The sequence below is a fragment of the Erwinia rhapontici genome (assembly GCF_020683125.1).
GTDB classification, from domain to species: domain Bacteria; phylum Pseudomonadota; class Gammaproteobacteria; order Enterobacterales; family Enterobacteriaceae; genus Erwinia; species Erwinia rhapontici.
Map to the genome: position 1 here is coordinate 1,434,794 of NZ_CP085627.1, position 56,859 is coordinate 1,491,652.

A 56,859-nucleotide genomic window follows, 5' to 3' on the forward strand; every position below is an offset into this window, starting at 1 on the left:
GGCGCTTAATGCCGCGCATCAGGCCGGAGGGGATGAGCGTGGCATTCGTTCTGCGGCGCTAAAGGTCTGGGATCGTCGTGCTTATGCCGACATTGATGTGCGTGTTGACTGGTCGGATGCTCCGCTGGTGCAGTTAGCCGGGGTGCTGGAGCAGGTGCGCGCGCCGACCTATGCGGATTTTTTCCGGCAGTTGCCGGGGGGCGAATAGGGACCGCAACGGGTCAGGTATTCACCTTTCGTCGGGGATGACCTTTTTTTCCGGTCATCCCGTGCCGGGGGTCTGCACCATGGGTGAGCCCGGTGCTGCTGGTCGACCGAAACAGAGGGTCGACCACTACTGATGCTTTTTATGGCGGTGCTTCACCACGAGGCGTATGCCCCACACCAGCGCCACCGCCAGCAGCAGCCAGAACAGGTGCTTGAGATGATGATCAAGCTGATGCAGCCAAGGCGCAATCACCTGGCCGCCGAGGTAACCGAGCGAAACAAAAATCACTGCCCACAGTGCGGCGCCAATCGCGTTAAAGAGCAGGAACTTGCGCGGAGAGAGCTGACTGGCCCCGATAATAATCGGCCCGACAATGCGCAGTCCATACATAAAGCGCACGCCAATCACAAACAGCACCGGGCGTTTACGGATCAGGCGGTTAGCCCGCTCAATCTGCTGCTGATGTTTTTTGACACGCTGGAGGATCGGCTCACCGTAGCGGCGGCCAATGAAAAACAGCGCAGTATCACCCAGAACACCCCCACACATCGCCACCAGCACCACCCAACCGAAATGCAGCAGGCCCTCATGTGCGGCGACACCGCCCAGTAGCGTAAATGTCTCACCCTCAGCCAGACAACCAATAAACAGTGCCCAGTAGCCATACTGGGAAATTAGCGTATTTACATCCATCTGTTAAACCCGTTCCTCATGTTGCTTTTAGGGTTAAGTCTAACCCTTTTGATAAAAGTTGCAGCGAAAAGGGCCGTCTCAGTGTTTATTTTTAACGGAAAATGAAGCGCTTAACGTGTTCATCTGTTGGATGAAAAACAAACAGGGCAGGGCCGCTTATACTTGAAGAGATGCCGCCCGAGACTGTGCCTGCTGGCGGTCCGTTGTACAGAGGAGTGAAGATATGAATCATGTCTGGGGACTTCTTGCGCACCCGGGTCGGGAGATGCGCGACATTAAGCAAGAGAATGAAACGCTCTCGCATCATTACACTCATCATGTGCTGCTGATGGCGCTGATCCCGGTGATCTGCGCCTTCATTGGTACCACTCAAATCGGTTGGGATATCGGCATTGAACGGACTATTCCGCTGTCGTTATTCAGTGCGTTCTCACTGGCCATCCTGTTCTATGCGCTGATCCTGCTGGGTGTGGCTGTCATGGGAAAGGTGATCTGGTGGATGGCGCGTGACTACCCACAGCGGCCCTCACTTTCAAGCTGTCGGGTGTTTGCCGGTTACGTGGCAACACCGCTGTTTCTCAGCGGGCTGGTGGCTCTCTATCCGCTGGTGTGGCTTTGTGTCCTTGTCGGCGCGCTGGCGCTGGTTTATACCGGCTATCTGCTGTACGTCGGCATCCCGCTGCTCCTCAACATAGACCGCGAAGAGAGCTTACGTTTCTCCGGCTCCACACTGGCCATCGGTATCCTGGTATTTGAAGTGTTACTGGCAATAACCGTGCTGATGTGGGGTTACGGCTATCAGCTATTTTGAGCGTTGATACCGCCGGGAAACCGGCGGTATTTTGGTAACGCTCAGAAACGAATATCCTGTAGGATAATCCTTAACTTCCGGCGTATTATGCCTGCGCCAGCCCCCGCAACAGTGCGGGACGCGGTGTGTGGTTTCCACACCCTCATTATCAGCCGCTAAGTTTACGATGCCTGCAAAAATCCGTTTGTCTCTATTAAGTGTGGTTATGCTGTTTTCTGGTCAGGCCATCCTGAATCAGGCCGTTGCCCGTACTCACCAGCCTGCCGTAGAAACTCCATCGGCCCAGCCTGAAATTGCATCAGGCAGTGCGATGATTGTCGACCTGACCACCCAGAATGTGATCTACGCCAGTCACCCGGATTTGGTCCGTCCGATTGCCTCAATCACCAAGCTGATGACGGTGATGGTGACGCTGGATGCCCATCTGCCGATGGACGAAATGCTCAAGGTTGATATCAGCCGTACGCCAGAAATGCGCGGTATCTATTCGCGGGTGCGTCTTAACAGCGAAATCAGCCGTAAGAACATGATGTTGCTGGCATTGATGTCCTCAGAAAACCGCGCGGCGGCCAGCCTGGCGCACCACTATCCGGGCGGATATGATGCCTTTATTCGCGCCATGAACGCCAAAGCACGCGCACTGGGCATGAGTAACACGCATTACGTAGAGCCGACCGGACTGTCGATTAAGAACGTCTCAACGGCGCGTGATTTGAGCAAACTGCTGATCGCGACCAAACGTTATCCGCTATTGGGCGAACTCAGCACCACCCATGAAGATATGGCCACGTTCCGTAACCCGAATTACACCCTGCCGTTCCGTAACACCAACCATCTGGTGTATCGCCCGGACTGGAATATACAGCTGACGAAAACAGGGTATACCGATGAGGCAGGACACTGCCTGGTGATGCGCACGGTGATCAATAAGCGCCCGGTTTCACTGGTGGTGCTGGATGCCTTCGGAAAATACACCCATTTTGCTGACGCTAACCGTCTGCGTAAGTGGATGGAAACCGGCAAAATCTCTCCGGTTCCTCCGGCAGCGCTGAGTTACAAGAAGCAGAAAGCCTCGCAGGTGGTCACTAACCGGGCGGTCGATGACAGCGCGGTAGAATAACCTGCGCTCACGGGGCGACCTTTTTTTGCGATCGCCCTGGTTATAACGCTCGCTGCATCAGTAACGTATCGCGCCATTCGCCATGTTTAAAACCCACGGCGCGGAAATTACCGACAATCTCAAATCCCATCTTTTTATGCAGATTGAGCGAGCCGGCATTGCGCTCGCCGTTGCCGATAATCGCCAGCATCTGGCGGAAAGGGCCTTGCTGACAGCGGACGATCAGCGCGGCCAGCAGAGCGCTGCCGATGCCACGGCCCCCCATTTCCGCATCAATATAGACCGAATCTTCAACGGTAAAACGGTAAGCGGGACGTGGACGATATTGTGTGGCATAGCAGTAACCCACGACCTGCCCGTCGATCTCGGCGACCAGCCACGGCAGTTCGAACGAACAGACTTTTTGATGTCGGGCAGCCATTTCTGCTGCATCGGGTGGCGTTTCCTCAAAGGAACCGCAACCGTGCAGCACATGCCAGCTATAAATACGGGTCATCGCGTCGATATCGCCTGGTGTCGCATCACGGACGATCGGCTCAGAAGAGGAAAGGGACATTTTTTGCTCCATGCGTTTTTTGGATAATTTGCCATAACACCAGGAAGGCGAGGTCATAGAATATTCTTATGACGGCGACCTCATTTTTCCATCACGAATCCTATAGTCCCGGCCAGATCAAAAGCTTAAACTAGCCGGAAAATTGACAGGCGCCGCCCGGCGCTACCCTTTCGTCTCAGGAACCTGCACATGTCTGGCTTGTTAACTTTTCTTCGTGTTTGTCTGCTGGCGCTGGTGGCGCTGTCGCCCCAGTTTGTGCTGGCGGCGGATAACGACAACACTCAGCAAAATGATGCTCCCCCTAAAATCAACGCCTCCGTTGAGCTGCCGAAAATGCAGAAGGTGCTGGACAAGATCAAACAGCAGGTTTCCGGTGAAACAAACGACAGTAAACTGAATGCGCTCAACGATCTGGCACTGGAGTTGTCCGGCGATGCCGATACGCTGATGCAAAGTATCATCCCACAGCGTGCGCAGTTACAGGCGCAGCTGGCGGTACTGGGTCCGGCTCCGGCAGCCAGCAGCGGTGTGAAAGAAACGGCGGAGGTCACCAGCAAACGCAACAAGCTGGAAAACCAGAAAGGCAAAATGGATGACCAGATAAAACAGGCTGAGGCGATCAAAAGCGGGGCGATCAACCTGTCCGCGCAGATCGTTAATCTGCGCCGCGACGCGCTGAAAACCCAGCTGGCGCTCAACGCAGGCAGTATTTTTGGTCCGCGTTTCTGGGCCCCGTTGTTTAATACCCAAAGCGATGACAGCGCTAAAATCAGCGATTTTGTCGATGAGCTGACTGGCACGGCTGCGCTTTCCTGGGAACCCGGCTGGCGCTTTGGCACGCTGGCCTGGGTGCTGGCCGCCGGGCTGGTGGCCACGCTGGGGCGCCGCTACCTGGAAGAGTTTCTGGCCTGGGTGGGGATTCACCATTTGCCGGAAGGTCGTCTGCGCCGCAGTTTCCTTGCGGCGGCGACGGCCATCACCACCCTTGCCGCGGTGGTGCTGGCCTTTAACTTCCTCGACCTTGCGTTCACCCGCCACGATGACGTTGTCGATGAAGTCCGGGATTTTGCTGACAAGCTGGTCGGGCTCAGTGTGCTCTGCGGGCTGATTGCCGGTCTTGGGCGCGCTTTCCTCTCCACCCGCCGCCCGTCGTGGCGTTTGCCGAATATCTCCAATGAAGTGGCGACGGCGTTAAAACCCTTCCCACCGCTCACCGCAGCGCTGGTGTTTATCTTCCAGACAGTAGAAAGCTTCAACAGCAGCGCCAGTACCAGCGTTGGTACCACTATCTTTGCTAACGGTCTGACCGCACTGCTGATTGGTGCCACGGCGCTATCGATCAGTATGCGCACCAACCGTGTACGTCGCCGTATGATGCAGGAAGGTAATCAGCCGGAGGCGAAATCCACGCTGGTCGGGCTGATCCAGATGGCCCTGACGCTGATTGGCGTGGCGATTATGATTGCGCTGGTGATTGGCTATATCACACTGGCGCGCTTCCTGAGCTATGAGCTGATCTGGATGGGGATTGTCTTTGGCTCTTTCTATATCCTCAGCCAGCTGGTGGCCGATGGGTGTGAAAGTCTGTTTTCTACCAACAATGCCTCCGGTAAACGCATTCAGGCTTCGCTGAATATTGATGAGCGTCATCTGGGGCAGGTGGCGGCGGTGCTGGGCGCGATAGGCAAAACGTTCCTGGTGCTGGCGGCCGCGATGGCGTTGCTGAATGGCACCTTCGGCAGTTCGACACCGATTGAACTGGTGCAGAAAGCCATTGAGTTCTGGGGCGGTAAAGGCCTCGAATCCCTGAATATCGTCCCCGCGCATCTGGTGAATGCGCTGATCTGCATGGTGGTGGGCATCTGGGTACTGCGTTCGGTCAAGCGCTGGCTGGAACATGATTTTCTGCCGAAAACGACGATGGACAAGGGGATGCGCCTGTCGCTGATTACCCTGTTCAGTAATATCGGTTTTGTGCTGGTGATCCTGATGACCCTGTCGATTATGGGTCTGCAGTGGAATAAGCTGGCCTGGATCGTCAGTGCCCTGTCAGTCGGTATTGGTTTTGGCTTACAGGAAATTGTGAAGAACTTTATTTCCGGCCTGATCCTGCTGACGGAACGTCCTGTTAAGGTTGGTGATCTGGTGAGTATCAGCGGCATTGAAGGCGATATTCGCCGTATCAATGTGCGCGCCACGGAAATCCAGCTCAGTGATAAATCCACCGTGATTGTGCCGAACTCGCAGCTGATTTCGCAGAACGTACGTAATGCCACAATGGGCAATGCCCAGGGGGTGGCGACCATTACGCTGACCTTCCCGCTGGATATTGACCCGCAGCAGGTTCGTCAACTGCTGCTTGAAGTGTATAACGAGAATGAACGCATTCTGGAGACTCCGGAGCCGTCAGTCACCTTTAAGGATCTGACCTCCACGGGGATTGTGCTGTCCGTGACCGGTAACGTTGCCAGCCCGCGTCAGGTGGGTGGGGCGAAAAGCGATTTGCTGTTTGATATTCTGACCCGCTTACGCAAAGAAGGGGTCATGTTATCCACACCGCAGACCATGATCATTGAACGTAAAAACGGTCAGATGGTATTGCAGGAGCCGAAAGAGTAAGGTCGAGGCACGCCCCGACCAGAGCACATTGAACGTAACAATAATGTAGGGTCGAGGCATGCCCCGACCAGGGCACATTGAACGTAACAATGTAGGGTCGAGGCATGCCTCGACCGTCTCAAAGGTCAGGCGTGCCGGTCCCCCTGTGATTTATCGCACCCGCATTCGCCCCAGTGCTTCGCCCGCGTGGTTAACGCCAACGGTAGAGGCCGATCGTTTTTTCCGATCGGCCCGTGCCAATTTAGTCGCTTTATTTCCCCTCTGTATTACATCAACCATTAATTTTCTCTGATATAAATTCCGGTAGATCGGGGAAGCTCCGTTATCACTCAAGTCGCATTCTTGTCGTCTGCAGGTTGCTCATTATCAATGCGCTGCGATATAGTCGCGCCTGTACACACAAGGAAAGTGTGCCTAATGCCTGCTTTCTGCGCTCGTTTTAACAGGAGTAAATATGAGTGTCTCTTATCAGAGTGATATCCCGAAAACGCGAAGTCATCGACATTTTATCACCGTGTACCCGCGCCCGTTCCCGGCGCAGGGACACCCTTTCGTCCAACACTGACGTTAACTTACTTTTCCAACAAGGAACGTCAGATGAAACTCTCATTATTAAGCCCGCTGCTGGCGGGGCTGCTGCTGTTATCCGGCTGCACGCAGCCTGCCGCGGAAGCCCAGGGCCGCAGCGGCGGTGGTGGCACCATTAAGGCCATCAACCACACCAAATGGGCGATTAACCACTTCAGCGTGAACGGTCAGTCGGGCATCGACATTATCGACCCGTTCCAGGGCGGCGGCGGGGGCTGCTGCTACGGCGTACCGGCGCAGTGGAGGCCGGGGATGACGGCGCGCATTGACTGGGAAACGGGGGTGGGATATTCAATGGATTTTCCTGGATATCAGGACAGAAAAAAATATCTTGCCTGGAAGAAAGGTATTGATGCGCAAAAAAGGCAGCACAGCAAAACCGTACCCGTCCCTGACTACAGCGACCAGGACACCTGCGGTATCACGGTGCATTTTCTGCCCTGCGATGACGTTAAAGTTACGACCAGCTGCTGGTCACCAAAGAACGCTAACTACCCGATTAAAGAGCCCATCAGGATGAAGGAGCCAACTGTATGTCCGAGATAAACAAAGCCGATTTGGCATGGAATCCGCCGCCGTTCCCGGCGCAGGGGCGCTTGCCTGTGCCTGTAACGCGGGGCAGACAACACCGTTAGTTTACTTTCCAACAAGGAACGTCAGATGAAACTCTCGTTATTAAGCCCGCTGCTGGCGGGGCTGCTGCTGTTATCCGGCTGCACGCAGCCTGCCGCGGAAGCCCAGGGCCGCAGCGGCGGTGGTGGCACCATTAAGGCCATCAACCACACCAAATGGGCGATTAACCACTTCAGCGTGAACGGTCAGTCGGGCATCGACATTATCGGCCCGTTCCAGGGCGGCGGCGGGGGCTGCTGCTACGGCATACCGGCGCAGTGGAGGCCGGGGATGACGGCGCGCATTGACTGGGAAACAGGAGTGGGTGATATGGCCGGATTCCCTGGTTTTGCGGACAGGGTGAAATATAAATCCTGGGAGAGAAAGATGAGTGCCCAGAATCGGCAGCACAGCAAAACCGTACCCGTCCCTGACTACAACGACCAGGACACCTGCGGTATCACGGTGCATTTTCTGCCCTGCGATGACGTTAAAGTTACGACCAGCTGCTGGTCACCAAAGAACGCTAACTACCCGGTTAAAGAGCCCATCAGGATGAAGGAGCCCACTGTATGTCCGAGATAAACAAAGCCGATTTGGCATGGAATCCGCCGCCGTTCCCGGCGCAGGGGCGCTTGCCCACTGAGTCACTGCTGGTCGGGAAACACTATCACCAGCAGAAAAGCAGCGAGCGAAATTACCACCAGGCGCTGTGCCTGGCCGCAGGGCGGCGCGTGGAACCGCCCTGCTGTAAAACGCTGCATATCAGCCTGTTTTTCGACGGCACCGGCAATAACCTCAACAATGATTTTGTCCTGTCCGACCCAAAACACCCGACCAATATTGCCCGTCTGTATCGCGCCGCTATCGGCGACGGCACGGCCGGCGGTGTGCCTGATACCCGTCAGGTACCGCTGGATGCGGCCAGTGACAGCGGAGGTCAGTATTTTAAGTTTTACATCCCCGGCGTCGGCACCCCGTTCCCGGAAGTGAACGACCTTGAGTACTCCCTCGATGGGCTGGTGGGGGCGGCGATGGGCGAGGAGCGTATTAACTGGGCGCTGCTGCGCATTATTGATGTGCTGAAGTTCACCGCCACTGAAAAGTGGCTGACCACCGGAGAAAGCCGCCTGTCGATTGGCAAAATGGGCACCCGCTGGAGCCGGCTGTGGGTGGGCGGCAGCCATAACCGCTATGAAGAATTTAACCGACTATTGCAGATATTATCCCGGCCGCTGAAGCCGTGGATCACCCAGCCGGAGCCGGGCAAGCCCAAACTGCTGGACATCAAACTGTATATCTATGGGTTCTCTCGCGGTGCGGCGGAGGCGCGCACCTTTGTGCGCTGGCTGAGTGAGCTGCTGCCACCGCCGGTGAAGGAAGGCGAAAAACCGCCGCAGTGCCTGCAAATCGGTGATCTACAGCTGCCGGTCAGCATCGAGTTTCTCGGGCTGCTGGATACCGTGGCGTCGGTTGGAGTGGCACACGTGGCACCGCTTGCCTCAGGCCATATGGCCTGGGCCGGCGGCACCATGGAGTTGCCGGATGATAAAATCTACGGCGGGTTGATTAAAAAATGCATCCATCTGGTTTCCGGCCATGAGCAGCGCCTGTGCTTCCCGCTGGAATCAGTGCGCCGGGCTGACGGCACGTACCCCCCTTATGCCACTGAGGTGGTTTATCCGGGGATGCACTCCGATATTGGTGGTGGTTATCCGCCGGGGGATCAGGGAAAGGCGAATGCTGAGGACGACAGCTTATTGCTGTCGCAAATAGCTTTGCATGATATGTATGCTGCTGCATTTGAAGCTGGGGCACCACTTAAAGTTCCGGCAACAGCATTACCTAAAAAATTTGCCCATAAGGCATGGAGCAGTATGCCTTTCGACTTAGGTAAACAATTCAATATTGATACTCCACTTGTCACCCGCTTCAACGCCTGGCGCGAACTCACCCTCAACCTGCCCACCCCGGCAAATATTACCGCTGAAGACGCTGCAAAATACGACCCGCCCCGCGCCAGCAGCAGTCTGGAGAGCGTTATTGATCATCAGATTGCATGGATTACCGCCTGGCGTATTAACCGCTATGCCAGAGGAACGATGCTGAAAACACCGTTCTACCAGCGCGCCACGGATAGCGAAGCGCTGCCTGCCGCACGTAAAGCGGCTGAAATGAAACGCGATGAAAAGCAGGAAAAGGTACTGAAGGATCGCCAGGATCAGCGTGTGAACCAGCCCGCCGACATGATGGATGAGCTGATGCTGGCGCCGGGCATAAAAGATTTTGACCCGGATATGGCACGCACCCAGCTGTTCGAAGCCGCTAAGGAGTTTGGTAAGGATTACCACGACGGTTACCGCATCCCGGATAACCTCGTCGAGGTGGTGCTGGATACCGTGCTGCAACCGATGATTTTTATCCTGAATACCGACGACGAACCACAGGAGTTTCGCCGGATAAAAACCGGGGGTGAAGCGCTGGAAAAAACCCTCTTCCCCGATGCGGGTGAAGCCAGTAACGCGGACCAGCCATCCGGGCGGGTGAGAGCGTTGTTTGACGACCAGGTTCACGACTCGCGCGCCTGGTTTATGCACTCGACGCTGGGTACGCGTGAAATGTGGGCGGGCTATTTTCGCTATCGCATGATCTATTTTGCCGACGTCTGTAATAAATCCCTCTCGCCGCTGGTGATCGCCGGAAACCTGGTGGGATTTGCCACGCTGGCCACGGGCGTGGTACTGAGCTTCAGACAAAAAAGCCTGGCGGGAAAACTGGGCGGACTGGCGGCCACGGGTGCGGTGCGTTCTTTGCAGGTCGAGGTGCTGGATCAGATAACCCGGCTCCCGCTGCCTGAACTGCCTGGGGGCGAGCAGCTGCGGGCTTTTACCACTGAGCCGGGCGTTGTGGTGGCTCAGCAAAAAATCCTGATAGCAGAACAGCAGCTGGCGCGGGCGAAAGCGGCCATTCCGGCCAGCTGGCTTAAGATCGTTCAGACGGCAACGTTAAAATAGTGCAAATGTAAGGTCGAGGCATGCCCCGACCAGGGCACATTGAACGTAACAATGTAGGGTCGAGGCATGCCTCGACCGCCTCAAGGGTCAGGCGTGCCGGTCCCCCTACGATTTATCGCATCCGCACTCGCCCCAGTGCTTGGCCCGCGTGGTTTTACCAATCCCCGGATTAAAGCTGTTGGTCGGGTCGAGCTGCTGATAGAACGCCTTCAGCTGCGGTTTGGCTTTGTACAGATGCCCGACGTTATGCTCTGCCGGGTACTCCGCGCCACGCGCGTGCAGGATGTCCAGCATCTTCTCCTTAAGCGCGTGCACATCCACCCCTTTTTTCACGATGTAATCCTGATGGAACACATGACAGAGGAAGTGGCCGTAATAAAGACGGTGGGTCAGCGCATCGTCAAACTCAGGTGGGAGTTGCTCAAACCAGTCACGATCGTTACGGCGCAGGGCAATATCCAGTGCCAGGATATCCTCCACGTCCTCATGATGCACTGCGTGATAACGCACGGCCGCGCCCGCCGCGGCAAAGCGATGCAGGAAAGCGTGCGCCCCTTCTTTTCCTTCGCACGCGAAGAACTCCCCTTCGGCGCTGCTGAAAAAGTCGTTTAAATAAGCGCGCGCTTCCGCCACCCCGTCGCCGGACATCTTCAGCATCAGATGGTGTTCAAAACGATCGCGATACTGCTTCATGCGCGGTGGCAGATGTGACGGCAGCAACGCGGCTATTTTCTGCAACAGACGGTCGCTGAAGTGGGGCTTCAGCCATTTGATCCGGGCGAGCAGGGCATCTGCGCGTCCCTTGAGCGTGAAGAACAGCGGCATTTTGTCGGTGCCGAGCTTATCGATCATCACAAAGGTGTCTTTGCCGTAGGTTTCCGCCATATCAAAAATATCGCGGTGCATATATTCCCCGGCCACGGGCAGATTATCGAAGCTGGCCAGCATATGGCGGCGCAGCTGGTCGAGCACCGCCGTGTCATTGGTGCCGATGTAAAACACCTGCTGAGCGCTTTCGCTGGCAAAGGTGTCCAGGCGGACGGCAAACAGGGCCAGCTTGCCGGCACAGCCGGAGGCCTCAAACAGGCGGCGTTCATCGGCATTAAAACGCGATGGTGTGTCAGCATCGACGTCGCGTACCCGTTCGGCGTAATCCGGGTCAGAGGCGTGACGCTGGTCGTGCAGCACATCGCTCTGCTGCCAGCTGTCGTCATCCAGCTTGCCTAAAATCTGCTCCGGTGTGACGCCGAGGTTGATCCCAAGATGATTCACCAGCTGCAATTTTCCGCTGGCATCAATCTGCGCATACAGCGCCATTTCGGTATAGGCCGGGCCGCGTTTCACCAGCGATCCACCCGAGTTATTGCAGATACCGCCCAGTACGGAGGCGCCGATACAGGAAGAACCAATCACCGAGTGTGGTTCACGTCCCAACGGTTTGAGGGCTTTTTCTAACTGGTACAGCGTGCTGCCGGGAAACGCCAGCACCTGTTTTCCCTCATCCAGCAGTTGAATTTTATCCATCCGCAGGGTGCTGATTATCACGATATCGCGCGGATAATCTTTGCCGTTTGGCGTGGAGCCTTCGGTCAGCCCGGTATTGGCCGCCTGCATCAGAATAATCACGTCGGCGGCAACACAGGCCTGCAAAATACGCCACTGCTCCAGTAAATTGCCGGGGAAGACCACCGCCAGCGCATCGCCTTCGCCCGATCGGAAGCCTTTACGATAACGTTCTGTTTTTTCCGGTTCCGTTAACAGATGGTTGCGGCCCACAATGCGGCCCAGTTCAGCAATCAGTTTTTGTTCTGCGTGTTGGGAAGTGTGCATGTCATATCCTTGTCAGTATCACCGTCCTACTGTAGCACTCGCAGCGTGGCAATAAAGTCCGTCCTGTGGCGTCTGTGATTCATCACCTGAAAACTAGCTGCTATTCTCAAGGTATGCCACACTGCACCCGTTTGTTACGTGTACTAAAATAAATAGATACGCCACAGTCACTTGAGAGAAAATCATCTGATGAAATGGATTTGTTCTGTCAGCCTTGCCGTTACTCTGGCGATCCAGCCAGCTTTTGCCGACGATTTGATCGGCCCACATCAACTGACTCCACAGGCGCGTGACGCATTTGTTACCGACCTGCTGACAAAAATGACCCTGGATGAAAAGATCGGCCAGCTTCGGTTGATCAGTGTGGGGCCGGAAAATCCGAAATCCGCCATACGCGATATGATCCAGCAGGGGCAGGTGGGGGCGATCTTTAATACCGTCACCCGCCATGACATTCGTCAGATGCAGGATCAGGTGATGCAACTCAGCCGCCTGAAGATCCCGCTGTTCTTTGCTTATGATGTGATCCATGGGCAACGCACCCAGTTCCCGATCCCGCTGGCGCTGGCCGCGAGCTGGGACACCGAGGCCGTAGCGAATGTTGGCCGCATTGCGGCGTATGAAGCCGCTGATGACGGGCTGAATATGACCTGGGCGCCCATGGTGGATGTGACCCGTGAACCCCGCTGGGGACGTGGCTCAGAGGGCTTTGGTGAAGATACTTATCTGACGTCGGTGATGGGCCGCACGATGGTGCAGGCGATGCAGGGCAAAAGCCCGGCGGATCGCTATTCTGTCATGACCAGCGTCAAACACTTTGCCGCCTATGGTGCGGTGGAAGGCGGGCGTGATTACAACACCGTAGACATGAGTTCGCAGCGTCTGTTCCAGGACTATCTGCCGCCGTACAAAGCGGCGTTAGATGCGGGCAGCGGCGGCGTTATGGTGGCGCTTAACTCGCTGAACGGCGTACCGGCCAGCGCCGACAGCTGGCTGTTGAAAGAGGTGCTGCGTGATGACTGGAAGTTTAAAGGCATCACCATCAGCGATCACGGTGCCATTAAAGAGCTGATCAAACACGGCGTGGCACGTGATCCGGAAGACGCGGTGCGTATTGCGCTGAAGTCCGGCATTGATATGAGTATGAGCGATGAGTATTACAGCAAGTACCTGCCGGGCCTGGTAAAACGCGGTGAAGTGAGCGAGAAAGAGATCGACGATGCGGCACGCCATGTGCTGAATGTGAAATACGATATGGGGCTGTTTAACGACCCGTACAGCCATCTTGGTCCGGTGGGGAGCGACCCGGAAGACACCAATGCGGAAAGCCGTCTGCATCGCACCGAAGCCCGCGATGTGGCGCGCAAAAGCATGGTGCTGTTGAAAAACCGTCTGGAGACGCTGCCGCTGAAAAAATCCGGCACAGTGGCTTTAATTGGCCCGCTGGCGGACAGCCAGATCGACATCATGGGTAGCTGGTCTGCCGCCGGTGTGGCAGCGCAGTCCGTCACGCTGTTGCAGGGGATGAAAAACGCCACGGCCGGTAAAGCCACGCTGCTGTACGCCAAAGGCGCGAACGTCACCGACGATAAAGGCATTCAGGACTTTATCAACCTGTATGAAAAAGCGATGACCGTCGATACGCGTTCACCGCAGCAGATGCTGGATGAAGCCGTTGCCACCGCTAAAAAAGCGGATGTGGTGGTGCTGGCGATAGGTGAGGCGCGTGGTATGGCGCATGAAGCCTCCAGCCGGAGTGACCTGACGCTGCCACAAAGTCAGCTGAAACTGATTGATGCGCTAAAAGCGACCGGAAAACCGCTGGTGCTGGTGCTGATGAATGCCCGTGCGCTCACGCTGGTGCATGAAACGCAGCAGGCCGATGCGATGCTGGAAAGCTGGTACAGTGGCACCGAAGGCGGTAACGCCATCGCTGATGTGCTGTTTGGCGACTACAACCCGTCTGGCAAATTGCCGATGTCCTTCCCGCGCTCCGTGGGCCAGATCCCGATCTATTACAACCATCTCAACAGTGGCCGTCCGTATAACTTCGAAAAACCGAACAAATACACCTCACACTATTTTGATGAAGCGAATGGCCCACTGTTCCCGTTTGGCTTCGGTTTGAGCTATACCTCGTTCACGCTGTCGCCTGTGAAGATGTCTGCGACGACCATGCCACGTAACGGCACGGTCAACGCCAGCGTCACGGTGACCAACAGCGGTAAGCGCGATGGTGCAACCGTGGTCCAGCTTTATCTGCGCGATCAGGTGGCCAGCATTAGCCGCCCTGTGAAAGAGCTGAAAGGCTTTAAGCGCATCATGCTCAAGGCCGGTGAATCACAAACCGTCACCTTCCCGATTGACGTCAGCGCGTTGCAATTCTGGAATGCCAGAATGCAGCAGGTGGCCGAGCCGGGTAAATTCAGCGTGATGATCGGGCTGGATTCCGCGCGCACCGTCGATGCGGAGTTTGATTACCTGTAAAGCGGGTCGGGCAGGGCATGCCCACCTCATTTTCCATTGGGGTGAGGCATGCCTCGCCCGGTTTCACTGGACGCTGTAATGGTCAATTTTCGCGATAAAATTCAGCAGCAGGTGTTCCGCTTAAATGGCCTGTCATTAAATGAGTTTGACCTGTCAAAACCACCTGGTGACCCCGGTCTGTACGGCCCGGACAGTGTGATATGGCGGGTGCACGGTGATTTTTCTTCCATGCTGTGTGGCGGGATCGCCGCGCTGTTGTTACAGATGCAACATCCGCTGGCGCTGGCTGGCGTGTGGGATCACTCCACTTTCCGCGACGACATGATGGGGCGGTTACGCCGCACCAGTCAGTTCATCGCCGTCACCACTTTTGGTAACACCATCGATGCACACACCCTGATTGACCGGGTGAAGCGCATTCATCTGCGCGTCAGCGGTGTGGATGCGCACGGGCAACCTTATGCCGCCAGCGATCCGGCGCTGCTCACCTGGGTTCATGTCGCGGAAACCCGCAGTTTCCTGGCGGCGCATTTGCGCTATAAAAACCCGCAGCTCAGTCTGGCTGAACAGGATCGTTATTATGCAGAGGCAGCGTTAGTGGCCGAAGCGCTGGGCGCGCAGGATGTACCGAAAAGTGTTGCCTGCATTGCTGCGTATCTTGAGGCGATGCGGCCGCAGTTGCGCTGTGATGAACGCACACAGGAAGTGTTATCCCTGCTGCTGAATGCGCCCGCGCCATCATGGCAGGCGCGTCCGGCGATGAATGCCATGCTGCTGGCGGGCATTGAACTGCTGCCGGAGTGGGCACAACAGGCGTTCGGACTGCATTTTTCTCCGCTACGGCGGCGCATTATTCGCCTGCGTATTGAGGTGATTGCCAGGCTGCTGCGCTGGGCGATCTCGCGCGGGGCGTATCAACGGGCCATGACGCGGGTCGGACGTTAATTCTCTTTCACGGTTCAAGGATCTCATCATGAAAAATATTCTCATCAGCGTGCTGCTGCTCAGCGGCACGGCCAGTGCAGCAGAAACATTACGTCAGGATCTGGATACCCGCCTGGCAAACTGCCAGCAGCAGGCGGTCAGCACGCTGGAGAATCTTCAGTGTTATGAGGTGGCGAATAAAGCCTGGGATAGTGAGCTGAATAAACAGTACCGGCTATTGCTGGCAGGGCAGTCACCTGAGGCGCAGGCCGCGCTGAAAAATGCCCAGCGGGCGTGGATCAGCTACCGTGACAGTTATTTGCAGGCAATGAACCGCTTTTATCAGCAGCAGCAGGGAACAATCTGGGGGCTGGTGGCGTCAGAAGCGAAGCTGAATGTGATTAAAGAGAAGGCCCGCGATCTCTATCGATTGCGTGAAAGCACCCATATGGGGGAGTAACAAAAGGCATTTTGAGACTTTTACCCTTGCCCCAACGTGATGTAACGCGCCATTCTCTTCTTATTGCCCAGGCCTATTCTCAAGGGAATGGAACCCGCCACACACCGTCGAGGCGTTATGACACAGCCCTATCAGATTGCTGAAGTCACCAATCAGCAACAGACGCTCATCGCAATTGTCGAACAGGATGAGCGCACCGCGTATTTTTATATCTGGCCGACAGACGCATTTCGTCAACAGTTTGCCGTGCGCGGCTGCTGGTTGCGTAACCTGTTGCCTGCCCCCTTGCAGGATGATGTTGCCGCGATGGAGCAGGGCACACCGCCGCTGCTCAGTGCCGAGTATTGCCGTACGCTGGCCGCCGAGCCGATGCTTGACCCGGCCGGGCTACAGATCATTTGGGAGCCGTCAGATGACGGTGCTGCTCTGTGGTACCAGGGGCAGCTTCTGGCCGTGATCCCGGGCTGGAGCCTGTACCAGGATCAGCAGGTGAGCTTTTCGGCGGGCTGCATTAAAGCGAACCGTCTGACCGCGCCGCTGGGTTCTGCGTCGACCAACAAAAACTACGCCGCCGCACAACAGCACCGGCAGTTTTTTCGCGAGTGGCAGGATGGCCAGCAGTGGGAGCCCTTCCAGCAGGATATGCTGCAATGTTATGAAGCGCAGTACGGTGAATCACTGAAATATTACTCTATTGATCAGGGCAACTGGCCGCCGATGGCGATCTCCCAGCATTACCATGAGGGCTGCTGGTACTTTCTGACGCTTGGCATGTGCATCCGCCCGATGCCGTGGGTGGATTTCCTGTTTGATGACCTCGCCCCGGAATATCGTCGGACGGAGCTGGCGCTGGCCATCGATGCCGAGGTGATGACGGAAGAAAATGCCGTGCAAATGGCCAGTGCGTTAGCCGGATTTGCGCATATGCCATGGTCTCGCCTCAGCTGGCTGGGGGAAGGGCATACGCTCGAATCCTCAGTGGCCCCGATGGGGTTTGAAGGGTTTATTCTCTCATCTGCCCTGGGGCGTGAAAGCGGCCAGTTCCCGCTACCAAAACGTGACGGCGAAAAGGTCAATCTGCTCTGGGCGGCCCCGATCACGCAGCTTGAGCGCGAATTCGCGCAGGCCGAAGAGAACGGTGGCCTGGATCTGGTGGCGCGTCTGTTGCAGTACGGCGGCGGGCATATTTTTCGCGCCCGTCAGCAGGTGGTGAATGTAGAAGAATAATTTTTTGCGTTCCCGGCCTGCCAACGCCGGGAAACTTTCGGTTTACGCCCGCCTCGCATAAAGCACGATTTTATGCAGACCATGAGATGCCTCTTATGCCAGAATAGTCAGTATCATTTCTGAGGAGTCGGCATGTCTGCAATTGAAGTTATTCTGGTCGACAGCCAGGATCGTCCTACCGGTAAGATGGAAAAAATGGAAGTTCATGAAAAAGGTCTGCTGCATCGTGCGGTCACCGTTTACGTGTTCAACACCGACCATCAGCTGCTGTTACAGCGTCGTGCCAGTGGTAAATACCACTGTGGCGGGCTGTGGAGCAATACCACCTGTGGGCATCCTTATCCGCAGGAGTCGACTCAGGATGCCGCTGAACGCCGCTTGCGGGAAGAGATGGGGCTGCGCCTGACGCTGCAGCCGGTGTTTGAACTCAGTTATTATCTGCCGCTCAGTAATGGCCTGACCGAACATGAATATGGCCACGTCTATTTTGCCATCAGCGATGTGCAGCCTGATATTAATCCGGAAGAGGCAGACGACTGGCGTTATTGTTCCCTGGCCGATATCCAGCGAGAAATGCACGCTCACCCGGAACGCTTCACTCCTTGGTTTTTGCTGACGTTTTCCCGCATCCCTTCTGAATTTGCGCGTTTTACCGCGCAGCAGAAAGATCACTCTTCCAGATAGATCCCCATCCGGTCAGCCAGCGCCAGTAACTCGCCAACCACCGGCGGGGTAGTGAGAAGCTGAGTTCCCTGGTGGTGCATCTGCAATTCTCCGTTAATACGGTCGCCAAAAAACAACCATGCCTGGCCTTCGTGTTGACGTGAAGGCCAGGTCAGACCCTGAATGTGCGGATATTGATGATGGACTGCTTCAGCCCACTGGCGTGTAATGTTGTATTCACTGGCATCGGAGTGAATGAGCTTTTTGTTGGCGCGCATTTTTACCAATGAAGCCAGGTCGAGGTTGGCTAACTGCATGGGGACTGTGGTGACCAGTTGGCTATGACGAAATGCAGCCAACGCTTTAACCTGATAGACGATAGCCGACTGCGAAATATCGATATCATGAAATATCACTTCGCACAGCGCCACCCTGGTGACGTCTCCGGCATAGAGTGTCGGAATGAGTCTGCCCTGCTGGTCGAAAATCGGGCTGAAGCGCGCGTTACCCTGCAATGTATTGTTAAAACTGTCGCCAGCAAACTGCTGACGATGAACGCGAAACAATAAATGACCTGCAGGTAGTAACACAGGGTTAATCGCAACCGAACCTACAGGACATAAAAACGGCGAAAGTCCTTTTCCGTTACTGCTCTCCTTAGCCATGCTGTGCTCCGGATTTTGCCTGAAGCGCAGCATCGGTGACTGCCTGAGGATCGCTGGTGAGCAGGTCTTTTGGCCTGCGTCCCCCCAGCCAACTGTTTCCAGTAGCAAACCAGGCGGCCAGCGACCAGGGCGTGCGTGTGCCATCGAAGATGTCCAGCACCTGTTTGATCACGGGCAGAGGTTGCCAGGCTTCATCAAACGCGTAATCCGGGTAGCGGTCCTGGCCTTCAACGTTGATGGCAAAGGTTTTACCCCGACGTTTCCAGGCATTGGGCCCGGCACTGCGGTTAGCATTGGTAAAATGGGCTTTGTCAGACAGTTCGCCGGATCTGATCCATCGGTCTTCGCTCAGTACGAATTCACGGATATCGTGCTGACGCTGTTGATTACGTGCATGGTACTGCTCATAGCCATCAAAAATACTTTCTGATTTATTTCCCCCGGCGTGAGCGGGTTTTTTTTTGCGCGCAGGTTTAAGCAGTGTCTGGGCAATTTCAAAAAAAGCCAGCGCCAGGGAGGGATCAAGAAGGGGATTGCTGACCATCTTCTCCAGTTTTTTTCGCAATGCGACACCATTGCCTGCAGGCGAAGGGGCGGCATCTTTTAGCTGATTAACATTGATGACCAGATATTCAGCACTCTCTTCAGCAGCCATATTGCGTAGCTGCTGACCATTAAACAGGCTGATGGTTTCTGATATGGCTGGTGTGGATTTTGCTGACATAGAACACCCCCGACTGGATATATTGCATATTTTGAATATATCGAATATTTGTCGGTGTGTCTAAAATTTCATCGAAATTTGCGTGCAATGCGGGAGCGTGTGACGAATCATTTCGCCACACGCTTTCTCCTCTACTGATGACTGAAAGAAAAATCCTCTGAATCCACATCATAACCTGAGGGTTCCCAGCGGATAGCCAGCAGGGCGATCAGGCCGATAATCGGTGCCATCCCAATCACCCAGAACACATTGGTGCCGAGCAGGGCGGCCAGCACCGGGAACAGGAACAGCGAAGCCGTCGAACTGGCGCGCACCATTGTCTGATTGAAGCCCACACCCACGCCGCGCAGTGACGTCGGGTAGCTGAGTGAGGCGTAAGTCATGGTATGTGCGCCCGGTCCGAAGCCCTGGCCCAGCAGGAACAGGGCCAGCATGCCAATCGAGATCGCCGCCTGTTGCCCGTCTTCCGGGCGTCCAACCAGTGCCAGACCGACCAGCGCCACAATCTGGAACGTATACCCGAGCGTCATCATTTTCCAGGCACCAAAACGTGGCACCAGCCGTACGGCCAGCGTACCCCCGACAAAGGCAAACAACAGATTCAGCGCCAGCGACAGCAGAATGGTGTTCAGCATCGATTGTGCCAGGAAGCTGGAGATAATCACCGGCAGGCCAAACGCCACCGCGTTATAGGCGAAGGGGGAGACAATCGAGGTAACGGTCGCCAGCACGGTACGCTTCAGGTAAACCCCTTTGAACAGCGAGCCGTAGTTGCTCCAGCTGGCACGGCGTACCGCTTTGACTGGCGCGAGATCCGCATCTGCGGCGACATGTGCATTAATGCCCCAGGAGCTGCGCAGGATGGCCGCTGCCCCTTTCAGGTCACCCTGATTGGCGGCCCAGACCGGAGACTCGCTCATATAGCGACTGCGAATGGCGATAATAATCAGTGCCGGAACGGCCCCGAAGCCAAGAATAATGCGCCACATCAGGTCGCTGTGGCTTTCCGGCAGCACTGACCAGAAGAACAACACCAGCAGATAAGAGATAGAGATCGCGGCGTACCAGGTGGGGCACCACATGGCAATACTGGCGGCTTTATTGCCGCGCCCCCGCAGTTTGGAAAACTCGGCAAGAAACGCCATCGCGACCGGTAAATCAATACCGATGCCCATGCCCATCACGAAACGCGCACCGGCCAGAACGTACTCATTGGGGGCAAAGGCACAGGCGAGGGCTGCAAAAACAAAGAAGAACATATCCGCCATAAAGACGCGGTAGCGGCCAATTTTATCGGTAAGGTAGCCACCAATCAGTGCGCCGACGATGGCACCCAGCGTAATGGACGAGGCGATCATACCTGCGCCTGCCGGGGAGAGGCCGAATTCGCGAGTGACATCTTTCATGCCAAAGGCGAGTGCACCGAGATCGTAGGCATCGAGAAAAACACCACCGAGGGCGATACCGATAACAATACGTGCATTGTTGCCAGCGTGATTGCTGGTGTTGACCAGTTGAGAGACATCCGATGCCTGACGGAGGGTGACGACTTCGCCTGTCGGCGTGTTCCCTGCCAGCGCGACGTGCGCCAAAGAAGTGGTTTCAGTCATGATGTTGAGTTTTATTGTGATGAGTAAACTCAAAGCATAACGGGCTGACCTGTCGAGATAAATTCCGTCTGGTTATAAGTTACAACCAATGGTGCTGGCGGGGCGGCAACAGGCTGCCGCCGGGCCGCACGATCAGGAACGCACGATGAAGGTATATCCGGCCAGCATCACGCCGCCAATCCCGCCGAGCGCCATCAGCAGGAAGATAAATATCACACCAATCTTTTGTAAGTTCATCACTTCATCCATTTTCTCAACCAGGGGCGAAGTATAGCGCTTTCGCCCGTGGGAATTAAGCCAAAGCCGGCGTTTTATTGTGCCGAATCGGGCTGTTTTGAGAAGAACAGCGTGACGCGTGCCACCTCAATACCGAATTTTTTCATCGAGGTGACGTTCATCAGATGCTGCGCATCCTGCTGATAAATCCAGTCGTCAAAGTTCAGTTTATAACTGCTGTCGTCGGTTTTGACCGTCATGGTGTAGCGCCAGTTAAACGCGTTACCGCTGGCATGGCCGGTTGCCGTGCCGATAATATCCCCGGCCGTTCCGGTGTAGCTGCCGTCGGCCAGGCGACGGATATGCCAGACCCGCGTCTGCTTCTCGCCGTCGTCATAAACGAACTGCTCGTTTAACGTCAGGGTTTCGCCCACCACCTGGCCACGGATCACCACCTCAAAACGGCGGATCTGCTTGCCGCTGTAATCCTGCACCATGCCCCATGCGCGGGACTCACCGTTGAACCAGCTGAAAATATCAATCTTCGGTTGCGCCTGCTGATAGTCTTCCAGCGTGGCACCACAGCCTGCCAGCAGCAGGCTGAACGTCAGTAACAGGGATTTCCACATGATTAACCTCCGGTCAGTTCCCGACGGATATCGGGGTAAGTCGACGATGGCGATAGCCAGATATTGAGGAAAGCATCGCGAAAGGCAGCATCAAAGCGCGGGCCGATCGGATTGATCGCCGCCTGCGTACCGGCTGCCTGCCAGTAAAACTGCCCGCCACGGGCATCCGCCTGAAATGCCAGACGGGTGCCATCGCTGACGTCCGGCCAGACGGTTGCCAGCTGTTGCAGCCACTGTCGGCGCTGATCGCTGCTGCCGGTATTCTGTGCCTGCCATTGTTCCAGCGTGGCATCCAGCAGTTCCTGGCGGCTGATGTCGCGGCGGTAGGTGATCACCAGTGCCAGCGGCCACTGCTCGGGTTGCCAGCGTCCGTCGGGCGTCAGGAGCTGGGAATCGTACAGTGTAAATGGCCCCCAGGTCAGCGTCGCTTTGCCCACGTTCTTCCAGCGTAGCCAGTCAGCGGCCTGGCTCAGCGATGAAAACAACAACAGCAATAACAGCCATTTTTTCATGAATTTCTCCGCAGGAGTCGGCTGGCTAACGGTAGCCAGATCGCCCAGCCAATCGCCAGCGCGCCCAGCGCCATGGCGGGTGACTGATGCCATTGCAGGCCACCGAACCGCTCACCAATGAAATAGGAAAAGGGTCCGCCCACTGCGCCAGCCACGATCAGCCAGCGCCAGTCAGGTGCAAAGCGATGGAGGATCAGCCCCCACCAGCAGGCGAACGTCAGCCACAGTGCCAGCATCCAGACGGGAAACGCGTGGCTGCCGCTAAAACTGAACAGATCGACGCCCAGCCACAGACTGTCGAGCGCGATGCCTGCCAGCGCGACCAGCAGCAGGCGCAGCTTCATCACGCGCGGACTCAGCAGCCAGGCCAGCAGCGCCCCGGCGCACAGCAGCAGCCCGATGCGCTCGCGTAGCGCCACGGCCAGCCCCCAATAGAGATCGAAACCGAGGGTGAGTAACCAGAAGCGCAGGCGGCTCATGCGCGTTGCAGTGTGAGCTGGACGGTGCCAATGGTCTGCGCGCGGAAACCCGCCTCGCAATAGCAGAGATAAAACAGCCACATACGGCGGAATCGCTCATCAAAGCGTCCCTTCGACAGCTGGGGCCAGGCGTTGTCAAACCGACGCCGCCACAGTTGCAGGGTCTGTGCGTAGTCCGGGCCGATTTCCAACTGGTCAATCTCGCTGAAATCGCTGATTTCTTGCAGCGTGTTCTGCAACAGGCTGACGGAGGGTAAAAAGCCGCCGGGGAAGATATAACGCTGGATAAAGTCGACGCCGCGCGCGTAGCTGTCAAAACGTTCTTCACTGATGGTGATCGCCTGCAATGCCAGACGGCCGCCCGGCTTCAGCAACTGCTGGCAACGCTGAATAAACAGCGGAATATAGGCTTTACCGACCGCTTCAATCATCTCTATCGAGACAATTTTGTCGTACTGGCCGCTAAGATCACGGTAATCCTCACACAGGACGGTGACCCGGTCGCTCAATCCGGCGGCCGCGATGCGCTGACAGCAATAGACATACTGCTCGCGCGAGATGGTGGTGGTGGTCACCCGGCAGCCGTACTCGCGAGCGGCAAATTCAGCCATGGCACCCCAGCCGCTGCCAATCTCCAGCAGATGATCATTCGGCGTCAGCCCCAGCTTCACGCACAGGCGCTTCATTTTGGCCTGCTGCGCCTGTTCCAGCGTCATCTCCGGCTGCTGGAACCAGGCGCTGGAATAGAGCATCGCCTCATCAAGAAACGTGGTGTAGAAGTCGTTGCCGAGGTCGTAATGGGCGGCGATATTGCGCTTTGCCTGGCGCACATTGTTGCGGCGCAACGCATGACGCAGCTGATTAAACGGTGCGGTCAGCCAGCTGAGGCGGGCCTCCAGTTTATCAGCGACACGGGTATTTTGTGCCAGCGTCAGGATCACGGCGGTTAAGTCCGGGGTTTCCCATTCGCCATCCATATAGGTTTCTGCAGCGGCTATGCTGCCGCCTAGCAGGATACGGCGATACGCCCGTGAGTGATGCACCATCACTTCGGCCTGAAGCGCAGCCTGCGCATCGCCGAAGAAGCAGGTGCCGAGATGCGGGTCATGCAGGGTTAATCCCGCCCCTTTGATGCCCTGCAACAGGGATAAAATCACCCGGCGTGATGCGGAGAAGCGTTTACCCGTTTTTGCACGGCGTGCCAGGCTGAAATCAGTGCCAGTCATGGGTTATTTCTCCGACTTGCTGTGGTCATACACCGGCGCACCTTTGCGCCAAAGTTTCCACGCCTGCCAGTAAATCGCCAGCGCGGTACGAACGGTCATCATTGGAAAACGCCAGAGAAAATGGCGCAGCGTCTGCCGGGTCAGTGGCTGACGGCGTAAATGCAGGGTGGCATCAAACTCGCGCCCCTCACGGTGATTCTCAATATGCACCTGCAGTGATTTACCCGGCGGGGACAGCCGCCAGTGGTAAACCATCTCCATGGGATTAAACGGCGAGACATGAAACGCTTTCTGCGTGGTTTCGCTGCCGTCAGGTTTCACCGCATACGTATGACGCTCATTCCACGGCGTATTACGCACTTCGGCCAGCATCCAGCGCAGGCTGTCGGCAGCATCGTACAGGTAGTAAAGGTTGACCGGATTGAATGAGCAGCCAAAGTAACGCAGCTGCGTCAGCAGCATCACGCGTCCGGTAAGATGCTCCCCAGTCAGGGCGGCAATGCGCGCCTGAGCACGCTCTTTGATGCCGCTGCCGCCACCAAGATAATCGTCCTCACTGAAGCTGGCAGCGCGCAGATTGTGGTGGCCGATGCCGACATTTTTCAGCAACGGCAGCTCATCAAGATCAATCAGCGGCATAAAAATGCGGTAGCTGAACTGATGATCGACCGGGGTGAAGCGACGATGGCGCACATGGCCGCTGTACAGCACGCTGTTCACAGTAAACCTGCCTGGTCCATGGCCGTCGTTACATCTAACGCGCTGCGAATGCCATCTTCATGAAAACCGTTGTAGCTCCAGGCGCCGCAGAACCACGTGCGGTTGTTCCCGTTCAGCAGCAGCCGCTGCTCTTGTGTGTGCAGAGCATGTGGTCCGAACTGCGGATGATGGTATTCAAAGCGGCGTAACACGCGGGCCGGATCGATCGGTTGTGTCGGGTTGAGGCTGACGCAGAACGTATGCGGTGACTGAATGCCCTGCAGGATATTCATATTGTATGTCACGCTGGCACCCTGCTGTTCGCTGTCGTTTGCTTCATCATCCAGACGGTAGTTCCAGCTCGCCCAGGCTGCGCGGTTCTGTGGAAGCAAACGGGTATCGGTATGCAGCACCACTTCATTGGCGCGATAGGGCACACCGGCCAGCATCTCACTTTCCTGCGGCGACGCATCGCCCAGCAGCTGCAATGCCTGGTCGCTGTGACAGGCGAATATCACCTGGTCATAGCGCTCAACACCTCGCGGGCTTTCCAGCGTAACGCCATCGGAGCCACGCGTTATCCGGGTGACCGGGGTATCGAGATACACCTGCATCTGCTGCCCGATCAGCTGCATCATGCGGCGGATATATTCCCGGGAACCGCCGGGCACCACGTACCATTGCGGTCGCTGGGTTAAATCCAGCAGGCCGTGATGATGGAAGAAGTTCAGAAACTGGGTCAGCGGCATACGGCGCATCTCACTCAGTGAGACTGACCAGATGGCGGCCCCCATCGGCAAAATATAGTGCCGGGCAAAAAATTCACTAAAGCCCTGCGCGGTCAGAAACTCATCCAGTGAACCCTGGTCCTGCTGCTGCGCCAGCCACTGCTTTCCACAGCGATTAAACCGCACGATCTCTGCGAGGAAGCGATAAAACGAGGGCTTTAACAGGTTGCTACGCTGGGCGAAAAGGCTGCTGAGCGTGTGGCCGTTATACTCCAGCCCGGTGCGGGAATTGCGCACCGAAAAACTCATTTCCGTGGGCCTGCCTTCCAGCCCCAGTTCGGCCAGGAATCCCTGAAAACGCGGATAAGTGCGATCGTTAAAAACAATGAATCCGGTATCAATCGTCCAGTGCTGACCGTCCAGCTCAACGTCCACCGTGGCGGTATGGCCACCGAGTGTACTGCCGGTTTCATAAAGATGAACCTCGGTGCGTGGGGCTAATTTCCACGCACAGCTCAGGCCAGCAATTCCACTGCCAATAATCGCAATGCGCACGCATTACCTCGCTATTTTTTGCGTTAACAGACGCTGAAGGGCCTGGGGCAACCGTGAGGTCACCCGCAGAATAAAAGCAAACAGCGCCGGGAAAGCGATTTCGGCCTTTCCTTTTGCCAGCCCGCGCCGGATAAAGCGCGAAGCCTGAACCACGTCGACAATCATCGGCATGGCAAAATCGTTGCGCTGTGTCAGCGGCGTGTCGACAAAGCCGGGCAGCACCAGCGTGATGCCAATCTGCTGACGCTTGACATCCTGCGCCAGGCTGCGGGCGAAATAGGCCAGCGCGGCTTTCGAGGCACCGTACGCTTCGGCGCGCGGCAGGGGAACCATGCTGGCGGTAGAGCCGACCAGCGCCACGCGGCTGCCAGGCTGCATCTGTGGGAGCAGGCTGTCCAGGCAGTTCACCGGACCACTGAAGTTCGTCAGCATCACGCGGTGGACTTTTTCGGCATCGACAATGCCATGGTCAAGATATTCACAGGTGCCTGCACAGAGGATCGCCAGATCTGCCCGCTTGCCGTCCAGAGCGGCGCGCGTTTCAGCCAGGTCAGTGATATCAAACAGGCAGATGTCAATCAGCGGGAACTGCTGGCGCAGTGCGTCCAGTCGCTCCGGATTACGCCCGCAGGCGGTGACATGCCAGCCTTCCGTTGCATAATCCTGCGCTAATTGCAGGCCGATGCCGGAGCTGGCGCCAGTGATCAGGACACGTTTCATGGTTGCAACCTCTTTTTGACCAGGCCGATGATCGTGCCCAGCAACGGTAGCTTTTCGTAGAGCATGGCGCCCATATCGTAGTAATCGCGCTGAAAGACCACTTTATTGTCGCGAAACTGCAGGTAGCTGCTGCCCTCTAGCGTCTGGTCAGCTCCCCGTTGCAGGGCAGGGTGGGCATATTCCATGCGCCACAGCAGCAGCGCGTCGGTATCAAACTCGCGCACCTGCGTCACCACAAAGCGGCAGTAACGCATGTTTTTCAGCAGGCTGGCAAAGTACTGCTCCACCACCGCAATGCCCTGGTGTTCACCTACCGGATCGCTCAGGCAGATCTCCGGATGGTAAATCTGCGCCAGCATTGTCAGCCTGTCGCTGTCCAGCGTCTGGTAAAATGTCACTAACTGCTGTAGTGCGGCCTGCTGAGTCATACCTGATTCCTTAGTGACCGTATGCGGTAATCGAGAACCCCTGCGCCTGCCAGTGGCTCATCTGTTCCTGCTGGCGTTTGGTTAACGTTTTTCCGGTATAAACAAAAATATGCTGACCGGGGAAAAGCTCGGGGCGGGGAGACTCCAGCGGTTCGGCCAGGATGTCAATGCGCCAGCCCTGCTGCGAGAGCCGCCAGGCTTCCAGCCACAGGCGGGGTCGGTCCGTCAGGCCCCAGCCAATCAGCAGTGCATCTTTGCCTGCTTTCTTGCGTGAACCCGTTAAACAGAAGCTAATGTAATCAATTAAAGCACCATCTAATAAACTACACATAGCCCGGGCGGTATTTTGATCTAAACCAAGGCGCTGGCGGATGGGGACGAAAACATGGTCGATAAGCATTTCTGCCGGGTTTTCTTTACCCATCGAGGCGATTTTTACCCGCAGCTTTGACGGACGCACGAGGCGAATAACCGCCAGCATCTCTTCCTGAAGGGCAAGCCACCCATCATCAATATTAACGTTTTCGCCTTCGAGCAGCGCTTTGACCTTACCGACCGGCACGCCGCTCTCAATCCAGCGTTTAATCTCTTCAATGCGCGCAATATCGTCTTCATCAAACAGACGATGACCCCCTTCGGTGCGCTGTGGTTTCAGCAGACCATAACGACGTTGCCAGGCGCGCAGCGTGACCGGATTAATGCCGCAGCGCTCTGCGACGTCACCGATGCTGTACAGTGCCATGTATTACCTCTTGACTTGCTGTCAGACCTTTTATTAGCCTAACCAATATTATCAGGTTGTACAAAGTATTATTTGTTGTACAAGTTGAAATGATGAAAATAAACAGCTATATCTCATATTAGAGATTAATTCCCAAATATGAGAAACGAAGATGGAACAAACCCCAACGGAACAGCGGCTGGCACAACGTCTGGCCGACCTGCGTGTGGAAAAGGGCTGGTCGCTGGAGACACTTGCCGAGCTTACCGGGATTAGCCGCGCTTCGCTATCCCGTATCGAGCGGGCTGAGACCAGCCCGACAGCCTCTTTGCTTAACCGACTGTGTAATGCCTACGGATTAACGATGTCACGTTTGTTAAGCGAAGTGGAACAGGAGGCTGTACAACTTTTGCGGCCTGAGCAGCAAAGCGTCTGGCACGATGTGGAAAATGGCTACGAGCGCCGATCGCTCTCCCCGCCTGCGCAGGCGTTTCATGCGGAGCTGGTGGAAGCCCGGCTGGCGGGAGGGGCACGTATTGACTACGACATTCCGCCGATTGCCGGGCTTGAGCAACATATCTGGATCCTGGATGGCGTACTGGAATTTCAAATGGATGAGCGTTTCTGGCGGCTGGAGCAGGGGGACTGCCTGCGTTTTCATCTGTTTGGCCGCACCCGCTTTCATGCACCTGAAGCGGGCGGTGCACGCTATGCACTGGTGGTGGCCCGCCCATGAACAATATTGATTATCAATGGCTGGATGCCGGACAGGCGCAGCAGGCGCTGCCTGCATTGTGTGAGGTGCTGGATGGTTGCGTGGCGCAGGGTGCCAGTATTGGCTTTGTCGATCGTGATGGGCAGAGGCTGCACCATTTCTGGCAGGATGTCGTTCTCAGTCTGGCCTGTGGGGATAAACGGCTGCTGGTGGCGAAGCGCGACGGGCGAATTGTCGGGACGGTAATGCTGGTGCTGGCTATGCCCGCGAACGGCGTGCATCGTGCTGAAGTGCTCAAACTGTTGGTGCATCCGGATGCACGCCGCTGCGGGATTGCCCGTGAACTGATGCAGCAGGCAGAAGCCCGGGGACGTGAACTCGGTCGCAGTCTGCTGGTGCTGGACACGCGCAGCGGGGATGCGGCTGAACCGCTTTATCTCTCGCTGGGCTGGAAGGTGGCCGGGCAGATCCCGGGCTATGCCCGATCGACCGCTGGCGTGATAGATGCCACCACGATCATGTATAAGGCGATCGATCCGATTGGGTAAGCGGTCGGGCGCGCTCCCCCGGATCACTTTCCGGGGGAGACGGGGCTAAACGCGGGCGGCCAGCGCGTCCACGCGCGCCATCGCCTGATACAGCGCACTTTCTGTCACCGTCTCGCGCATATTTTCCATATCCGGTGCATGCACCGATTCACGCACAATCACCGCCAGTTCGTCCGCATTCAGTTCGGCAATCTCTGCCAGACTAAGCGGTACACCACAGTCTCGCGCCAGGCGCATTTCTGCCAGCAACTCTGCATCATCGCGCTGCTCCAGTGCCAGCAGGCAGAGATTGCCGTAGCCGACCAGCAGGCCGTGGCCGAATTCGCGGGTTTTGTCGACGAAAGTGAACCCTTCGTAAATGGCATGGGAAGCCGCCGCATGGGCGCCGTTGCTCATCAGTGAAGTCAGCCCGGCAAAGGTGAAGATGGCATCCAGCGCCTGATCGAGAGCGTGATCAGGCTGCCGCTGGCGCACGGCTTCACAGGCTGCCGGGCCGTGTTTTGCTATCACGTCATAGCAGAGACGGCTGTGTGCCAGCGAGGAGAGCGCATTCGCATCCACGGCCGGGTGGCGTTCGCTCACCGCACGAAACTCATACCATTTTGCCAGCGTATCGCCCAGCCCTGCGGCCAGCCAGCGCAGCGGTGCCTCGGTCAGCAGTTGGCTGTCGATGATCACCGCCGCCGGAGCCTGCGGCAGCGGGAAGATATCAAAAAAGTTGCCGTTATCGTCATAGCGAATGGTTAACGGCGTCACCGCCGAACAGGTCGCGGCGATGGTGGGCAGGGTGATCACCGGGATATTCTGCTCGGCACCGACCGCCTTGCAGGTATCCAGCGATTTACCTCCCCCCGCTGCAATAATCACGTCGGCCTGATATTCCTGCGCCAGCGCGCCCAGGCGGGCAATCTGGCGTAATGAGGTTTCGCCGCCAAACCATTCGCTGCCCACCAGCAGACAACCTGCTGCCGTCAGCTGTTGCGCCACCCGGTCTTTGACCGCCGCCAGCGCCTGGTGGCCGCCAATCAGCAGCACACGCTGGCCCAGTTCACGGCTGAGGGTGCCGATCTGGTTGATGACTCCCGCGCCACGCAGTACGCGCGCCGGGAAAATCAGATGTTGGTGTGACATGGTTATCCTTCAGAAAAAAAGGGGGAAAGTTATGGCTATCATCTGACGGAACCCTCCGCAGGAAAATCACTCGTATCCACTATTCACTTCATGATTTACTTAACTATCGATCGTTTAATCAGTGGAACGAAAGTGAGCCTCAACCGTTTACCCAATCTGAAACTATTGAGTGTGTTTGTCTGTGTGGCGCGCTGCCAGGGCTACTCCCGCGCCCAGCAGGAGCTGAATATGACCACGCCTGCGATCAGCGCCTATATGAGTGAGCTGGAGCAACAGCTGGGTTTCGTGCTGTGCCGACGCGGGCGGGCAGGATTTTCACTGACAGAAAAAGGCGAACAGTATCTGCAATACAGCCTGCAATTGCTGGATAACTTGCAGGACTTTGACCGCCAGGTGGACGGGCTGAAGAATGAGCAGGGTGGCGTGTTTTCACTTGGCGTCGTGGACTCTATCGCCACGGATGACCGACTGCATCTGGCCGATACCCTGCGTCAGTTCAGTGACCGCTTTCCGGCGATCTACCTCAGCCTGGCGGTACGTGACCCGAATGAGTTGCAGCAGCAGGTGCTGGATAACCGCCTTGACCTGGCCATCGGGCATTTCCCGGTGAACGTGAATAATCTGGTGACAGTGCCGCTGCACCATGAACAGCACTGGCTTTACTGTAGCGACAGCCATTCGCTGTTTGCCCGCCACACCCTGGATGACCTGCAAAATGTGGGCTTCGTGACTCGCAGCTACTGGAATCAGAGCGAGCTGGCGCGGCGCGGCTTTAAAGACAGTAGCGCCTCTGTGGAAAGCATCGAAGCGCAGCTGATTCTTATCCTTTCTGGTAAGTATATTGGTTACCTGCCGGAGCACTGCGCGCGGTCATGGGTGGCTGAGGGCCGGTTGCGGCGTCTGTCACCGGAACAGTTCAACTATCGTGCAGCATTTTCCCTGATTTTTCGTCGTGGCCGCAGCCGGGAAGTCCCGATCCGTGCCCTGCGTGACCTGCTGAAACTGCAAGCCGCCGCAGGAGATTAACGTTTGCAGGCTGACGCCGCCGCAATACTGTGTAAAAATACAGCCTTGTTTAGCTGGAAGTGATTGTCATGGCGTTAACTGTCGCGTTAAAAACGCAAATTGCCGGGTGGTATAAAGCCCTGCAACAGCAAGTTCCCGATTTTATTCCGCGTGCGCCGCAGCGGCAGATGATTGCCGAGGTCGCGAAAACGCTGGCGGGGGACGACGGTCGTCATCTGGCAATTGAAGCGCCGACCGGGGTGGGGAAAACCCTCTCCTACCTGATCCCCGGTATTGCTGTCAGCCGCGCTGAGGAAAAACCGCTGGTGGTCAGCACCGCTAACGTGGCCTTACAGGATCAGATTTTCAGCAAGGATCTGCCCCTGCTGAAGAAAATTATTCCCGATTTGAAGTTTACTGCGGCGTTTGGTCGTGGTCGTTACGTGTGTCCGCGCAATCTGTCGGCGCTGGCAACAGATGAAGAAAATCAGGGCGATCTGCTGCTGTTCCTCGACGACGATATGACCGCCAGCAAAGATGAGCGGGTCATCTGCACTGAACTGGAAAAATCCCTCAAGCGCTATCAGTGGGATGGACTGCGCGATCACTGTGCGGAAAATATTGAAGACTCCCTCTGGCAACGCCTGAGCACCGATAAAGCCAACTGCCTCGGCAGTAACTGCAACTGGTTCCGTGAATGCCCGTTTTATGTGGCGCGGCGTGAAATCGAAGATGCGGACGTGGTGGTGGCGAATCACGCCCTGGTGATGGCCGCACTGGAAACAGAATCCGTGCTGCCACCGCCGAAAAACCTGCTTCTGGTGCTGGATGAAGGCCACCATTTACCGGATGTGGCACGCGATGCGCTGGAGATGAGCGGCGAAATCACCCCAGGCTGGACCGTGTTACAACTGGATCTGTTCTGCCGCCTGGTGGAGCAGTGCCTGGCGCAGTTTCGTCCGAAACGCCCGCCGTCCCTTAGCCACCCGGACAAGCTCAAAGCCCACTGCGAAGAGGTGCGTGAGCAGTTACAGATGCTGTCGCAAATCTTAGGCCTGTATCTGCCGCCGGAAGGGCAGGAGGGCGAATATCGCTTTGAGATGGGGCTGCTGCCCGAAGAGATCCTGACAATCTGCGCCCGCCTTTTCAAACTCAGCGATGCGCTGCGTGGGTTGGCGGAAGGGATGATGAATGACCTCAGCGAGAAAACCGGCCAGTTTGACGTAGTGCGCCTGCACCGTACGCTGATCCAGATGAACCGTGCGCTGGGCTGGTTTGAAGCCAGCAGCAAGCTGTGGCGACTGGCGGCAATGGAGCAGGCATCCGGCGCCCCGGTGTCGAAATGGGTCACACGGGAAATCCGCGACGGTAGCGCGCATCTGATGTTTCACTGCGCCGGGATACGCGTCAGTGAACAGCTGGAAAAGTTGCTGTGGCGCAAGATCCCGCATGTGGTGGTGACCTCGGCGACGCTGCGCTCGTTAAACAGTTTCCAGCGTCTGCAGGAGATGTCCGGCTTGAGTGAGAAAGTCGGAGACCGCTTTGTCGCCCTCGATTCGCCGTTTAATCATGTGGCTCAGGGGCAGCTGATTATCCCGCAGATGAAGTACGAGCCGATGCTGGCGAACGAAGTGATGCATCTGGCGGAAATGGCGCACTTCTTTCGTCATCAAATTAAGCTGGCGGCCCATAAAGGTATCCTGGTGCTGTTCGCCAGTGGTCGCGCCATGCATCAATTCCTCGCTTACCTGCCCGAGTTGCGCCTGATGATGCTGGTGCAGGGCGATAAGCCACGCCCGGCGCTGGTGGCGCTGCACCGTAAACGCGTAGAGCAGGGGGAAACCAGCGTTCTGGTGGGATTACAGTCCTTTGCGGAGGGGCTGGATCTGAAAGGTGACCTGCTTTCTCAGGTCCATATTCATAAAATCGCTTTCCCCCCGATAGACAGTCCGGTTATTTTGACAGAGGGAGAGTGGCTAAAAAGCCTCAAGCGCTATCCGTTTGAAGTGCAAAGCCTGCCCAGCGCCTCGTTTAACCTCATCCAGCAGGTCGGGAGGTTGATCCGCAGCCATGATTGCTTTGGCGAGATTGTGATTTACGATCGGCGCTTGATCAGCAAAAGCTATGGTGCACGCCTGCTGGGGGCGCTGCCGGTGTTCCCCATCGCGCAACCTCCGATGCCGGAAGGTGAACTGCCAAAAGCCGTAACCCCGGCCGCGAAGAAGAAACCCGCGCCGCGCCGTCGTCGTTAACCCTTTTTACTGAGCAAAAACATGAGCATGGACTATAAAAAAATCATCAAAGAGGTCGGACGCGGTAAGAATCATGCCCGCGATATTGATGCGGATACCGCGTGCGAGCTTTATCGCCGGATACTGAACGGCGAGGTGCCGGATCTTGAGCTGGGTGCTCTGCTGATTGCTCTGCGCATTAAAGGCGAAGGCGAAGGGGAGATGCTGGGCTTCTACCAGGCGATGCAGCAGCAGATGCCGCGCCTGATACCGCCTGCACAGCGACCGATGCCCATTGTGATCCCGAGTTACAACGGGGCACGCCGTCAGGGAAACCTGACGCCGCTGCTGGCGCTGCTGCTGTCGCGTCTGGGCTTCCCGGTGCTGGTTCACGGTGTTAGCGACGATCCGACACGCATCACCAGCGAGGCGGTCTTTGCAGCGCTGGATATACCCGCTGTTTCCACCCTGGAAGAAGCACAGGCGAAGCTGGATGCCGGTGATCTGGTGTTTATCACTATTGGCACGCTTTGCCAGCCCATGGAGCAGCAGCTGGCGTTGCGCTGGCGTATGGGGGTGCGTAACAGTGCGCATACGCTGGCCAAGCTGGCAACGCCGTTTGCCGCCGATGCGGCGCTGCGGCTGGCCAGCGTTTCGCATCCGGAGTATATCCCGCGCGTGGCAACATTTTTCAGCGCCGTTGGCGGGCGGGGTTTGTTGCTGAACGGTACGGAAGGGGAAGTGTACGCCAGCCCGCAGCGGTGCCCGTCGATCACGCTGATGGCTGGAGAAGACACGCGTGCGCTGTTGTCCCGGCAGGAAGAAGTGGTGCTGAGCGCTGACCATCTGCCTTCAGCTAAAGATGCGGCCACCACGGCCGCATGGATCCGTCGTTGCCTGGATCGCCAAGTGCCGGTGCCCCAGTCGCTGCGTTTGCAGATTGCCTGTTGTTACCTCGCTACCGGGCGGGCGATTGATCTGGATGGCGCGTTAGCGCAGATCGATTCGGCCGGCTATTAACACCCGCGCCGCATTCGGGTCGGGCATGCCCGACCCCTACCAATCCCTCATCATCGTTAACCGTTGTAGGGGCGAGGCAGGCTCGCCCGGTGTTGAATGCCGGATTTAACGAGGCAATAACTGCCCGACCCCTACCAATCCCTCATCATCGTTAACCGTTGTAGGGGCGAGGCAGGCTCGCCCGGTGTTGAATGCCGGATTTAACGAGGCAATAACTGCCCGACCCCTACCAATCCCTCATCATCGTTAACCGCTGTAGGGGCGAGGCATGCCTCGCCCGGTGTTGAATACGCGGTTCTAACGGGGCAATAACTGCCCGACCAGGGCGGTCCACAGCGCAATACCTGGGCCGATCAGCGTATCGTTAAAATCATAGCGAGCATTATGCAGCGGTGCAGAAGGGATTTTACCGTCGGCCCCCAGCCAGAAATAGGCACCGGGACAGGCTTCCAGCATGCAGGCAAAATCTTCCGATGCCATCGATGGGTTAACATTCCAGTGCACCTGCTCTGCGGGAAGTAACGTCAGCGCACAGTCACGCACCTTCGCGGCTTCCTGTGGATTATTCGCCGTGACCGGATAATCCGTCTGATAAACAATGCTGCCTTCGATGCCCAGCGGGCGAGTGAAGGTGGTGACAAACTCATCAATCATCTGGCGTACCCGTACACGGACATCCGCCTGCAGGCAGCGCAGCGTGCCGCGCAGCACCACCGTCTCCGGGATGACGTTGATCGCTTCGCCACCGTTAATCTGCGTAATGCTGACGACCGCCGAGGCCAGCGGCGACAGGCGACGTGCAGGGATGGTTTGCAGCGCCAGAATCAGTTGGGCAGCAGCGACAATCGGGTCTGCGCCGTTTTCCGGCATGGCGGCATGACAGCTGCGTCCGTTCAGTGTGATTTCGAACGAATCCAGCGAGGCCATCATCGCTCCTTCATTGACCGCCACATGGCCCGCAGGCAGGCCCGGCCAGTTGTGCATACCGTAAATGGCATCCATCGGGAACAGGGTAAACAAGCCGTCTTCAACCATGCGGCGTGCACCGCCGAGGTTTTCTTCCGCAGGCTGAAAGACAAAGTGAACGGTGCCGCTAAAACATCGGGTGGTGCTGAGGTGTCTGGCCGTTGCCAGCAGTATTGCCGTGTGGCCATCGTGGCCACAGGCATGCATCACGCCCGGCTGCGTGGAGCGGTGCGGCGGGTTTCCCAGTTCGGTCATCGGCAGTGCGTCCATATCAGCGCGCAGACCAATGGTCGGGCCGGGGCCGTTTTCCAACGTCCCGACGACGCCCGTCCCCGCCAGGCCACGATGCACCTGAAGCCCCATCGCTGTAAGCTGTTCCGCCACCGCTTGCGACGTATGATGCTCCTGATAGCCAAGCTCCGGGCGGGCATGAAATGCCCTGCGCCAGCCAGTGGCTTCATCAATCAGCGAAACGGGAATGACCATAGATTACTTCTCCTGTCAGGGGCTTTGCTATCCAGTAGCGGGCACAAAATAAGTTAGCATAAAACGGATAAGGAAAGGGGCAGGTGCAGAGAAAAACGGGCCTGAGAGCAGGCCCGTGTGGGGGTTATTTGATCATGGGAAGATTTAGCTCGTGCTTGCGGGCACAGGCTTTGGCTGTTTCGTAACCCGCATCCGCATGGCGCATCACGCCGGTAGCCGGGTCGTTCCACAGTACGCGCCCGAGGCGCACATCAGCTTCCGGGGTGCCGTCTGCAACAATCACCACACCAGCATGCTGTGAGAAGCCCATCCCGACGCCACCGCCATGATGCAGACTGACCCAGGTGGCCCCGCCAGCGGTGTTCAGCAGAGCGTTCAGCAGCGGCCAGTCCGACACGGCATCCGATCCATCCATCATCGCTTCGGTTTCACGGTTAGGGGAAGCCACCGAACCGCAGTCAAGGTGGTCACGACCGATAACCACCGGTGCTTTTAGCTCACCGTTGCGCACCATTTCGTTGAAGGCCAGCCCGGCAAGATGACGCTCACCCAACCCCAGCCAGCAGATGCGGGCAGGCAGACCCTGGAAAGCGATGCGCTCCTGCGCCATATCCAGCCAGCGATGCAGGTTGCTGTGATCCGGGAACAGCTCTTTCAGTTTGGCATCGGTCTTGTAGATATCTTCCGGGTCACCGGACAGGGCGACCCAGCGGAAGGGACCTTTGCCTTCACAGAACAGGGGGCGAATATAAGCAGGAACAAAGCCTGGGAAATCAAAGGCATTTTTCACCCCTTCGTCCAGGGCAACCTGTCGAATATTATTGCCGTAATCCACCGTCGGAATGCCCATATGGCAGAAGTCGAGCATCGCCTGAACATGGACTGCCATTGAGGCACGGGCGGCTTTTTCTACGGCTTTTGCATCGGTCTTACGGGTGGATTCCCAACGCGCCAGATCCCAGCCCGCAGGCAGGTAGCCGTTGATCGGGTCGTGGGCAGAGGTCTGATCGGTGACGATATCCGGCTTCATGCCCCCGGCTTTCGCACGTTTCACCAGCTCTGGCAGGATCTCGGCCGCGTTACCCAGCAGGCCCACGGAAATCGCGCGTTTCTCTTTGTTTGCCCGGTCGATAATTTCCAGGGCTTCATTGATGCTAAAGGCTTTGTAATCCAGATAACGGGTGCGCAGACGGAAATCAATACGGGACTCCTGGCACTCTATCGCCAGCACGGAGGCACCGGCCAGCACGCCCGCCAGAGGCTGTGCGCCGCCCATCCCGCCTAGCCCGGCGGTCAGGATCCATTTACCGGCAAGATCGCCCTGATAATGCTGGCGCCCGGCCTCCACGAAGGTTTCAAACGTCCCCTGCACAATGCCCTGCGCACCGATGTAGATCCAGGAGCCGGCAGTCATCTGGCCGTACATCATCAGCCCGGCTTTATCCAGCTCATGGAAGTGGTCCCAGGTGGCCCAGTGCGGCACAAGGTTGGAGTTGGCAATCAGCACGCGTGGCGCATCGGCATGGGTGCGGAATACGCCCACCGGTTTGCCGGACTGCACCAGCAGCGTCTCTTCCGGTTTCAGCGCTTTCAGCGATCGCAGGATCTGCTCAAAGCACTCCCAGTTCCGTGCTGCTTTGCCAATGCCGCCATAAACCACCAGGTCTTCCGGGCGCTCAGCAACATCCGGGTCAAGGTTGTTCTGGATCATGCGATAAGCAGCTTCAATCAGCCAGTTAGCACAGTGCAGTTCACTGCCGTGCGGGGCGCGTATGGTACGGGCGACGGCATTTTTTACAGATTCAGTCATGGTGTATTCCTTCTCAATATGGGCTTAGCGCGCGCGTGAGGGTTGCAGGGCGGCGATCATATCCGGCCAGCGATCCGCGCCAGCCCACAGACGCATCTGCTCGATATCCGGTGCCATCAGGCGGTCTTTTTCCAGGTAAGGCACGCGTTCGCGGATGGCGGCGAGCACGTTTTCCAGCTGAGGGGAGCTGTGCAGCGGGCGGATAAAATCAATACCCTGTGCAGCGGCCATCGCTTCGATGCCGACCACGGCAGCGGTGTTAAAACACATCGCGCCCAGACGACGGGCGGCGTAGGTTGCCATGGAAACGTGATCTTCCTGGTTTGCGGAGGTGGGCAGGCTGTCGACGCTGCCCGGATGGGCCAGCGATTTGTTTTCAGAGGCCAGCGCAGCGGCGGTCACCTGAGCGATCATAAAGCCGGAGTTCACCCCACCATCGTTCACCAGGAACGGCGGCAGACCGGAAAGGCCGGTATCCAGCAGCAGCGCCAGGCGACGCTCAGAGATGGCACCGATTTCGGCAACGGCCAGTGCGATGATATCGGCGGCAAACGCCACCGGCTCGGCGTGGAAGTTACCGCCGGAAATCACTTCGCCGGTGTCGGTAAACACCAGCGGGTTATCGGAGGCGGCATTAGCTTCAATCTGTAACACTTTCGCCGCATGATTGAGGTTATCGAGGCAGGCGCCCATCACCTGTGGGACACAGCGAATGGAGTAGGGGTCCTGCACGCGGCCACAGTTGGCATGCGAAGTGAGGATTTCACTGCCTTCCAGAAGCGCTGACACCGCAGCGGCCACGTCAATCTGACCCTGCTGACCACGCGCTTCATGAATGCGGTGATCGAAAGGTTTGATCGAGCCTTTAATCGCTTCCAGCGACAGAGCACCCGCCACCAATCCGGCAGCAAACACATTCTCCCCCTCAAACAGTCCGCGCAGTGCCAGCGCCGTCGATACCTGGGTACCGTTCAGTAGTGCCAGGCCCTCTTTCGGCCCCAGCACAAATGGCTTAAGTCCGGCGATCGCCAGCCCTTGCGTGGCGGGTATCAGCTTGCCCTCAACGCGGACGTCACCTTCACCCAGCAGCATCAGCGACAGATGTGCCAGCGGGGCCAAATCGCCAGAGGCGCCAACGGAGCCTTTTTCCGGGATGCACGGCATGATGCCTGCGTTAAACAGGGCGAGCAGTGCGTCGACAAGTTCAATACGTATTCCCGAATGACCACGCGCGAGACTGATGACTTTGGTCGCCATAATCACGCGCACAACATCATCTGGCAGCAGATCACCCAGCCCGACGCTGTGTGACAGAACAAGGTTACGTTGCAGCTCGGCCAGGCGTTCCGTTGGAATGGTGGTTTGTGCCAGTTTGCCAAAACCGGTGTTGATGCCGTAGGTCACTTTGCCTTCTTTGACGATCGCGGCCACCGTGGCACTCGCCTGCTGAATACGGCTGCGTGACGTTTCGTCCAGCGCCAGTGTGACACCCCCGCGATAGATCCTTTTGAGGGTGGCCAGGTCCACCTTGCCCGGCGTCAGCAGGCAATGATGCGTAGTCAGTGACATGGTATACTCCTGTATAGACAACTAAGGTTGCTGTGTTTTGTTAGGAAGACGTTAATGAGTGAAACACATGTGTATAGTCTTGTCTATACAACCAGCAAGAGTTGTGCCAGCTGCGTCACAAAAACGATTTCGGAGAAAATGTGTGTTTAACCGGGGATTTTTCCAGGAGCCCGCGCACAGCAGGCTTTCGGGTTTGCACTGCATCAGGGCATCATGCTTTATTCAGGTGCGGTCCGGATGTCTATACATATCAGGTTTTAGCCCGTAAACTTCCGTTATCAGATAATTAAGGAATCCGCTATGGTCGTGCAGACTGCCATTTCACAACTCTCCGCAGCCATGAGCGATCAGCCTGCTCCGATTTACCTGCGTGTTAAGCAGGCGATTATCAGCCAGATCCGTGAAGGGGTGTGGAAAGCCAACCAGCGCGTGCCGTCAGAAAGCGAGCTGGTCAATGAACTCGGCGTCAGCCGTATGACCATCAACCGCGCACTGCGCGAACTCACCAGCGAAGGGTATCTGATCCGTATGCAGGGGGTGGGCACCTTTGTGGCCGAAGTGAAGGGCTATACGGCAATGCTGGAAGTGCACAATATCGCAGAAGAGATCGCCCAGCGTGGTCATCGGCACAGCAGCAAAATCCTCACGCTGCGCGAATGTAAAGCCGACCCGGAACAAGCGGCTGTGCTGGGATTAACCACCGGTCAGTCACTGTTCCACTCGCTGATGGTGCATTACGAAAACGAGCAACCCGTACAGCTGGAAGATCGCCTGGTGAATCCGCAAATGGCACCGGATTATCTGCAACAGGACTATGAGCATCAGACGCCTTATACCTATCTGATGCATGTGGCACCGCTGACAGCAGGTGAGCATATTGTGGAAGCGGTATTGCCGGATGCACAGCAGTGCCGTCATCTGGCAATCGAGGCTACGGAGCCCTGCCTGTTGATCCGCCGCCAGACCTGGAGCGAGGGCAAGATTGTGACTTACGCGCGCCTGCTCTATCCTGGTTCACGCTATCAGTTATTCGGACGTTTTAAGTGAAGCGTGCCCCATAGCAACTGCGCATCTTCTGACACCGGGATAAACGCCCCGGCATTGTTCGCCCACCATGCGCCCTGGCCCGCTTTTAGCAGCGTTTGCTGATGCTGCCACTGACCTGAAATCACATACACCACGCCCGCCTCAATCGCCGCAGGTGCAAAGCGCGTGGTGGCAATCCCCGCCTCCGGCAGAAAAGCACTGCGCCGTGCCATGATATTAAAGTCTGTACTGATTTTGCCGGAGAGCCGGGCGCTGATGGCTTCTTCGCCACGAAAGGCGAACGGCTGATGCAGGCTCAACGGCTGATAAAGCTGGTCATGACGATAGAGCGCCACATCCCCGCTGAGCAGCGTAATAATGCGATCGATGCCGGGGAACAGTGAAAAATCACCGTCAGCGGCAATGGTGGCAATGCTAATGCGCCAGTCAAAATCCGCTGCACCGGGTGGATAGCTGACAATTTCCCGCGTTTCACCACCGCCATTACGCCAGCGGCTGGCGGGCAGGCGGTTGCTCTCATACAGATGGATCACTGTAATGCCTCCAGGGCATCACGCAGATCGGCATTAATTGCGGTCTGTTGTGCATGCTGTCCGTCACGGATGCGCTGCTGTCCGGCGACAAACACATCCTGAATCTGGCTACGGTGGCCGGCAAACAGCCAGCGGTTCAGCAGTGAGGTATCCGGGGTGCTGTCCAGCAGGGCATCCCCGGCCAGCACCAGCCAGTCAGCGCGGTAGCCGGGTTGCAGGCTGCCGATCTTCACGCCGCATGCCTGAGCACCACCTGCCAGCGCTTGCTGATACAGCACGTCACCCACTGACGGTTCCTGCGCGGTCACAATACGGTTGCGGCGGCGGTCGCGCAGTCGCTGGGCATATTCCAGCCAGCGCAACTCTTCCACCACATCCAGCGAAACATGGCTGTCAGAGCCAATCCCCCAGCGACCGCCCTGAGCCACGTAGTCGGTGGCCGGGAAAATCCCGTCCCCCAGATTAGCCTCGGTGGTCGGGCACAGACCGGCAACGGCCTGGCTGGCGGCAAGGCGGCGGATCTCCTGTTCGTCCAGATGCGTGGCGTGAATCAGACACCAGCGTGAATCCACGGCAAAGCGATCCAGCAGCCAGCTCACCGGGCGTTCACCGCTCCAGGCCAGCGAGTCGTTGACTTCTTTTTCCTGCTCCGCAATATGAATATGCACCGGAAGATCGGCGGGACTGCTTTCCAACACCTCGCGCATCTGCTGTTCGTTCACCGCACGCAGAGAATGGAAGCACAGCCCCTGGTTGTACAACGGCCGCCCGGCAATCAGCTGGTGCAGGCGCTGCTGCTGAGCCAGATAGGTGTTGGTATCCTGAATAAACCGTTTCTGCCCCGGCTGTGCGGGCTGGCTGCCAAATCCGGCATAACTGTACAACACGGGTAACAGTGTCTGACCAATGCCGCTGCGGTCGGCGGCGTGAATCAACTGGCGCAGCATCGCATCGTCAGGATAGGGCTGGCCATCGGGCTGATGGTGCAGATAGTGGAACTCGGCCACCTGGGTATAGCCGCCTTTCAGCATATCAACATACAGATGTGTGGCGATGGCACCGACCTGCTGCGGCGACAGACGCTGCACCATGCGATACATCAGGTCGCGCCAGGTCCAGAAGCTGTCCTGCGGGTCACCCGCCACTTCGGCCAGCCCGGCCATCGCCCGCTGGAAAGCGTGTGAGTGCAGGTTGGCCATCGCAGGCAGCACGACGCCATTAAGCCGCTGTGCTCCCTCGGGCGTGCTGTTGGCAGCAGTGGCGGTGATCATGCCCTGTGCATCGACATCAATCAGGACATTGCGCTGCCAGCCATCGGCCAGCAGGGCGCGGGGCGCAAAAAAGCGTGTCATGGTTGCTTCCTGTGCAATGAGGTTGTATATACATATACATACTTATGATTCAACAGTAAAGTGCATAACATGGGAGAGCGGATGAACCAGCAACTCAGCTGCGACCATCTTTGGTATGGGGCCGATATTGTCACCATGCAGGATGGGCGTTACAGCATCATTGAGCAAGGCGCCATTGCCGTCAGCGGGGAAGAGATTGTCTGGCTGGGGCCTTATACACACAGTGCGCATATTGCGGCCAGTCAGCGCACCGATCTCGGCGGGGGGATCATCACGCCCGGTCTGGTGGACTGTCATACGCATCTGGTGTTTGGGGGCGATCGCAGCCATGAGTTTGAACAACGTCTGAACGGGGTCAGTTACAGCGAGATTGCGGCCCAGGGCGGGGGCATTTTGTCTACCGTGCGCGCAACCCGCAGCGCTTCCCAGGCGCAGTTAGTGGCCAGTGCCCGCAAGCGCCTCGATCATTTGCTGGCCGAGGGTGTCACCACCGTTGAGATTAAATCCGGTTACGGGCTGGAAATTGCCAGCGAGCTGCGGATGCTGCAGGCCATTCGTCAACTGGCGCAGCAGGTACCTGCACAGATCCAGGCAACCTGCCTGGCGGCACATGCGGTGCCGCCGGAGTATCAGCAGCAGCCCGATGCCTGGGTTGATGTCATTTGTGATCGGCTGTTGCCTCAGGTGGCGGCAGAAGGTCTGGCCGATGCGGTGGATGCCTTCTGCGAGCACCTGGCCTTTTCCCCCGATCAGGTACGGCGGGTCTTTACCGCGGCACAGCGGCTCGGATTGCCAGTGAAGCTGCATGCAGAACAGCTGTCACCGCTGGGTGGCAGTGCGCTTGCGGCAGAATTTAATGCGCTGTCGGCGGACCATGTGGAATATGCCACTGAAACTGACGTTGCTGCGATGGCGCAACACGGCACCGTTGCCGTACTGCTGCCCGGTGCTTTCTATCTGTTGCGTGAAACACAGCGCCCGCCTGTTGAGTTGTTCCGCCGTTATCAGGTGCCGATGGCGCTGGCCAGCGACGCCAATCCGGGAACGTCCCCGGCTTTGTCACTGCGTCTGATGCTGAATATGGGCTGCACGCTGTTTGGTATGACGCCGGAAGAGGCGCTGGCAGGAGTGACGCTGAACGGTGCGCGAGCACTGGGTCTGGCCGATCGACTGGGTTCACTGGAGGTCGGTAAGTTGGCCGATTTCGTTCACTGGCCACTGGTACGTCCGGCTGAACTGGTTTACTGGCTTGGCGGGCAGTTACCCTGCCGGGTCGTCTTTCGTGGAGAAGAACGATGAACGCTTATCAATTCAGCGCCGGTACGCTGCCGCTGCTGCTCAGTATTCCCCATGCGGGCACGCAGCTCACCCCTGAAGTGGAGGCCGGCTTAAGTGATGCCGCGCGCGGGCTACCCGATACCGACTGGCATATTCCTCAGCTGTACGACTTTGCCCGGGCAATGGGCATCAGCGTGCTGGTGGGCTACTATTCACGCTTTGTTATCGACCTCAATCGTCCGCCGGATAACCAGGCACTGTACACCACGGCCACCACCGGGCTTTACCCGGAAACCCTGTTTGACGGCTCTCCAACGTTTGCCCCGGGAAAAACACCCACACCGGTACAGCGTGAAGGGTATCTGCACCATATCTGGCAGCCGTATCATGACAAAATCGAGCAGGAGCTGGCGCGGATCAGGCATCAATTTGGTTATGCGCTGTTATTTGACGCCCATTCGATAGCGTCAGTAATCCCACGTTTATTTGATGGAAAATTACCTGATGTGAATCTGGGAACCAACGATGGTGCCAGCTGCCACCCGGAACTGGCGCAACAGCTCACTGCGTGCTGCGATGCGCAGTCACAGTTTAGCTGGGTGCTGAATGGGCGCTTTAAAGGCGGCTATATTACCCGCGCTTACGGTAAACCGCAGGAGAACCAACATGCGGTGCAGCTGGAGCTGGCGCAGTGTCATTATATGGATGAGCAGCCGCCCTTTGGCTGGAGAGAAGATAAAGCCAGCAGCCTACAACCGCTGCTTAAGCAGCTGATCGAGACGCTGCTGCACTACGGAAAATCGCGTTGATCTTTCGGGCGCAACGGTGTTGCGCCCTGATTTTATCTGCCTTACAACAATTTTTATGTCTTACAACAACGTTTCTGTCTTACAACAACAGGGTTTCAATGTCCTGCCAGTTTTCCACGCGTCGGTAGCCCGTCACATGGCGGTTATGCGGTGCCGAATAGAGAATGCCTTCCCCGCAGAAATTCGCGAAGTTAATCACGTTGTCATCGATCATATAGTCGGCATTGATAATGCTTTTGTTGCCGCAGAACACGATGTTGCTGGGTTTGATGGCCGGGAAGTGCTGTTTTAGCCACTGAAACTTGGCGTTGAACGATGTCGGCACTTCCATCGCAGCGGTCGTAATAAAAATCTCGTAATGCTCGCTCAGCCGGGCGATCACCCGCTGACTGTCGGCGATCACGCCCAGGTCGGCAAAGAAGGTGGGGTCGCCGACCAGCTCAAAGATTTCCACCAGTTTATCTTGATCGTCCTGATGCAGATTAAACAGGTTCAGCTCATCCGGCATCAGCTGCTGTGAAAAATGGGCGTTCCAGGTGGCTAATATCTTAGTATGAAAATCAGCGATGACTTCATCCATATCGATGGCGATGCGTTTCATAATCACTCCATGACTAATGTTTTTAGAATTCGCATCATAGCAAAAAAGCCTGCGGACGGCATGTCGGCGTTTGTCATACCGGCCTCACTGAATGGCCTGTTATCTGACGTTTATTCGATTGCACCTGTCGGGCAGGCCCGACAGGTATTCAACCCCGGGCATCCGGCCTGACCATATCAAACTTTAATGCTTCACTGATGCCGTAATAGGCTGAGGGGCCGCCTGCACGCAGGATCGGTTCTGCTTTCGCCGTCTGATAGATTCCTTCAACCAGCAGCTCCTGATCAATATGGATCGCCACCACTTCGCCCAATACCAGCCAGGTCGGGATTTGCTCGCCATCGGCGGTTTGCAACTGGATGCACTGTGAGAGTCGGCACTCAAAATTGACCGGGCTTTCGGCCACCATACTGACGTTTACCAGGCTGGCCGGCAGGGCAGTCAGCCCCGCATAAGCAAACTCATCCTCGCCGTGGGCAAGAGAGGCCGAGCTTTCATTCATCGGAACGGCCAGCGAACGTGTCGCCAGGTTCCAGACAAATTCTCCGGTTTCAACGATGTTCGCCACGCTGTCTTTCCAGCCGCTGCTGGCGAACCCAATCACTGGAGGGCGGTAATTAAAGCAGTTAAAGAAGCTATAGGGTGCGAGATTACGCTGCCCGGCCACATTCTGTGAACTGATCCAGCCAATCGGGCGCGGACCAATGATCGCATTGAGTGGATCGTGCGGCAGGCCGTGGCCTTGTTTAGGTTGATACGAATGACGCGTACGCAAAGGGAACTCCTATAATAATAAAGATAAATATTAATGACTTAAGTCAAATGCATTCAGTTGGGAAATCATTTGAAACATGCAATATATTAGGGGCGCTATCTAAGAAGATATGCCCTTATATTTTTTAAGGAACTTAATTTTAAGGAGCTTTACATGTATTCAAATGCCTCGCGTTTTACTGCAACCCCTCTTCTGATTGCTGCCGCGGTACTGTTTTCGGCTACAGCGGCTACAGCGGCGGATAATAGCGCATTTTTTGATGCCGCATTATGCAAACCAGCCTACACCACCAAGGCTGCCAGCGCGCTCTACAATGAAGCAGAAAAAGTGTCTAAATATCAGCTGGTGGGTGCAATGGCGGTTTACCCGCTGACTGAAGCTGTGGTCAAAGATGGTTACAGCACCAAAGCCTTTGTGCTGGCAGGTACCACCTACGGCGTGCTGGTCGAAGGCAATAAAGCCGATGAGCTGGCGAAAACTTATCAGTTAACGCCTGAGCCAAAAAACCCGATGATCGTGGCGACCAAAAGCTACATTCGCGTATTAGCCGATGCCGACCAGCCTTCACCGGAGATGGGACGCGTGGCGATCACGGCACGTGAAGCGCAGGGGATCCCGGGTAAGACACTGCTAAGCTGCGAATTTACGTCATTAGCCGATCTCGAAGCGATGAAAGCGATGGCGAAATAGTCAGCACAAAAATCAGGGCCGTCAGGCCCTTTTTCTCTCAGCAGGCGCTGCCCACCCGCAGACACAACGCGTGAATTATCTGCCAGTGGTTTACCATTAATAGCGCAGCAGGTATCTTACGCGTCTGCTGATAAGAGAATGACTGATGAAAACCCCTGTTGAAAAAAATGTGCTTCACCCCCGTAACCGTCATCGCGGTCGCTACGATTTTGCCGCGCTGATTGCCAGCCATCCCCCCCTGGCACCTTTTGTCGCGGTCAATAACTGGGGCAGCGAGTCCGTGGACTTCGGCAATCCCGATGCCGTTAAGGCGCTGAATCAGGCCCTGCTGAGCCATTTTTATCAGATCGCTCACTGGGATATCCCGGAAGGTTTCCTTTGCCCGCCAGTGCCGGGACGTGCCGATTATATTCATCATCTGGCTGACCTGTTGGCGGAAGATAACCGCCGCGTGGTGCCGCGTGACATTAACGTGCTGGACGTCGGCTGCGGTGCAAACCTGATTTATCCGTTGATTGGCCACAGCGAATACCAGTGGCGCTTTACCGGCAGTGAAGTCAACGAGCAGGCGATGACGTCCGCCAATGCGATTATCGCGGCGAATCCGGGCCTGAACCGTGCCGTTCGTCTGCGCCGTCAGAAAGACACTAACGCGATTTTTAAAGGTGTGATTCACAAAAGTGAGCTGTATCAGGCCGTACTGTGTAACCCACCGTTCCACGCATCCGCAGCCGATGCCCACCAGGGCAGCCAGCGCAAGCTGCGCAACCTGGGGCTGGATCGCCACTCTCCGTTGAACTTCGGCGGGCAGCAGGACGAACTCTGGTGTGAAGGCGGCGAAGTGGCGTTTATCAAGCGCATGATTGAAGAGAGCGCCAGCTTCGGCCGTCAGTGCGTGTGGTTCACCACGCTGGTATCACGCAAAGAGCATCTGCCGGAGCTGTGGCGTACGCTGGAAGAGGCGGATGTTGCTGCCATGCGTACCGTTGAAATGGCCCAGGGACAGAAGCAGAGCCGCTTTATTGCGTGGAGTTTTATGGAACAGCCGCAGAGAACGCGCAACCTTAATCTTTAACCTTGCCGCTGTGTGAGTCGGCCCGTTTCGTTTAAGCGGGCGTCAAACACCCTGTTCGTGTGCGCGAATCCTCTTCTCCTGTAGTGGCGATCGGCAGAAAAGTATAGACCGTCAAGACGGTGTGAAAGAGAAAGGAGAGGTTTTGAGACAAAGACGAAAAGCAGGGGCGAACGCAGGTTCGCCCCTGAAGGGATTACGACACGTGCTGTAAGAACTCACGCAGACGGGCGCTTGGCGGGTTGGAGATCAACTCGTCAGGGTTACCGTCTTCCGCAATACGGCCTTTATCGATAAAGATCAGGCGCGATGCCACTTTCTGCGCAAAGCCCACTTCGTGGGTCACGATGACCATGGTCATGCCTTCTTCAGCCAGGTCCTGCATTACTTTTAACACTTCGTGACGCAGTTCCGGGTCAAGCGCAGAGGTGGGTTCATCGAACAGCATCATTTTCGGCTTCACGGCTAGCGCACGGGCAATCGCCACGCGCTGCTGCTGGCCACCGGACAGCTCGGAAGGGAAGTGGTTAGCACGTTCAGCCAGGCCGACTTTACCCAGCAGTTCCTTCGCCAGACGCTGAGCATCGGCTTTCTTCGCACCGCGTACGCGGATAGGACCGAAGGCAACGTTGTCCAGCGCACTCATCTGTGGGAACAGATGGAACTGCTGGAATACCATGCCCGCTTCCTGGCGGATCAGACGATCGTCCACTTTCGGGTCGTTGACCTTTTTGCCATCAACAATCAAATCACCGCTGGTGATCTCTTCCAGTTTGTTGATGCAGCGCAGCAGTGTGGATTTACCGGAACCCGATGGGCCGATAATCACCACCACTTCGCCCTGGTTTATTTTCAGATCGATGTCATGCAGGACCTGAGTAGCACCGAAGTGCTTGGAAACATTTTTAAATTCAATCACAGGATTTTCATCCTTCTCTCAAGGCGACGCAGAACGAAACTCAGCACCAGCGTAATAATCAGATAGATAACCGCAACGGCGCTCCAGATTTCCAGTGCGCGGAAGTTACCTGCAATAATTTCCTGTCCCTGGCGGGTCAGTTCTGCCACACCAATCACGATAAACAGTGAGGTGTCTTTGATGCTGACGATCCACTGGTTACCCAGTGGTGGCAGCATACGGCGCAGCGCCAGCGGCATAATCACGTAGCGCAGCGTTTCACGGCTGGAGAGGCCCAGCGCCAGGCCGGCTTCACGGAAGCCACGGTTAATCGACAGCACAGCACCACGCGTAATCTCAGCGATGTAGGCACCTGAGTTGATCATGATGGTCACCACCGCAGCAGTGAACGGGTCGATTCTGAAATCGGGCAGTGCCATTGGCAGTGCGAAATAGATAAACATCACCTGCACCACGATAGGGGTGCCACGGATCAGTTCAATGAAAACCAGCGCGATGTTGCGTGAAAGCCAGCCACCGTAGGCGCGGGCGAAACCTGCGGCCAGACCGATGATCACACCGCCAAGCAGACCGAGGACCGAAATCCACAGGGTCATTTTGGCACCTTCAAGCAGGATTGGAATAGCAGGCCAGATGGCGCTCCAGTCAAACTGCATGTTTATTCTCCGGATCTAAAACAGTGTGTTGATGTGGAAAAAACGCAGGAGCAACACGCTCCTGCATTTAAGGCGTTACCGATATTTTCTTATTATTTAGGTTCGCTGCCGAACCATTTTTTGTACAACGTATTGTAGGTGCCGTTCTCACGCAGTGTTTTCAGTGCGCCGTTCACTTTCCCACGCAGCTCATCACTGCCTTTCGGGAAGGCGATACCGTACTGCTGTGCTTCAATTGACTCACCTACAGCTTTGAACTGGCCTTTGCCTGCGGTGTGGATGAAGTAAAGAATGTTTGGTGTGTCGTGCAGGACCGCGTCAGCACGGTTGGTACCCAGTTCCATATAGGCATTGTCGATGTTCGGGAACTGACGCAGATCTTTAAATTTGATGTGCTGTTTAGCGTAGTCAACCGATCCGGTGCCGCTCTTCACTGCAACCACTTTGCCATTCAGGTCATTGATGCCTTTGATGGCATCGTTACCCGCTTTCACCATTACTAACAGGCCGCTTTTGTAATAGCCGTCAGAGAAGTCGATCGCTTTTTGGCGCTCTTCAGTAATGGTGATACCGGCCAGAGCCAGGTCAACGTTACGGGTTTGCAGCGCAGGAATGATGCCGCTGAAGTCCATTGGCTTCAGGGTGTATTCCATGTTCAGTTGTTTGGCAATCGCATCCCACAGGTCGATGTCGAAACCGACATATTTATCACCCTGTTTGAATTCAAAAGGCACGAAAGCGGTATCGGTAGCAACAACCAGTTTTTTGTCAGCAGCCGTGGAAGACATCGCAAACGCCAGCGTCAGCGCTGCAAGAGAAACCTTAAAAATTGACTTCATCATTTTATCCTTATCGCTTCTCGGGAAAGGTCTTTCCCGATTAAATGCCCGCAGCCCTATGAAAGAATCGTGCCAGTTTTGCAAAAACAATGAAAAACAGCAAGTTAAATGCGATTTTTCTTAAGCTCATTGACAGGGTTCAGGGTGGTGCACAATTTTGGTGCCCCATTATGGTGCGCTGTGTCTATGGTGGTGCATCAGCAGTTTTAGCAAATTACGGGATAAAAACAACAGATAGTGTCGGGGGGGATTAATTTAATGTCACAGAGTTCTTACTTTAGCAACATTTTGGCAAAAAAAAGGCAGATGGATCACCATCTGCCAGGAGCTGAGCGGAATCGTCAGTGCGATTATTCGATGTTAGATTCGATAAACCACAGGAATTTATCCAGATCGCGTGATGCGGCGGTGAAGATGTCGGCAGAGTCTTCATCCGAGACTTCACTGATAGCTTTACGCACGTCATTAGCAACGATGCCATAACGATCGGCCAGCGCTTTCAGGTGATCCTGCACGCTGTGAATATTCAGCGGGTAGCTTTTCAACGGTGTTTTGTCGGCAACGATCTGCGTGGTGCCCAGTGCCACGCCACCCAGCTGCACAACGCGTTCTGCAATGGTATCCTGGTGGTCGGTGATCGCAGTGCGGAAGCCATCAAGCATCTCGTGGACGCCAATAAAGTTTGCTCCGCGCATGTTCCAGTGCGCCTGCTTGGTGATCAGCGACAGATCGATAAATTCAATAACCAGACGATTAAGCACCTCAATGGTGGCTTTTTTCTCGTCATCGGCCACGTCGTTACGGGTGTAAATCAGATCAGAAGATTTTGCTTTAACCAGTTTAGCGGTACTCATCATTAATATCCTCTTGATAGTCAGGTTGTCCTAATTGAATACGAGATTAAGTATAGCACTGGTTTTTAATTTTGTTGGAAAGTTAGTGCCTATTGATTGAATAGTGCCGGCCTGTTGACAGAATAAAGACAGAGAAGGGTGAGGTTAAATAATGATGCGAATGATTTTTGTTTATTTTATTATTATATATTTATGTTTTTAAAGGGTAATTTTTTTAATTTTGCATTAAGTGATTCATTTTTATTAAAATTATAACTGGATGTTTCTGATGAGGTAATTAACCAATTTGTCACAATTCGCGCTGTGGAATTAAGCATGGAGGATGTCATCACCTGCGGGAGATACATTTCCCGCAGGCAGGGTGCCGTTTATTCTCTTAATTCTCCCACCGGGTCAATGTCCTGCTTTGCCGGGCGCATCGTCAGGGTTGAACCCGCCGAGGCGGTAATAATCGCCAGCAGTGCCAGCCACTGTACCAGCGTCAGTACTTCACCCAGGAACAGCATGCCAGAGATAGCCGCCATTGCCGGTTCCAGGCTCATTAACGTACCAAAAGTCCGTGCAGGCAGACGTGTCAGTGCGACCATTTCCAGTGAGTAGGGCAGAGCACTGGAGAGCACCGCAATCGCCAGGCCAATGGGGATCAGTGATAAGGTCCAGATCCCGGGGTTGGCATACGCCAGGCCCAGCGGTACAAACACCAACGCGCCAATCAGGGAGCCTGCCGCGACGGTGGCCGGGCCGTGCTGGCTACCCGCACGTTTGCCCGCCAGAATATACACTGCCCATAGGGCGCCAGCGGTCAGCGCATATATCGCACCAAGCGGGTCTATGCTATCAATGCTATGCCCGATCGGCAGCAGGAAGAACAGCCCCAGTACGGCCAGCCCGACCCAGAGAAAATCCAGGGGTCGTCGTGATCCTGCGAGCGCCAGCACCAGTGGGCCGGTAAACTCCAGTGCCACGGCAATACCCAGCGGTACAGTGCGTATCGATAAATAGAAGGAATAGTTCATTCCGCCCAGCGCCAGACCGTAGATCACCAGTGGCAAGATCTGCTGACGGTTGAAATGCAACCGCCAGGGTTTGAAGATCACGCAGAGAATAACCGTACCCAGGCCAAGACGCAGGGCGGTAATGCCTGGTGCACCGACGGTAGGAAACAGTGTTTTGGCCAGCGCAGCACCACCCTGAATTGACGTCATGGCAATCAGCAGCACCAGCACGGGTAACCAGACAGCATTTTTTACGTGTGAAGACATCCTGTATTCCAGCCTTAATTGATCCGTTTCGAAGATAAACGCGCTGTGACAGTGTACTGGAAGGCGCTGTTAAACCCAGTGAGGGGAAAAAAATAAGTGAAAAAAACAGAAATTTTGTCAGAAAACAGGGCCAGTTCAGTAAAGAACTGTCAGATTTGATTAGGATTTATCTCAATGAAGCTTTTTTTACAGTCGATAAAAATAGAATGAAAATGGCAATAATCATAAGAAAAAAGAATGACATAGAAAGCATCATTAACTTTCTGTTACACCAAACATTCTGTTAGACAACAAAATCAGGGCAGAGTTTCTCGCTGATTTTTGTTATATTTCCAGCGTTGTCAGGAGAGAAGTACTTTCACATTTGAGGTGGTTATGAAAAAAATTGCATGTCTTTCAGCATTAGCTTGCGTACTGGCAGTATCTGCTGGTTCAGCAATGGCGCAGAGCACCGTTTCCGCTGGTTACGCTCAGAGTGATTACCAGGGCGTAGCTAACAAAGCTAACGGCTTCAACCTGAAATACCGCTACGAGAACGGCAGCGATGCACTGGGTTGGATTGGCTCTTTCACTTACACTGAGAAAGACCGTACCGATGCAGGCGACTACATCAAGGGCCAGTACTATGGCATCACTGGTGGTCCAGCTTACCGTCTGAACGATTGGGCAAGCATCTACGGTGTTGTGGGTATCGGCTACGGCAAATACCAGTACAACGAACCAAACCGTGAAAAATATGATTCAAGCGACGTAGGCTTCTCCTACGGTGCTGGTCTGCAGTTCAACCCAATCCAGGACATCGCTCTGGACGTGGGTTACGAGCAGAGCCGTATCCGCAGCGTTGACGTTGGCACCTGGACTGCTGGCGTAGGTTACAGCTTCTAAGTTGCTAACCGCAAGTCCGGATTACCGGGCTGACGTTGAAGAATCCGCCCCTCGGGGCGGATTTTTTTTATGTGAATGTCCTATTTAGCAAAATGATCCTGCGGCAGTTGATTAAACGGCAGGCGCTTCAGTGCAAAGTTAGTCACTTCAATCGGTGGCGCTTTCTCTGCGGATACAAAGCGATAGCGTGATGTAATTTCCCTCGTCTCAATCCCCGTCCACTGTGAGAACAGCATCAGGAAATCATTGGCTGAGCGCGGCGTAGTAATCATCTGATGACGACTGTCGTTACTTGAGCTGATAAACATCGGCACCTCAAAGTTCTGACGATATTTATCATCGTGAGTCAGATACTCGTTACGCGTCCCTTTCTCTTTAAATGCCAGGCCGTGATCGGAAAAATAGATCATCGAAAAAGTCAGGCCGCTGCTGTGTAACTGCTCCCAGAGCTGCTGCAGGAAACCATCGGTCTGCGTCATGCTGTACAGATAACATGAGGTTTCCAGCGAATGCAGACGTTCGACAAAGCGACCACGCGTGCGATCACAGGCCTTCGGATGCGAGCCGACAAGGTGATACACCAGTAAGCGAGGACGATCGACCGGACGTGCCAGTGCACCTGGCGTAAAACTCAGCAGGTCTTCATCCCGCGTGTTTTTATCCGCTTCAAAGTCGCCGCTTTTAAGGAAATGCACATTTTTGGCTCGCTGAGCAATGCTGGCAATCGGCGTATCATATTGACCAATCTGGCCCTGGTTCGACATCCACCAGGTATCAAACCCGGCGCGGTTAGCGAGAGTAATGATATTGTTCTGGTATTCAGGGTTACCGTCCACCACCTGATTAAGCGTCAAGCCCAGCGATTTCTGAGTGGAAGAGGCCGCCGAGGTATAGCGGGTGAAAAACTGGCCGTTAAGCTGGCTGGCAAAAGGCGTATTATCCCAGTGCCCGCCAAAGGCACCCAGCGCATCACGACGCGCGCTTTCCCCAATGACCACCACATAAATCTGCTGCTGGGGTTTGACGCTTAACACATGCCAGTCGTCTTTCAGCGTGGCCAGCTGGTTCATCCGGTCGATCTCTTTATCGACAGAAAACTTACTCTCCAGCGTATCTTTCACAAAGCGCACCAGTGGGAAACCGGTATCCTTCAGATTAAACACCCCGCCCGTCAGCTGATTCATCACTGGCTGTGTCACCCACGCCACCAGTACGAAAGCGAGGCAGGCACTTTCCGCGTGCCACCAGCGCTGTTTTTCCAGTGGTTTACGCCTGAGCGCCAGCAGTCCGGCGGCCAGAATGGCCATGCCAATAAAATAATCATGCAGCGGGAAGATCAGCATTATTTCACTGGCTTCTTCCACATTGGTCGCGTGCAGTGCCAGCAGGGTATTAAAATTGGGTGGGCCATAAACCTGACCAAAAGGGTAATAGAACCCGGCCATCAGTACACCAACGGCAATCAGCGTTTTTTGCGTCTTCGGGGCAATCGCCGCCAGCAGCACCAGCAGTGCCGTAAAGGCCAGGCTGTATAAACCGCTTAACGGGTAACCGAATGCCAGATTAATCAGAACGGATAAAAGTAAATACAGCCCAACGTACGGGCTAACCCAGGCACGATAACGGCCTGCTGTAGCAGTTTTAATTAATGTCAGATTCATTATTGGTTCTTATTAGGGAAAGCTATAGCGACCATTCAGTTCGACGCTGAAGTGGCAAACTGCCTGATACAACTCGTAAGATCATGGGGGAAGGGGTGGGGTGGAGCCCGATCGGCCTGCATTCTTTACGAAAGGCTGGCACGATAATCGCTGTTTTGCCGAAAGGCAACCAGCATCATCAATAAGTTCTGTGAAGTGACAAACAAAATAGTCGGAACAAGGGCTGAGTGGTTAAGAAGCCTGACGGGCAGGCTTCGAATTCACCAGCATTTCCAGCAGCATCAGTCGGAGTGTAAACGGCGAACGGCAAAAGAGTTTTAATAGCAGTGGTGTTTTCATCTGATGTCCCTCCGGTCAATCAGGATATGCGCGAATTATCATCAGGTATAGCACAGGCTATACCCTATAGCCATAGCTAATACGCTAAATTTTGTGCTTGCCTGCGGTTCGTTTACAATGTGGCACACAACAGACCGCTGCCCGCTATAATGCAGCGGTTGATAAGAAGAGGAAGCTGAATGAGTCGTCGCGCAAAAGTGGCAGTGCCCGCGCCACTGAAAGATATTGAAGAGCATGTCGAGGGTTTCCGTCAGGTACGTGAAGCGCACCGTCGTGAATTAATCGATGACTATGTAGAGCTGATTTCTGACCTGATCCGTGAGTTTGGTGAAGCCCGCCAGGTGGATATGGCTGCTCGCCTGGGCGTGTCGCAGCCAACGGTGGCAAAAATGCTTAAACGTCTCGCCACAGGCGGGCTGGTTGAACAGGTACCTTACCGGGGCGTTTTCCTGACACCGGAAGGGGAAAAACTGGCTGAAGAGAGCCGCGAGCGTCACCATATTGTTGAAACCTTCCTGCTGGCACTGGGTATCAGCCCGGATACCGCACGCCGCGATGCGGAAGGGATTGAGCATCACGTCAGCGATGAAACGCTGGCCATCTTTAAAAAATTTAGCGAAAGTCGTTAATCACCTTCTTCCCCCATCACTGGCGTTGCCTGCGACAGCCCTGAAGAACCTTACCCCATCCAGGGACGGTCCATCGGGTGTATGCTGATGCAGCGTCAGGGATAAAGGGGATATCACATGGCGCGCCAGCATGACTTCTCTGCTCAGACCTTTTTTGCACGATCGTTTTTTGCATCTGTTGGTGGTTCTGGGGCTGCTGCTGGCCTGTTTTGTGCCTTTCCGGCTGGCAGAACTGCCTGGTGCCGTAGACTGGCCCACCATTATCACGCTGAGCGGCTTGCTGATGCTGACCAAAGGCATTGAGGCCAGCGGTTATTTTGATGTGCTCGGGCGTCGTCTGGTGCAGGGCTTTCGCCACCAGCGCCAGTTGGCGCTGTTTCTGGTGGCCGCCGCCGCACTGCTCTCAACGTTCCTGACCAACGACGTTGCTCTGTTTATTTTGGTGCCGCTGACGCTCTCTCTGCGAAAGTATTCCGCGCTGCCGATTGCACGGTTAATTATCTTTGAAGCCCTGGCGGTGAACGCGGGTTCGCTGCTTACCCCCATCGGTAATCCGCAAAATATCCTGCTGTGGCGCCACGGTGAGGCAGGCTTTGCCGGTTTTATCTGGCAGATGTTACCGCTGGCCGGATGGCTGGTGCTCAGCCTGCTGTTACTGACCGCCTGCTGTTTCCGCGCGAAGAAGATTGAGCAGCATCAGACGTCAGAAGATGCCCCCTGGCAGCGCCGGTTGCTGTTCGCCAGCACGCTGCTTTATCTGCTGTTTATCACGGCGCTGGAACTGGATATCGCCGTCTGGGGGCTGGTGCTGGTGTTTGCTACCTTCTTTGCGCTGGCACGCCGCATCCTGTTAAGCATCGACTGGAGCCTGCTGGTGGTGTTTATCGTGATGTTTATCGATGTCTTCCTGCTGACGAAACTGCCGCTGGTGCAATCCACCCTGCATCTGGCCGGGCAGCTTCCGGCTGGCGGGCAGTTTTTGCTGGCTGCGGGGCTGTCGCAGGTGATCAGTAATGTCCCTGCCACCATCCTGCTGCTCAGCAGCCTGCCGCCGTCGGTGCTGCTGGCCTGGGCGGTGAATATTGGTGGGTTTGGCTTGCTGCCAGGCTCGCTGGCCAACCTGATCGCGCTGCGCATGGCAAAAGATCGCGCTATCTGGTGGCACTTCCACCTCTATTCCCTGCCGATGCTGGTGTGGGCGTTAGTCAGTGGCTGGGGGCTCTATTTGTTTATTCATGCGAACTGACGTCAGGCAATTCCGGATTTGTCAGGAAACCCTGGCATTTGTCAATTTTGGCCCTATGGTTATACCAGACTGAATCATTGCGCTCGCTGAACCCGGGCGCACTCACCGACGGATACTATGGCTAATCAAACCTCCTCTGCACCTGATGATGAATCCCAGCATCAGTCTGATGCTGCGCAAAATGAAGAAACTCCACGCAAACGGCCC

Annotated in this window: 56 protein-coding genes (2 of these 56 only partly in view); 26 read left to right on the plus strand and 30 right to left on the minus strand. The window is 55.9% G+C overall.

Translation table 11 applies throughout. The features are described from left to right. On the plus strand, positions 1–208 hold the final stretch of the coding sequence (locus LJN55_RS06845; protein ID WP_200640915.1) for a DUF1028 domain-containing protein. Its footprint begins 437 nt before the window's first position; only the last 208 of its 645 coding nucleotides appear in the window; the start codon falls outside the window, past its left edge; it ends in the stop codon at positions 206–208. A gap of 126 nt (positions 209–334) precedes the next feature. Here LJN55_RS06845 and LJN55_RS06850 read toward each other — a convergent pair whose 3' ends face one another. Next, entirely contained in the window at positions 335–901 is a 567-nt protein-coding gene (locus LJN55_RS06850; protein ID WP_227535907.1) for a DedA family protein, read from the minus strand. 223 nt (positions 902–1,124) lie between these two features. On the opposite strand from LJN55_RS06850, the gene LJN55_RS06855 reads away from it, so the two are divergent. Then, positions 1,125–1,712, plus strand: coding sequence for a Yip1 family protein (locus tag LJN55_RS06855; protein ID WP_200640911.1), 588 nt, complete (start codon positions 1,125–1,127; stop codon positions 1,710–1,712). A gap of 166 nt (positions 1,713–1,878) precedes the next feature. Next, positions 1,879–2,832 (plus strand): D-alanyl-D-alanine endopeptidase, encoded by a 954-nt coding sequence (gene pbpG / locus LJN55_RS06860; protein WP_200640909.1) that lies wholly within the window; start codon positions 1,879–1,881, stop codon positions 2,830–2,832. Between the two features lie 40 nt (positions 2,833–2,872). On the opposite strand, the gene LJN55_RS06865 is transcribed toward pbpG, so the two are convergent. Next, a complete protein-coding gene (locus LJN55_RS06865; RefSeq protein WP_227535908.1) occupies positions 2,873–3,388 on the minus strand; it encodes a GNAT family N-acetyltransferase in 516 nt (171 codons plus the stop codon). A 189-nt stretch (positions 3,389–3,577) separates the two neighbouring features. Between LJN55_RS06865 and LJN55_RS06870 the strand changes: the two genes are divergently transcribed. From LJN55_RS06870 to LJN55_RS06885, 4 genes are all read left to right on the plus strand, one after another. Next, on the plus strand, positions 3,578–6,007 hold the full coding sequence (locus LJN55_RS06870) for a DUF3772 domain-containing protein (RefSeq protein WP_227535909.1): 2,430 nt from the start codon (positions 3,578–3,580) through the stop codon (positions 6,005–6,007). Between the two features lie 597 nt (positions 6,008–6,604). After that, positions 6,605–7,141, plus strand: coding sequence for a DUF3304 domain-containing protein (locus LJN55_RS06875; RefSeq protein WP_227535910.1), 537 nt, complete (start codon positions 6,605–6,607; stop codon positions 7,139–7,141). Between the two features lie 114 nt (positions 7,142–7,255). Further along, positions 7,256–7,792 (plus strand): DUF3304 domain-containing protein, encoded by a 537-nt coding sequence (locus LJN55_RS06880; RefSeq protein ID WP_227535911.1) that lies wholly within the window; start codon positions 7,256–7,258, stop codon positions 7,790–7,792. Further along, entirely contained in the window at positions 7,780–10,221 is a 2,442-nt protein-coding gene (locus tag LJN55_RS06885; RefSeq protein ID WP_227535912.1) for a T6SS phospholipase effector Tle1-like catalytic domain-containing protein, read from the plus strand. Before LJN55_RS06880 ends, LJN55_RS06885 begins: the two co-directional genes overlap by 13 nt. A gap of 105 nt (positions 10,222–10,326) precedes the next feature. Here LJN55_RS06885 and dld read toward each other — a convergent pair whose 3' ends face one another. Beyond that, positions 10,327–12,051 carry a D-lactate dehydrogenase gene (gene dld, locus LJN55_RS06890; protein WP_227535913.1) on the minus strand — a complete coding sequence of 575 codons (1,725 nt, stop codon included), beginning with the start codon at positions 12,049–12,051 and terminating at the stop codon, positions 10,327–10,329. A gap of 189 nt (positions 12,052–12,240) precedes the next feature. Between dld and bglX the strand changes: the two genes are divergently transcribed. The 5 genes from bglX to idi all read left to right on the plus strand — a co-directional run bounded on the left by bglX (position 12,241) and on the right by idi (position 17,833). Then, positions 12,241–14,538, plus strand: coding sequence for a beta-glucosidase BglX (bglX, locus tag LJN55_RS06895; protein WP_227535914.1), 2,298 nt, complete (start codon positions 12,241–12,243; stop codon positions 14,536–14,538). 78 nt (positions 14,539–14,616) lie between these two features. Next, on the plus strand, positions 14,617–15,483 hold the full coding sequence (locus tag LJN55_RS06900; RefSeq protein WP_227535915.1) for an oxygenase MpaB family protein: 867 nt from the start codon (positions 14,617–14,619) through the stop codon (positions 15,481–15,483). 28 nt (positions 15,484–15,511) lie between these two features. Next, on the plus strand, positions 15,512–15,922 hold the full coding sequence (locus LJN55_RS06905) for a lysozyme inhibitor LprI family protein (RefSeq protein WP_133841144.1): 411 nt from the start codon (positions 15,512–15,514) through the stop codon (positions 15,920–15,922). 117 nt (positions 15,923–16,039) lie between these two features. Beyond that, positions 16,040–17,149 carry a suppressor of fused domain protein gene (locus tag LJN55_RS06910; protein WP_227535916.1) on the plus strand — a complete coding sequence of 370 codons (1,110 nt, stop codon included), beginning with the start codon at positions 16,040–16,042 and terminating at the stop codon, positions 17,147–17,149. 132 nt (positions 17,150–17,281) lie between these two features. Then, positions 17,282–17,833 carry an isopentenyl-diphosphate Delta-isomerase gene (gene idi / locus LJN55_RS06915; RefSeq protein ID WP_133841142.1) on the plus strand — a complete coding sequence of 184 codons (552 nt, stop codon included), beginning with the start codon at positions 17,282–17,284 and terminating at the stop codon, positions 17,831–17,833. Here idi and LJN55_RS06920 read toward each other — a convergent pair. The 13 genes from LJN55_RS06920 to LJN55_RS06980 form a co-directional block, all read right to left on the minus strand. After that, positions 17,818–18,378 (minus strand): RES family NAD+ phosphorylase, encoded by a 561-nt coding sequence (locus LJN55_RS06920; RefSeq protein ID WP_227535917.1) that lies wholly within the window; start codon positions 18,376–18,378, stop codon positions 17,818–17,820. The two genes, idi and LJN55_RS06920, sit on opposite strands and share 16 nt — an antisense overlap. Before the next feature lie 91 nt (positions 18,379–18,469). Then, positions 18,470–19,201: a DUF2384 domain-containing protein gene (locus tag LJN55_RS06925; protein WP_205945534.1), complete on the minus strand. Its 732-nt coding sequence runs from the start codon at positions 19,199–19,201 to the stop codon at positions 18,470–18,472. Positions 19,202–19,332: 131 nt separating this feature from the next. Beyond that, entirely contained in the window at positions 19,333–20,811 is a 1,479-nt protein-coding gene (locus LJN55_RS06930; protein ID WP_227535918.1) for an MFS transporter, read from the minus strand. Positions 20,812–20,943: 132 nt separating this feature from the next. Further along, a complete protein-coding gene (locus LJN55_RS06935) occupies positions 20,944–21,048 on the minus strand; it encodes a protein YohO (protein ID WP_133841139.1) in 105 nt (34 codons plus the stop codon). A 74-nt stretch (positions 21,049–21,122) separates the two neighbouring features. Beyond that, the gene (locus LJN55_RS06940; RefSeq protein WP_133841138.1) at positions 21,123–21,656 is read right to left on the minus strand and encodes a DUF3833 domain-containing protein; all 534 of its coding nucleotides are present in this window, start codon (positions 21,654–21,656) and stop codon (positions 21,123–21,125) included. Between the two features lie 2 nt (positions 21,657–21,658). Next, positions 21,659–22,168, minus strand: coding sequence for a chalcone isomerase family protein (locus LJN55_RS06945; protein ID WP_227535919.1), 510 nt, complete (start codon positions 22,166–22,168; stop codon positions 21,659–21,661). After that, on the minus strand, positions 22,165–22,647 hold the full coding sequence (locus LJN55_RS06950; protein WP_227535920.1) for a DUF2878 domain-containing protein: 483 nt from the start codon (positions 22,645–22,647) through the stop codon (positions 22,165–22,167). Before LJN55_RS06950 ends, LJN55_RS06945 begins: the two co-directional genes overlap by 4 nt. Beyond that, complete coding sequence (locus LJN55_RS06955; RefSeq protein ID WP_133841135.1) at positions 22,644–23,873, minus strand: SAM-dependent methyltransferase; 1,230 nt, start codon at positions 23,871–23,873, stop codon at positions 22,644–22,646. Before LJN55_RS06955 ends, LJN55_RS06950 begins: the two co-directional genes overlap by 4 nt. Before the next feature lie 3 nt (positions 23,874–23,876). After that, positions 23,877–24,593 carry a DUF1365 domain-containing protein gene (locus LJN55_RS06960; RefSeq protein ID WP_133841134.1) on the minus strand — a complete coding sequence of 239 codons (717 nt, stop codon included), beginning with the start codon at positions 24,591–24,593 and terminating at the stop codon, positions 23,877–23,879. Continuing rightward, positions 24,590–25,855, minus strand: a complete 1,266-nt coding sequence (locus LJN55_RS06965; RefSeq protein ID WP_227535921.1) for an NAD(P)/FAD-dependent oxidoreductase — start codon at positions 25,853–25,855, stop codon at positions 24,590–24,592. Before LJN55_RS06965 ends, LJN55_RS06960 begins: the two co-directional genes overlap by 4 nt. A gap of 3 nt (positions 25,856–25,858) precedes the next feature. Next, positions 25,859–26,575 carry an SDR family NAD(P)-dependent oxidoreductase gene (locus tag LJN55_RS06970; RefSeq protein WP_133841132.1) on the minus strand — a complete coding sequence of 239 codons (717 nt, stop codon included), beginning with the start codon at positions 26,573–26,575 and terminating at the stop codon, positions 25,859–25,861. After that, positions 26,572–27,003 carry a nuclear transport factor 2 family protein gene (locus LJN55_RS06975; RefSeq protein ID WP_133841131.1) on the minus strand — a complete coding sequence of 144 codons (432 nt, stop codon included), beginning with the start codon at positions 27,001–27,003 and terminating at the stop codon, positions 26,572–26,574. Before LJN55_RS06975 ends, LJN55_RS06970 begins: the two co-directional genes overlap by 4 nt. 10 nt (positions 27,004–27,013) lie before the next feature. Continuing rightward, positions 27,014–27,745, minus strand: coding sequence for a MerR family transcriptional regulator (locus LJN55_RS06980; RefSeq protein ID WP_227535922.1), 732 nt, complete (start codon positions 27,743–27,745; stop codon positions 27,014–27,016). Between the two features lie 151 nt (positions 27,746–27,896). On the opposite strand from LJN55_RS06980, the gene LJN55_RS06985 reads away from it, so the two are divergent. Together LJN55_RS06985 and LJN55_RS06990 are read left to right on the plus strand one after the other, a co-directional pair. Further along, positions 27,897–28,460, plus strand: coding sequence for a helix-turn-helix domain-containing protein (locus LJN55_RS06985; protein WP_227535923.1), 564 nt, complete (start codon positions 27,897–27,899; stop codon positions 28,458–28,460). Beyond that, the gene (locus tag LJN55_RS06990; protein ID WP_227535924.1) at positions 28,457–28,987 is read left to right on the plus strand and encodes a GNAT family N-acetyltransferase; all 531 of its coding nucleotides are present in this window, start codon (positions 28,457–28,459) and stop codon (positions 28,985–28,987) included. The genes LJN55_RS06985 and LJN55_RS06990 overlap by 4 nt, the downstream gene beginning before the upstream one ends. Positions 28,988–29,032: 45 nt before the next feature. Here the strand turns inward: LJN55_RS06990 and LJN55_RS06995 are convergent, their stop codons facing one another. Then, a complete protein-coding gene (locus LJN55_RS06995; protein WP_159338091.1) occupies positions 29,033–30,118 on the minus strand; it encodes an iron-containing alcohol dehydrogenase family protein in 1,086 nt (361 codons plus the stop codon). 132 nt (positions 30,119–30,250) lie between these two features. Between LJN55_RS06995 and LJN55_RS07000 the strand changes: the two genes are divergently transcribed. From LJN55_RS07000 to ybiB, 3 genes are all read left to right on the plus strand, one after another. Further along, positions 30,251–31,144: a LysR family transcriptional regulator gene (locus tag LJN55_RS07000; protein WP_227535925.1), complete on the plus strand. Its 894-nt coding sequence runs from the start codon at positions 30,251–30,253 to the stop codon at positions 31,142–31,144. Between the two features lie 68 nt (positions 31,145–31,212). Beyond that, positions 31,213–33,375: an ATP-dependent DNA helicase DinG gene (gene dinG, locus LJN55_RS07005; protein ID WP_133841125.1), complete on the plus strand. Its 2,163-nt coding sequence runs from the start codon at positions 31,213–31,215 to the stop codon at positions 33,373–33,375. A 27-nt stretch (positions 33,376–33,402) separates the two neighbouring features. After that, positions 33,403–34,374 carry a DNA-binding protein YbiB gene (gene ybiB, locus LJN55_RS07010; protein WP_227536355.1) on the plus strand — a complete coding sequence of 324 codons (972 nt, stop codon included), beginning with the start codon at positions 33,403–33,405 and terminating at the stop codon, positions 34,372–34,374. 297 nt (positions 34,375–34,671) lie between these two features. Here ybiB and LJN55_RS07015 read toward each other — a convergent pair whose 3' ends face one another. The 3 genes from LJN55_RS07015 to hutH form a co-directional block, all read right to left on the minus strand. Then, the gene (locus LJN55_RS07015; RefSeq protein ID WP_227535926.1) at positions 34,672–35,826 is read right to left on the minus strand and encodes a M20 aminoacylase family protein; all 1,155 of its coding nucleotides are present in this window, start codon (positions 35,824–35,826) and stop codon (positions 34,672–34,674) included. Between the two features lie 124 nt (positions 35,827–35,950). Continuing rightward, positions 35,951–37,636 (minus strand): urocanate hydratase, encoded by a 1,686-nt coding sequence (gene hutU, locus LJN55_RS07020; RefSeq protein ID WP_133841123.1) that lies wholly within the window; start codon positions 37,634–37,636, stop codon positions 35,951–35,953. A 24-nt stretch (positions 37,637–37,660) separates the two neighbouring features. Then, the gene (hutH, locus tag LJN55_RS07025; RefSeq protein ID WP_213202273.1) at positions 37,661–39,205 is read right to left on the minus strand and encodes a histidine ammonia-lyase; all 1,545 of its coding nucleotides are present in this window, start codon (positions 39,203–39,205) and stop codon (positions 37,661–37,663) included. A gap of 300 nt (positions 39,206–39,505) precedes the next feature. Between hutH and hutC the strand changes: the two genes are divergently transcribed. After that, positions 39,506–40,252, plus strand: a complete 747-nt coding sequence (hutC, locus tag LJN55_RS07030; protein ID WP_133841121.1) for a histidine utilization repressor — start codon at positions 39,506–39,508, stop codon at positions 40,250–40,252. Here hutC and LJN55_RS07035 read toward each other — a convergent pair. Both LJN55_RS07035 and LJN55_RS07040 read right to left on the minus strand, forming a co-directional pair. Further along, a complete protein-coding gene (locus tag LJN55_RS07035) occupies positions 40,228–40,785 on the minus strand; it encodes a HutD/Ves family protein (protein ID WP_227535927.1) in 558 nt (185 codons plus the stop codon). The two genes, hutC and LJN55_RS07035, sit on opposite strands and share 25 nt — an antisense overlap. Beyond that, positions 40,782–42,137, minus strand: a complete 1,356-nt coding sequence (locus LJN55_RS07040) for a formimidoylglutamate deiminase (RefSeq protein WP_133841119.1) — start codon at positions 42,135–42,137, stop codon at positions 40,782–40,784. The genes LJN55_RS07035 and LJN55_RS07040 overlap by 4 nt, the downstream gene beginning before the upstream one ends. Positions 42,138–42,218: 81 nt before the next feature. Here LJN55_RS07040 and hutI point away from each other — a divergent pair, with 81 nt between their 5' ends. Continuing rightward, positions 42,219–43,436: an imidazolonepropionase gene (gene hutI, locus LJN55_RS07045; protein WP_227535928.1), complete on the plus strand. Its 1,218-nt coding sequence runs from the start codon at positions 42,219–42,221 to the stop codon at positions 43,434–43,436. Beyond that, positions 43,433–44,224, plus strand: a complete 792-nt coding sequence (gene hutG / locus LJN55_RS07050; protein WP_227535929.1) for an N-formylglutamate deformylase — start codon at positions 43,433–43,435, stop codon at positions 44,222–44,224. The genes hutI and hutG overlap by 4 nt, the downstream gene beginning before the upstream one ends. Before the next feature lie 79 nt (positions 44,225–44,303). On the opposite strand, the gene LJN55_RS07055 is transcribed toward hutG, so the two are convergent. Then, positions 44,304–44,825, minus strand: coding sequence for a 5' nucleotidase, NT5C type (locus tag LJN55_RS07055; protein ID WP_133841116.1), 522 nt, complete (start codon positions 44,823–44,825; stop codon positions 44,304–44,306). Between the two features lie 148 nt (positions 44,826–44,973). After that, positions 44,974–45,600, minus strand: coding sequence for a flavin reductase family protein (locus LJN55_RS07060; RefSeq protein WP_227535930.1), 627 nt, complete (start codon positions 45,598–45,600; stop codon positions 44,974–44,976). A gap of 153 nt (positions 45,601–45,753) precedes the next feature. Between LJN55_RS07060 and LJN55_RS07065 the strand changes: the two genes are divergently transcribed. Beyond that, positions 45,754–46,290 carry a hypothetical protein gene (locus LJN55_RS07065; RefSeq protein WP_133841114.1) on the plus strand — a complete coding sequence of 179 codons (537 nt, stop codon included), beginning with the start codon at positions 45,754–45,756 and terminating at the stop codon, positions 46,288–46,290. 145 nt (positions 46,291–46,435) lie between these two features. Next, positions 46,436–47,365 carry a 23S rRNA (adenine(1618)-N(6))-methyltransferase RlmF gene (rlmF, locus tag LJN55_RS07070; RefSeq protein ID WP_159338097.1) on the plus strand — a complete coding sequence of 310 codons (930 nt, stop codon included), beginning with the start codon at positions 46,436–46,438 and terminating at the stop codon, positions 47,363–47,365. A 193-nt stretch (positions 47,366–47,558) separates the two neighbouring features. Here the strand turns inward: rlmF and glnQ are convergent, their stop codons facing one another. From glnQ to rhtA, 5 genes are all read right to left on the minus strand, one after another. Then, positions 47,559–48,281 carry a glutamine ABC transporter ATP-binding protein GlnQ gene (gene glnQ / locus LJN55_RS07075; RefSeq protein ID WP_133841112.1) on the minus strand — a complete coding sequence of 241 codons (723 nt, stop codon included), beginning with the start codon at positions 48,279–48,281 and terminating at the stop codon, positions 47,559–47,561. Next, positions 48,278–48,937 (minus strand): glutamine ABC transporter permease GlnP, encoded by a 660-nt coding sequence (gene glnP, locus LJN55_RS07080; RefSeq protein ID WP_062746608.1) that lies wholly within the window; start codon positions 48,935–48,937, stop codon positions 48,278–48,280. The genes glnQ and glnP overlap by 4 nt, the downstream gene beginning before the upstream one ends. Positions 48,938–49,029: 92 nt before the next feature. Next, a complete protein-coding gene (gene glnH / locus LJN55_RS07085) occupies positions 49,030–49,776 on the minus strand; it encodes a glutamine ABC transporter substrate-binding protein GlnH (protein WP_133842094.1) in 747 nt (248 codons plus the stop codon). 350 nt (positions 49,777–50,126) lie between these two features. Continuing rightward, entirely contained in the window at positions 50,127–50,630 is a 504-nt protein-coding gene (gene dps, locus LJN55_RS07090) for a DNA starvation/stationary phase protection protein Dps (RefSeq protein ID WP_133842093.1), read from the minus strand. Positions 50,631–50,998: 368 nt separating this feature from the next. Further along, positions 50,999–51,892, minus strand: coding sequence for a threonine/homoserine exporter RhtA (gene rhtA, locus LJN55_RS07095; RefSeq protein ID WP_133841111.1), 894 nt, complete (start codon positions 51,890–51,892; stop codon positions 50,999–51,001). A 375-nt stretch (positions 51,893–52,267) separates the two neighbouring features. On the opposite strand from rhtA, the gene ompX reads away from it, so the two are divergent. Further along, on the plus strand, positions 52,268–52,777 hold the full coding sequence (ompX, locus tag LJN55_RS07100; protein ID WP_133841110.1) for an outer membrane protein OmpX: 510 nt from the start codon (positions 52,268–52,270) through the stop codon (positions 52,775–52,777). 80 nt (positions 52,778–52,857) lie between these two features. Here ompX and LJN55_RS07105 read toward each other — a convergent pair whose 3' ends face one another. Continuing rightward, the gene (locus LJN55_RS07105; RefSeq protein WP_171149361.1) at positions 52,858–54,438 is read right to left on the minus strand and encodes a phosphoethanolamine transferase; all 1,581 of its coding nucleotides are present in this window, start codon (positions 54,436–54,438) and stop codon (positions 52,858–52,860) included. 518 nt (positions 54,439–54,956) lie between these two features. On the opposite strand from LJN55_RS07105, the gene mntR reads away from it, so the two are divergent. From mntR to LJN55_RS07120, 3 genes are all read left to right on the plus strand, one after another. Further along, a complete protein-coding gene (mntR, locus tag LJN55_RS07110) occupies positions 54,957–55,406 on the plus strand; it encodes a manganese-binding transcriptional regulator MntR (protein WP_133841108.1) in 450 nt (149 codons plus the stop codon). A gap of 130 nt (positions 55,407–55,536) precedes the next feature. Further along, positions 55,537–56,652 carry an SLC13 family permease gene (locus LJN55_RS07115; RefSeq protein ID WP_133841107.1) on the plus strand — a complete coding sequence of 372 codons (1,116 nt, stop codon included), beginning with the start codon at positions 55,537–55,539 and terminating at the stop codon, positions 56,650–56,652. Between the two features lie 117 nt (positions 56,653–56,769). Then, positions 56,770–56,859: the beginning of an HlyD family secretion protein gene (locus LJN55_RS07120; RefSeq protein ID WP_133841106.1), read on the plus strand. The gene runs 1,029 nt beyond the window's last position; the window shows 90 of its 1,119 coding nt (coding positions 1–90); it begins with the start codon at positions 56,770–56,772; its stop codon lies beyond the right edge, outside the window.

Excerpts from the sequence above, each read along its gene's own strand:
- LJN55_RS06850 (WP_227535907.1), bottom strand. The coding sequence starts at position 901 with ATGGATGTAAATACGCTAATTTCCCAGTATGGCTACTGGGCACTGTTT.
- LJN55_RS06855 (WP_200640911.1), top strand. The coding sequence starts at position 1,125 with ATGAATCATGTCTGGGGACTTCTTGCGCACCCGGGTCGGGAGATGCGC.
- pbpG (WP_200640909.1), top strand. The coding sequence starts at position 1,879 with ATGCCTGCAAAAATCCGTTTGTCTCTATTAAGTGTGGTTATGCTGTTT.
- LJN55_RS06865 (WP_227535908.1), bottom strand. The coding sequence starts at position 3,388 with ATGTCCCTTTCCTCTTCTGAGCCGATCGTCCGTGATGCGACACCAGGC.
- LJN55_RS06870 (WP_227535909.1), top strand. The coding sequence starts at position 3,578 with ATGTCTGGCTTGTTAACTTTTCTTCGTGTTTGTCTGCTGGCGCTGGTG.
- LJN55_RS06875 (WP_227535910.1), top strand. The coding sequence starts at position 6,605 with ATGAAACTCTCATTATTAAGCCCGCTGCTGGCGGGGCTGCTGCTGTTA.
- LJN55_RS06880 (WP_227535911.1), top strand. The coding sequence starts at position 7,256 with ATGAAACTCTCGTTATTAAGCCCGCTGCTGGCGGGGCTGCTGCTGTTA.
- LJN55_RS06885 (WP_227535912.1), top strand. The coding sequence starts at position 7,780 with ATGTCCGAGATAAACAAAGCCGATTTGGCATGGAATCCGCCGCCGTTC.
- dld (WP_227535913.1), bottom strand. The coding sequence starts at position 12,051 with ATGCACACTTCCCAACACGCAGAACAAAAACTGATTGCTGAACTGGGC.
- bglX (WP_227535914.1), top strand. The coding sequence starts at position 12,241 with ATGAAATGGATTTGTTCTGTCAGCCTTGCCGTTACTCTGGCGATCCAG.
- LJN55_RS06900 (WP_227535915.1), top strand. The coding sequence starts at position 14,617 with ATGGTCAATTTTCGCGATAAAATTCAGCAGCAGGTGTTCCGCTTAAAT.
- LJN55_RS06905 (WP_133841144.1), top strand. The coding sequence starts at position 15,512 with ATGAAAAATATTCTCATCAGCGTGCTGCTGCTCAGCGGCACGGCCAGT.
- LJN55_RS06910 (WP_227535916.1), top strand. The coding sequence starts at position 16,040 with ATGACACAGCCCTATCAGATTGCTGAAGTCACCAATCAGCAACAGACG.
- idi (WP_133841142.1), top strand. The coding sequence starts at position 17,282 with ATGTCTGCAATTGAAGTTATTCTGGTCGACAGCCAGGATCGTCCTACC.
- LJN55_RS06925 (WP_205945534.1), bottom strand. The coding sequence starts at position 19,201 with ATGTCAGCAAAATCCACACCAGCCATATCAGAAACCATCAGCCTGTTT.
- LJN55_RS06930 (WP_227535918.1), bottom strand. The coding sequence starts at position 20,811 with ATGACTGAAACCACTTCTTTGGCGCACGTCGCGCTGGCAGGGAACACG.
- LJN55_RS06935 (WP_133841139.1), bottom strand. The coding sequence starts at position 21,048 with ATGAACTTACAAAAGATTGGTGTGATATTTATCTTCCTGCTGATGGCG.
- LJN55_RS06940 (WP_133841138.1), bottom strand. The coding sequence starts at position 21,656 with ATGTGGAAATCCCTGTTACTGACGTTCAGCCTGCTGCTGGCAGGCTGT.
- LJN55_RS06945 (WP_227535919.1), bottom strand. The coding sequence starts at position 22,168 with ATGAAAAAATGGCTGTTATTGCTGTTGTTGTTTTCATCGCTGAGCCAG.
- LJN55_RS06950 (WP_227535920.1), bottom strand. The coding sequence starts at position 22,647 with ATGAGCCGCCTGCGCTTCTGGTTACTCACCCTCGGTTTCGATCTCTAT.
- LJN55_RS06955 (WP_133841135.1), bottom strand. The coding sequence starts at position 23,873 with ATGACTGGCACTGATTTCAGCCTGGCACGCCGTGCAAAAACGGGTAAA.
- LJN55_RS06970 (WP_133841132.1), bottom strand. The coding sequence starts at position 26,575 with ATGAAACGTGTCCTGATCACTGGCGCCAGCTCCGGCATCGGCCTGCAA.
- LJN55_RS06975 (WP_133841131.1), bottom strand. The coding sequence starts at position 27,003 with ATGACTCAGCAGGCCGCACTACAGCAGTTAGTGACATTTTACCAGACG.
- LJN55_RS06980 (WP_227535922.1), bottom strand. The coding sequence starts at position 27,745 with ATGGCACTGTACAGCATCGGTGACGTCGCAGAGCGCTGCGGCATTAAT.
- LJN55_RS06985 (WP_227535923.1), top strand. The coding sequence starts at position 27,897 with ATGGAACAAACCCCAACGGAACAGCGGCTGGCACAACGTCTGGCCGAC.
- LJN55_RS06990 (WP_227535924.1), top strand. The coding sequence starts at position 28,457 with ATGAACAATATTGATTATCAATGGCTGGATGCCGGACAGGCGCAGCAG.
- LJN55_RS06995 (WP_159338091.1), bottom strand. The coding sequence starts at position 30,118 with ATGTCACACCAACATCTGATTTTCCCGGCGCGCGTACTGCGTGGCGCG.
- dinG (WP_133841125.1), top strand. The coding sequence starts at position 31,213 with ATGGCGTTAACTGTCGCGTTAAAAACGCAAATTGCCGGGTGGTATAAA.
- ybiB (WP_227536355.1), top strand. The coding sequence starts at position 33,403 with ATGGACTATAAAAAAATCATCAAAGAGGTCGGACGCGGTAAGAATCAT.
- LJN55_RS07015 (WP_227535926.1), bottom strand. The coding sequence starts at position 35,826 with ATGGTCATTCCCGTTTCGCTGATTGATGAAGCCACTGGCTGGCGCAGG.
- hutU (WP_133841123.1), bottom strand. The coding sequence starts at position 37,636 with ATGACTGAATCTGTAAAAAATGCCGTCGCCCGTACCATACGCGCCCCG.
- hutH (WP_213202273.1), bottom strand. The coding sequence starts at position 39,205 with ATGTCACTGACTACGCATCATTGCCTGCTGACGCCGGGCAAGGTGGAC.
- hutC (WP_133841121.1), top strand. The coding sequence starts at position 39,506 with ATGGTCGTGCAGACTGCCATTTCACAACTCTCCGCAGCCATGAGCGAT.
- LJN55_RS07040 (WP_133841119.1), bottom strand. The coding sequence starts at position 42,137 with ATGACACGCTTTTTTGCGCCCCGCGCCCTGCTGGCCGATGGCTGGCAG.
- hutI (WP_227535928.1), top strand. The coding sequence starts at position 42,219 with ATGAACCAGCAACTCAGCTGCGACCATCTTTGGTATGGGGCCGATATT.
- hutG (WP_227535929.1), top strand. The coding sequence starts at position 43,433 with ATGAACGCTTATCAATTCAGCGCCGGTACGCTGCCGCTGCTGCTCAGT.
- LJN55_RS07055 (WP_133841116.1), bottom strand. The coding sequence starts at position 44,825 with ATGAAACGCATCGCCATCGATATGGATGAAGTCATCGCTGATTTTCAT.
- LJN55_RS07065 (WP_133841114.1), top strand. The coding sequence starts at position 45,754 with ATGTATTCAAATGCCTCGCGTTTTACTGCAACCCCTCTTCTGATTGCT.
- rlmF (WP_159338097.1), top strand. The coding sequence starts at position 46,436 with ATGAAAACCCCTGTTGAAAAAAATGTGCTTCACCCCCGTAACCGTCAT.
- glnP (WP_062746608.1), bottom strand. The coding sequence starts at position 48,937 with ATGCAGTTTGACTGGAGCGCCATCTGGCCTGCTATTCCAATCCTGCTT.
- glnH (WP_133842094.1), bottom strand. The coding sequence starts at position 49,776 with ATGAAGTCAATTTTTAAGGTTTCTCTTGCAGCGCTGACGCTGGCGTTT.
- dps (WP_133842093.1), bottom strand. The coding sequence starts at position 50,630 with ATGAGTACCGCTAAACTGGTTAAAGCAAAATCTTCTGATCTGATTTAC.
- rhtA (WP_133841111.1), bottom strand. The coding sequence starts at position 51,892 with ATGTCTTCACACGTAAAAAATGCTGTCTGGTTACCCGTGCTGGTGCTG.
- ompX (WP_133841110.1), top strand. The coding sequence starts at position 52,268 with ATGAAAAAAATTGCATGTCTTTCAGCATTAGCTTGCGTACTGGCAGTA.
- LJN55_RS07105 (WP_171149361.1), bottom strand. The coding sequence starts at position 54,438 with ATGAATCTGACATTAATTAAAACTGCTACAGCAGGCCGTTATCGTGCC.
- mntR (WP_133841108.1), top strand. The coding sequence starts at position 54,957 with ATGAGTCGTCGCGCAAAAGTGGCAGTGCCCGCGCCACTGAAAGATATT.
- LJN55_RS07115 (WP_133841107.1), top strand. The coding sequence starts at position 55,537 with ATGACTTCTCTGCTCAGACCTTTTTTGCACGATCGTTTTTTGCATCTG.